This is a genomic window from Streptomyces sp. L500, assembly GCF_054551825.1.
Genome location: NZ_JBTOLC010000035.1, coordinates 1 through 55,253 on the forward strand (window position 1 = coordinate 1; position 55,253 = coordinate 55,253).

At 73.4% G+C, this 55,253-nt stretch carries 51 protein-coding genes and 3 pseudogenes (1 of these 54 running past the window's edge); 20 read left to right on the forward strand and 34 right to left on the reverse strand.

Features of this window, described 5'->3' with window-relative positions; all coding sequences use genetic code 11:
- Positions 1-149 precede the first annotated feature (149 nt).
- Positions 150-305 (reverse strand): hypothetical protein, encoded by a 156-nt coding sequence (locus tag ACX9I7_RS24980; RefSeq protein WP_459388569.1) that lies wholly within the window; start codon positions 303-305, stop codon positions 150-152.
- Between the two features lie 159 nt (positions 306-464).
- Here ACX9I7_RS24980 and ACX9I7_RS24985 point away from each other — a divergent pair.
- A pseudogene (locus ACX9I7_RS24985) lies at positions 465-855 on the forward strand (class I SAM-dependent methyltransferase); the annotation flags it as partial.
- 336 nt (positions 856-1,191) lie between these two features.
- Here ACX9I7_RS24985 and ACX9I7_RS24990 read toward each other — a convergent pair.
- Positions 1,192-1,554 carry a hypothetical protein gene (locus tag ACX9I7_RS24990; protein ID WP_126917117.1) on the reverse strand — a complete coding sequence of 121 codons (363 nt, stop codon included), beginning with the start codon at positions 1,552-1,554 and terminating at the stop codon, positions 1,192-1,194.
- Between the two features lie 459 nt (positions 1,555-2,013).
- Here ACX9I7_RS24990 and ACX9I7_RS24995 point away from each other — a divergent pair, with 459 nt between their 5' ends.
- The 5 genes from ACX9I7_RS24995 (at position 2,014) to ACX9I7_RS25015 (ending at position 10,353) form a co-directional block, all read left to right on the forward strand.
- On the forward strand, positions 2,014-3,111 hold the full coding sequence (locus tag ACX9I7_RS24995) for a carbohydrate binding domain-containing protein (RefSeq protein ID WP_459388570.1): 1,098 nt from the start codon (positions 2,014-2,016) through the stop codon (positions 3,109-3,111).
- A gap of 105 nt (positions 3,112-3,216) precedes the next feature.
- On the forward strand, positions 3,217-4,077 hold the full coding sequence (locus ACX9I7_RS25000; RefSeq protein ID WP_459388571.1) for a glycosyltransferase: 861 nt from the start codon (positions 3,217-3,219) through the stop codon (positions 4,075-4,077).
- Entirely contained in the window at positions 4,074-7,061 is a 2,988-nt protein-coding gene (locus ACX9I7_RS25005; RefSeq protein WP_459388572.1) for a glycosyltransferase, read from the forward strand. The genes ACX9I7_RS25000 and ACX9I7_RS25005 overlap by 4 nt, the downstream gene beginning before the upstream one ends.
- A gap of 2 nt (positions 7,062-7,063) precedes the next feature.
- Complete coding sequence (locus tag ACX9I7_RS25010; RefSeq protein WP_459388573.1) at positions 7,064-9,622, forward strand: glycosyltransferase; 2,559 nt, start codon at positions 7,064-7,066, stop codon at positions 9,620-9,622.
- Positions 9,623-9,657: 35 nt separating this feature from the next.
- On the forward strand, positions 9,658-10,353 hold the full coding sequence (locus ACX9I7_RS25015; protein WP_126917122.1) for a hypothetical protein: 696 nt from the start codon (positions 9,658-9,660) through the stop codon (positions 10,351-10,353).
- 74 nt (positions 10,354-10,427) lie between these two features.
- On the opposite strand, the gene ACX9I7_RS25020 is transcribed toward ACX9I7_RS25015, so the two are convergent.
- A complete protein-coding gene (locus tag ACX9I7_RS25020; RefSeq protein ID WP_459388574.1) occupies positions 10,428-11,921 on the reverse strand; it encodes an alpha/beta hydrolase family protein in 1,494 nt (497 codons plus the stop codon).
- A gap of 100 nt (positions 11,922-12,021) precedes the next feature.
- Between ACX9I7_RS25020 and ACX9I7_RS25025 the strand changes: the two genes are divergently transcribed.
- The 3 genes from ACX9I7_RS25025 (at position 12,022) to ACX9I7_RS25035 (ending at position 14,516) form a co-directional block, all read left to right on the forward strand.
- On the forward strand, positions 12,022-12,972 hold the full coding sequence (locus tag ACX9I7_RS25025) for a MerR family transcriptional regulator (RefSeq protein ID WP_459388575.1): 951 nt from the start codon (positions 12,022-12,024) through the stop codon (positions 12,970-12,972).
- Between the two features lie 185 nt (positions 12,973-13,157).
- Complete coding sequence (locus tag ACX9I7_RS25030; RefSeq protein ID WP_387568030.1) at positions 13,158-13,823, forward strand: DedA family protein; 666 nt, start codon at positions 13,158-13,160, stop codon at positions 13,821-13,823.
- A gap of 171 nt (positions 13,824-13,994) precedes the next feature.
- Entirely contained in the window at positions 13,995-14,516 is a 522-nt protein-coding gene (locus ACX9I7_RS25035) for a gamma carbonic anhydrase family protein (protein ID WP_387568033.1), read from the forward strand.
- 34 nt (positions 14,517-14,550) lie between these two features.
- Here ACX9I7_RS25035 and ACX9I7_RS25040 read toward each other — a convergent pair whose 3' ends face one another.
- On the reverse strand, positions 14,551-15,360 hold the full coding sequence (locus tag ACX9I7_RS25040) for an alpha/beta fold hydrolase (RefSeq protein WP_459388576.1): 810 nt from the start codon (positions 15,358-15,360) through the stop codon (positions 14,551-14,553).
- Positions 15,361-15,408: 48 nt separating this feature from the next.
- On the opposite strand from ACX9I7_RS25040, the gene ACX9I7_RS25045 reads away from it, so the two are divergent.
- Positions 15,409-16,323, forward strand: a complete 915-nt coding sequence (locus ACX9I7_RS25045; RefSeq protein ID WP_459388577.1) for a helix-turn-helix domain-containing protein — start codon at positions 15,409-15,411, stop codon at positions 16,321-16,323.
- Between the two features lie 55 nt (positions 16,324-16,378).
- Here ACX9I7_RS25045 and ACX9I7_RS25050 read toward each other — a convergent pair whose 3' ends face one another.
- Positions 16,379-17,245 carry an EamA family transporter gene (locus ACX9I7_RS25050; protein ID WP_387568042.1) on the reverse strand — a complete coding sequence of 289 codons (867 nt, stop codon included), beginning with the start codon at positions 17,243-17,245 and terminating at the stop codon, positions 16,379-16,381.
- Between the two features lie 100 nt (positions 17,246-17,345).
- Here ACX9I7_RS25050 and ACX9I7_RS25055 point away from each other — a divergent pair, with 100 nt between their 5' ends.
- Positions 17,346-17,918, forward strand: coding sequence for a helix-turn-helix domain-containing protein (locus ACX9I7_RS25055; RefSeq protein ID WP_459388578.1), 573 nt, complete (start codon positions 17,346-17,348; stop codon positions 17,916-17,918).
- Here the strand turns inward: ACX9I7_RS25055 and ACX9I7_RS25060 are convergent.
- Positions 17,852-18,424: a GNAT family N-acetyltransferase gene (locus ACX9I7_RS25060; RefSeq protein ID WP_387568048.1), complete on the reverse strand. Its 573-nt coding sequence runs from the start codon at positions 18,422-18,424 to the stop codon at positions 17,852-17,854. The two genes, ACX9I7_RS25055 and ACX9I7_RS25060, sit on opposite strands and share 67 nt — an antisense overlap.
- A gap of 85 nt (positions 18,425-18,509) precedes the next feature.
- Complete coding sequence (locus tag ACX9I7_RS25065; protein WP_189447779.1) at positions 18,510-18,917, reverse strand: CoA-binding protein; 408 nt, start codon at positions 18,915-18,917, stop codon at positions 18,510-18,512.
- Positions 18,918-19,016: 99 nt separating this feature from the next.
- Here ACX9I7_RS25065 and ACX9I7_RS25070 point away from each other — a divergent pair, with 99 nt between their 5' ends.
- The 3 genes from ACX9I7_RS25070 (at position 19,017) to ACX9I7_RS25080 (ending at position 24,259) form a co-directional block, all read left to right on the forward strand.
- On the forward strand, positions 19,017-19,643 hold the full coding sequence (locus ACX9I7_RS25070; protein ID WP_189447777.1) for a YigZ family protein: 627 nt from the start codon (positions 19,017-19,019) through the stop codon (positions 19,641-19,643).
- A 189-nt stretch (positions 19,644-19,832) separates the two neighbouring features.
- Positions 19,833-20,999, forward strand: coding sequence for an exonuclease SbcCD subunit D (locus ACX9I7_RS25075; RefSeq protein WP_459388579.1), 1,167 nt, complete (start codon positions 19,833-19,835; stop codon positions 20,997-20,999).
- Positions 20,996-24,259: an AAA family ATPase gene (locus ACX9I7_RS25080; protein ID WP_459388580.1), complete on the forward strand. Its 3,264-nt coding sequence runs from the start codon at positions 20,996-20,998 to the stop codon at positions 24,257-24,259. The genes ACX9I7_RS25075 and ACX9I7_RS25080 overlap by 4 nt, the downstream gene beginning before the upstream one ends.
- Here the strand turns inward: ACX9I7_RS25080 and ACX9I7_RS25085 are convergent.
- The 8 genes from ACX9I7_RS25085 to ACX9I7_RS25120 all read right to left on the reverse strand — a co-directional run bounded on the left by ACX9I7_RS25085 (position 24,204) and on the right by ACX9I7_RS25120 (position 32,933).
- Entirely contained in the window at positions 24,204-24,695 is a 492-nt protein-coding gene (locus ACX9I7_RS25085) for an Lrp/AsnC family transcriptional regulator (RefSeq protein WP_459388581.1), read from the reverse strand. The genes ACX9I7_RS25080 and ACX9I7_RS25085 overlap by 56 nt on opposite strands.
- Positions 24,696-24,799: 104 nt before the next feature.
- Positions 24,800-25,090, reverse strand: coding sequence for a hypothetical protein (locus tag ACX9I7_RS25090; RefSeq protein ID WP_387568060.1), 291 nt, complete (start codon positions 25,088-25,090; stop codon positions 24,800-24,802).
- A 59-nt stretch (positions 25,091-25,149) separates the two neighbouring features.
- Positions 25,150-25,530, reverse strand: a complete 381-nt coding sequence (locus tag ACX9I7_RS25095; RefSeq protein WP_459388582.1) for a hypothetical protein — start codon at positions 25,528-25,530, stop codon at positions 25,150-25,152.
- Positions 25,531-25,722: 192 nt separating this feature from the next.
- Positions 25,723-27,408 carry a DUF885 domain-containing protein gene (locus ACX9I7_RS25100; RefSeq protein WP_387568065.1) on the reverse strand — a complete coding sequence of 562 codons (1,686 nt, stop codon included), beginning with the start codon at positions 27,406-27,408 and terminating at the stop codon, positions 25,723-25,725.
- A 62-nt stretch (positions 27,409-27,470) separates the two neighbouring features.
- A complete protein-coding gene (locus ACX9I7_RS25105; protein WP_459388583.1) occupies positions 27,471-28,850 on the reverse strand; it encodes a GNAT family N-acetyltransferase in 1,380 nt (459 codons plus the stop codon).
- 108 nt (positions 28,851-28,958) lie between these two features.
- Positions 28,959-30,320, reverse strand: coding sequence for a dihydrolipoyl dehydrogenase family protein (locus ACX9I7_RS25110; protein WP_459388584.1), 1,362 nt, complete (start codon positions 30,318-30,320; stop codon positions 28,959-28,961).
- Between the two features lie 60 nt (positions 30,321-30,380).
- Entirely contained in the window at positions 30,381-31,991 is a 1,611-nt protein-coding gene (locus ACX9I7_RS25115; RefSeq protein WP_459388585.1) for an alkaline phosphatase D family protein, read from the reverse strand.
- Positions 31,992-32,102: 111 nt separating this feature from the next.
- Positions 32,103-32,933, reverse strand: a complete 831-nt coding sequence (locus ACX9I7_RS25120) for an alpha/beta fold hydrolase (protein ID WP_459388586.1) — start codon at positions 32,931-32,933, stop codon at positions 32,103-32,105.
- A gap of 166 nt (positions 32,934-33,099) precedes the next feature.
- Here ACX9I7_RS25120 and sigJ point away from each other — a divergent pair, with 166 nt between their 5' ends.
- On the forward strand, positions 33,100-33,984 hold the full coding sequence (gene sigJ / locus ACX9I7_RS25125) for an RNA polymerase sigma factor SigJ (RefSeq protein ID WP_459388587.1): 885 nt from the start codon (positions 33,100-33,102) through the stop codon (positions 33,982-33,984).
- 37 nt (positions 33,985-34,021) lie between these two features.
- On the opposite strand, the gene ACX9I7_RS25130 is transcribed toward sigJ, so the two are convergent.
- Positions 34,022-34,780, reverse strand: coding sequence for an SDR family oxidoreductase (locus ACX9I7_RS25130; RefSeq protein WP_459388588.1), 759 nt, complete (start codon positions 34,778-34,780; stop codon positions 34,022-34,024).
- A 220-nt stretch (positions 34,781-35,000) separates the two neighbouring features.
- Between ACX9I7_RS25130 and ACX9I7_RS25135 the strand changes: the two genes are divergently transcribed.
- Entirely contained in the window at positions 35,001-35,750 is a 750-nt protein-coding gene (locus ACX9I7_RS25135; protein WP_459388589.1) for a GntR family transcriptional regulator, read from the forward strand.
- Between the two features lie 33 nt (positions 35,751-35,783).
- Here the strand turns inward: ACX9I7_RS25135 and ACX9I7_RS25140 are convergent, their stop codons facing one another.
- From ACX9I7_RS25140 to bioB, 11 genes are all read right to left on the reverse strand, one after another.
- A complete protein-coding gene (locus tag ACX9I7_RS25140) occupies positions 35,784-36,941 on the reverse strand; it encodes an ROK family transcriptional regulator (RefSeq protein WP_459388590.1) in 1,158 nt (385 codons plus the stop codon).
- A gap of 70 nt (positions 36,942-37,011) precedes the next feature.
- Positions 37,012-37,554 (reverse strand): G/U mismatch-specific DNA glycosylase, encoded by a 543-nt coding sequence (gene mug / locus ACX9I7_RS25145; protein WP_387568089.1) that lies wholly within the window; start codon positions 37,552-37,554, stop codon positions 37,012-37,014.
- A 2-nt stretch (positions 37,555-37,556) separates the two neighbouring features.
- Positions 37,557-38,990: an adenylosuccinate lyase gene (purB, locus tag ACX9I7_RS25150; RefSeq protein ID WP_387568092.1), complete on the reverse strand. Its 1,434-nt coding sequence runs from the start codon at positions 38,988-38,990 to the stop codon at positions 37,557-37,559.
- A gap of 245 nt (positions 38,991-39,235) precedes the next feature.
- Positions 39,236-40,030: an SGNH/GDSL hydrolase family protein gene (locus ACX9I7_RS25155; RefSeq protein ID WP_459388591.1), complete on the reverse strand. Its 795-nt coding sequence runs from the start codon at positions 40,028-40,030 to the stop codon at positions 39,236-39,238.
- Positions 40,031-40,085: 55 nt separating this feature from the next.
- Positions 40,086-41,099, reverse strand: coding sequence for a hemolysin family protein (locus ACX9I7_RS25160; RefSeq protein WP_387568097.1), 1,014 nt, complete (start codon positions 41,097-41,099; stop codon positions 40,086-40,088).
- The gene (locus ACX9I7_RS25165) at positions 41,096-42,445 is read right to left on the reverse strand and encodes a hemolysin family protein (protein WP_387568100.1); all 1,350 of its coding nucleotides are present in this window, start codon (positions 42,443-42,445) and stop codon (positions 41,096-41,098) included. Before ACX9I7_RS25165 ends, ACX9I7_RS25160 begins: the two co-directional genes overlap by 4 nt.
- Positions 42,446-42,672: 227 nt before the next feature.
- On the reverse strand, positions 42,673-43,551 hold the full coding sequence (locus ACX9I7_RS25170) for an LLM class F420-dependent oxidoreductase (RefSeq protein WP_459388592.1): 879 nt from the start codon (positions 43,549-43,551) through the stop codon (positions 42,673-42,675).
- 51 nt (positions 43,552-43,602) lie between these two features.
- Positions 43,603-44,286 (reverse strand): class I SAM-dependent methyltransferase, encoded by a 684-nt coding sequence (locus ACX9I7_RS25175; RefSeq protein ID WP_459388593.1) that lies wholly within the window; start codon positions 44,284-44,286, stop codon positions 43,603-43,605.
- A 147-nt stretch (positions 44,287-44,433) separates the two neighbouring features.
- Entirely contained in the window at positions 44,434-45,150 is a 717-nt protein-coding gene (bioD, locus tag ACX9I7_RS25180) for a dethiobiotin synthase (RefSeq protein ID WP_387568107.1), read from the reverse strand.
- Positions 45,151-45,174: 24 nt separating this feature from the next.
- Positions 45,175-46,479: an adenosylmethionine--8-amino-7-oxononanoate transaminase gene (locus ACX9I7_RS25185; protein ID WP_459388594.1), complete on the reverse strand. Its 1,305-nt coding sequence runs from the start codon at positions 46,477-46,479 to the stop codon at positions 45,175-45,177.
- Entirely contained in the window at positions 46,472-47,764 is a 1,293-nt protein-coding gene (bioB, locus tag ACX9I7_RS25190) for a biotin synthase BioB (protein WP_387568111.1), read from the reverse strand. Before bioB ends, ACX9I7_RS25185 begins: the two co-directional genes overlap by 8 nt.
- A 145-nt stretch (positions 47,765-47,909) precedes the next feature.
- Here bioB and ACX9I7_RS25195 point away from each other — a divergent pair, with 145 nt between their 5' ends.
- Entirely contained in the window at positions 47,910-49,064 is a 1,155-nt protein-coding gene (locus tag ACX9I7_RS25195) for an 8-amino-7-oxononanoate synthase (RefSeq protein ID WP_387568113.1), read from the forward strand.
- Between the two features lie 20 nt (positions 49,065-49,084).
- Here ACX9I7_RS25195 and ACX9I7_RS25200 read toward each other — a convergent pair whose 3' ends face one another.
- Complete coding sequence (locus tag ACX9I7_RS25200) at positions 49,085-49,375, reverse strand: DUF397 domain-containing protein (RefSeq protein WP_387568116.1); 291 nt, start codon at positions 49,373-49,375, stop codon at positions 49,085-49,087.
- A gap of 9 nt (positions 49,376-49,384) precedes the next feature.
- Positions 49,385-50,254 (reverse strand): helix-turn-helix domain-containing protein, encoded by an 870-nt coding sequence (locus tag ACX9I7_RS25205; RefSeq protein WP_189447712.1) that lies wholly within the window; start codon positions 50,252-50,254, stop codon positions 49,385-49,387.
- A 242-nt stretch (positions 50,255-50,496) separates the two neighbouring features.
- Between ACX9I7_RS25205 and ACX9I7_RS25210 the strand changes: the two genes are divergently transcribed.
- Entirely contained in the window at positions 50,497-50,925 is a 429-nt protein-coding gene (locus ACX9I7_RS25210; protein WP_387568119.1) for an ATP-binding protein, read from the forward strand.
- A gap of 246 nt (positions 50,926-51,171) precedes the next feature.
- Here ACX9I7_RS25210 and ACX9I7_RS25215 read toward each other — a convergent pair whose 3' ends face one another.
- From ACX9I7_RS25215 to ACX9I7_RS25230, 4 genes are all read right to left on the reverse strand, one after another.
- Positions 51,172-51,660, reverse strand: a complete 489-nt coding sequence (locus ACX9I7_RS25215) for a C40 family peptidase (RefSeq protein ID WP_459388595.1) — start codon at positions 51,658-51,660, stop codon at positions 51,172-51,174.
- A 506-nt stretch (positions 51,661-52,166) separates the two neighbouring features.
- Positions 52,167-52,493, reverse strand: a complete 327-nt coding sequence (locus tag ACX9I7_RS25220; RefSeq protein WP_189447719.1) for a hypothetical protein — start codon at positions 52,491-52,493, stop codon at positions 52,167-52,169.
- Between the two features lie 5 nt (positions 52,494-52,498).
- Entirely contained in the window at positions 52,499-53,134 is a 636-nt protein-coding gene (locus tag ACX9I7_RS25225) for an ATP-dependent Clp protease proteolytic subunit (RefSeq protein WP_459388596.1), read from the reverse strand.
- 516 nt (positions 53,135-53,650) lie between these two features.
- A complete protein-coding gene (locus tag ACX9I7_RS25230; protein ID WP_459388597.1) occupies positions 53,651-53,911 on the reverse strand; it encodes a hypothetical protein in 261 nt (86 codons plus the stop codon).
- Here ACX9I7_RS25230 and ACX9I7_RS25235 point away from each other — a divergent pair.
- Positions 53,880-53,960: pseudogene (locus ACX9I7_RS25235) on the forward strand (DNA-binding response regulator); the annotation flags it as partial. The gene ACX9I7_RS25230 and the pseudogene ACX9I7_RS25235 sit on opposite strands and share 32 nt — an antisense overlap.
- Before the next feature lie 408 nt (positions 53,961-54,368).
- On the opposite strand, the pseudogene ACX9I7_RS25240 reads toward ACX9I7_RS25235, so the two are convergent.
- Positions 54,369-54,878 (reverse strand): annotated as a pseudogene (locus tag ACX9I7_RS25240) (winged helix-turn-helix transcriptional regulator); the annotation flags it as partial.
- 102 nt (positions 54,879-54,980) lie between these two features.
- On the opposite strand from ACX9I7_RS25240, the gene ACX9I7_RS25245 reads away from it, so the two are divergent.
- Positions 54,981-55,253, forward strand: partial view of an SDR family oxidoreductase gene (locus tag ACX9I7_RS25245; RefSeq protein ID WP_459388598.1) — the 5' portion only. The gene runs 513 nt beyond the window's last position; the window shows 273 of its 786 coding nt (coding positions 1-273); it begins with the start codon at positions 54,981-54,983; the stop codon falls past the right edge of the window.

Below are 55,253 nucleotides of genomic sequence, written 5' to 3' on the forward strand. Positions count from 1 at the left end.
AGGCCGCCCAAACGCTCCTCGTCACGCGCGGCCGGTCCGGCGTCCGGTTCGATCCGCACGCACCCTCCTGAAGCGTCGTCCCTGCGGTGTGCCCTCACCAATGGCCGGTCCGGCGAAGCGGGGCCCGGCCACCGGCGATCGATCGAGGGTCAGTCGTCGTCCGGAATGTCGACCATGAGGGCGTACTCGGGGAGTTCCTCCTCGCCCACGACCTCGATCTCGAGCTCACGCACCTCTTGCATCCACTGCTCCTTGTCCTCGTCCTCGTCCTCGTCGAAGGTCCGCGCTGACCGCGGTGAAGACACAAGTCGACCGTGACACTCCGGAACCGGTGAGGCAACGGTGAGTACCGGACATCGTGACCCGTCGATCCGGTATGGGTTCGCAGGTCTCGGGCGTTGTCAGTGGCGGCTGACAAGATGCACGCCATGACCGACGCCGACGCCATCACCGCCTACTGGGACGCCGCCGCCGGTCTTGAGGGCCGGTTCCTCGTCGGGGACGCCGCGGTCCCGCCCACCGGTGACGACCTCTTCGACGCGGTGGTCTGCCGGCACCTGCTGTGGACCCTGCCCGACCCGCACGCCGCCTTGCGCCAGTGGACCGCGCGGCTGCGCCCCGGCGGCACCCTCCTCCTGGTCGAAGGGCGCTGGCGCGAGGCCGGCCAGAGCGGTGTGCCGTACGTGGCCGGAGCCGAAACCCTCCCGTGGCACCGGGGGAATCGCCGCCGAGGAACTCGCGGCCGCCGTCCGCCCCCTCGCCACCGACGTACGCGTCGACGACCTCAGCGACGACCCCGACCTGTGGGGCGGCCCGGTGACGGACGAACGGTACGCCCTGATCGCCCGCACCTGACCGGACGGTTCCCGGCGCCGCCGCGACCGCGAGCTGCGGGCGCGGGCTGCTGCCCGGGCTCGGGGAGTGCGGCGGGCCGCTGGGCGAACTCACTCGCCCGAAGCCGAACGGCAGGCGCAGCGAAGCCATCGGGTTCGCTGCGGCGGTGCCGCTCTGCCGGCAGCGCTCATCGGCGTTGTCACGGGCCTGGCGTGGCTGAGTCTGCTGGCAACCGCGTTCAGTCCAAAGGCCCCACCCGGTCGCCCGGGTGGGGCCTTCATCGGTTCGCGACCCCGGTCACCGCCTCAGGGGTAGGCAGGCGGTGACCGTTCGATTGTCAGGCTCCGTCAGCGCCGGTCAGGAGGTGGAACCCTTGAGATCTGCCATGGCGAGCACGTTGACGGTCGCAATGAACTGGAAGGCCGGATTCATCTTGACCGCTTCCTGCGGACGTATGTTGGCGCGCACGAGGATCGTGGCCTTGCGGCGGGCCCGGTTCTTCACCTCGAGGACGATGGACTCGCCACCGATCTCCCAGTCCTCCGGGACGCTCCCGTAGTAGTTGTCGAACTTGAACGACTTGATCGCTGCATCGACAACGTAGCCGTCGTCGTCCTGCCGGATTTCGCCGGGGAATTCGAAGTCGTACTCCACCGTCGCGTCCTGCCCGCTCGGGGTGAGGCGGAGCTGGAATTCCTTGGACTTGAAGGAAAGTGCCATGTCTTTTCCTCCGATGGGACTCGGAAATGATGCCGTCCGCCGCGCCGGTGAATTCGGCGCCGGGCAGCTTGCCGGGTCATTGGTAGCACGGCTCGCAGCGCATCTGCCAAATCGATGAGGAACCCGCCGTCGGGTTTCGGTCAGCCCCTGATTCCGGTGTGGATTCAACTTTATTGGCGTCCTTTTTGAGCCGCTTCCACCCAAGGGTGTTTACAGGTGTTTATGCCTGGTCAAGGCCACCTTGACGTCCTGCTGGCCGCGGCGGTAACCGGATCTGTGATTCTCAAGATCAGCAACACGGGATCTACGACGCTCCGCTGGCTCGATACCGCGGCGTTTACCGAAGCGGACTGCTCCGTTTTGCATTTCTTTATCGGCTCACCGGTAATGTCTTCCCCGGCTCGAACGGACAAGTGAGAGGTGGATCGAATGCCCTTCGTCATTGCTCAGGCGTTACCCGTGCCGGCACGTCTCGCCAGGGAGCAGCAGGAGTTCTTCGCGATAGACCTCCGGCTGACGCCCGATAGTGCGCCGATCAGCGGCAAGAAGGAAATGCTCTGGGTGGAGTTCCCGGTGGGGACGGCGTTCCCCAAGGACGGGAAGGTCTATTACCACCCGCCGAAGAAGTCGCGGGAGGAACTCGCCTGCTTGCCCTACGACGCGGCGAACCGACGGCTTCAGTTCAACCATTCCATCCGTCTCGGGGACCAGTCCGACGAGGCCGACGGCTACTACTCCGTCAACATCCAGGTGCTGCCCGACGCCCTGGAGGACCTCTTGTGGGGCCGGCTGGGGATCGGGACCGCCACCGCGCCACTGCGCATCCAGGTCGGGCCGCCCCGGCCCCGGCCCGTGCCCGGGAACCTGATCAAGAACGGTGGCTTCACCGACGTCCGTTTCCGGCCCGGCGGTGACTGGCGCCCCCTGGAGGGAGTCCTCTACGGGCGGGAGGCCCGGAAGCTCGACGCGTGGACCGTCGGCCAGTACACGGGACGGGGCGTCTGGGCGGCCTCGAAGACGGGCGAGCCCGGCCGGCTCGTCGACCTGATCAACGGTGACGCCGACGGCCAGTTCCCGGCCGCCGCCGAGCCCCCCTTCGACAAGGGTGAGAACGTCGTCGACATCAACGGCGACAACACCTGCGGCTTCATCGAGCAGACCGTCGATGTCACCCCCGGCGCCGCGTACGAGCTCGCGTTCCACACCGGCTACCACGTCCTGCCCAACCCCGAGGAGCCCTGCCGCCGGCCCACCTGCCTGAGGGCCGAGGTGCGGTACGGAAAGCCGGGCGCCGAGACCGCTCTGGCCTGGGACGACTACGTCCAGTACTACACCGGCAAGGGCGCCGCGGCCTCCCACGACCCCGACAAGAAGCTCAACGACCCCGGCTGGCGCGAGCGTCGGCTGCCCTTCCGGGTGCCCCAGGGCGTCACCGCGGTGACCGTGCGGTTCGCCAACCCCGGGCGGTCCGGCTTCGACCCGGAGCTCGACGCCAACCCCGACGGCAGCTCCGGAATGCTGCTCGCCCACGTACGGCTCAGCGCCACCACCCGGTAACCGCCCGACGGAGCCGGTGGCCCCGCCCGTAAGTCCGCCCCCGCGATGGCGGGCCATCGGCTCCCGCGCGCCCGCACGTCATCGCACAAGGAGACGCCCCAAGCCATGAGTACGCCCCATGCAGCAGCGACCCCGCCGGGTGAGGACGACGCCCGCGTCCCCTTTCCCGTGTTACCCGCGACCGGCCCCACGCCGGCCGGCGCCGCGCACGATCTCGAACTGGTCATCCCGGCCTACAACGAGGAGCGGCGCCTGGCCCCCACCGTGCTCGCCCTCGCCGACCATCTGAGGGTCATGCCCGTGAGCGCCTCGCTGCGCGTCGTCGACAACGGCAGCAGCGACCGCACGGCCGAGTGCGTGGACCGGCTCGCCGCCTCCGGCATCCCCATCACCGTCACCGGCTGCTCCCGCCGTGGCAAAGGGGCCGCGGTGGCCAGGGGAATGGTCACCACCAAGGCACGCTGGGTCGGCTTCTGCGACGCCGACCTCGCCACCCCCGCCACCGCGATCGACGACGCGGTCGCCCTGCTGCGGCAGGGCCGGCAGGTCGTCATCGGCTCCCGCCGCTGCACCGGGGCGAGCGTCCCCGTCCGGCAGCCCGCCCTGCGGCGGCTCGGCGGGGCCGGGTTCCGGCTGGCGACACGACGGTTCTCCGGGCCGGTCAAGGACACCCAGTGCGGGTTCAAGTTCTTCGAGGCCGGCGCCGCGCGGCGGATCTTCGCCGACGTCACCACCACCGGCTTCGCCTTCGACCTCGAAGTGATCGCCCGTGCCCGCGCCCTCGGGCTGAGCCTGGCCGAGTTCCCGGTCGTCTGGAGCGACCAGGAGGGTTCCAGCTTCCGTCCGTTCGCCGACGGGTACCGCGTGGCCGGTGAACTGTGGCGGCTGCACCGGACCATGCACCGCCTCCCGCCCCGGGTCGTCCACCACGCCCCCGCCGCCCCCGCGACCGAGGGGGCAGGATGAGCCCGACGGACTTACGAGCCGCCCTCCCCGCCACCCAGGACTGGCGCGGCCGCCACGTCGTCGTGTGCAACTGGCGTGACGGCCGCCACCCGCAAGCGGGCGGCGCCGAGTTGTACTGCCAGGAAGTCGCCCGGCAGCTCCACGACGCGGGCGTCCGCGTCACCTACCTGACCTCCCGCCCCCAGGGCACCGACCGTCGCGAGGACACCGGCTTCGGCACAGTGGTTCGTGGCGGCGGCCGGTTCACCGTCTATCTGTTCGTCCTGCTGTGGCTGCTGGGCCACCGCCGCTCGGTGGACGCCGTCATCGACTCGCAGAACGGCATCCCCTTCTTCACCCCCCTCGTCGTGCACCGCCGCACCCCCGTGGTGCTGCTCATCCACCACGTCCACCAGGGCCAGTTCGCCCTGTGGTTCCCCCGGCCCGTCGCCGGTTTCGGTCGCTGGCTGGAGGGGCGGGGCAGCGGGCTGGTGTACGGGCGGCGCGCGGTGTGTGCCGTCTCGCCCTCCACCCGTGCCGAGATCCGTCGGCGGCTCGCGGTGCGCGGACCGGTCCACTTCGCGCCCGCCGGCCTCGACACGCCCCTGCCCCCCACCCGGCCGCGCCACCGTACGCCCACGCCGCGCGTCGTCTGCGTCGGCAGGCTCGTCACACAGAAGCGCGTCGACCGGCTCGTGGGCGCCATGCCCGCCCTCCGCCGCGAACTGCCCGGCGCCGAACTGCACATCATCGGCGACGGCGAGGCCCGCGACGCCCTCACCGCGCTCGTGGCCGAACTCGGCGTCGGCCACTGCGTCGTCCTCCACGGCCGTGAGCCGCAGGAGGAGCGCGACGTCCTCGTCGACTCCGCGTGGATCACCGCCACCACCTCCCTCGCCGAGGGATGGGGCCTGTCGGTGATGGAGGCCGCGGCCGCCGGGGTGCCCGCCCTCGCCTACGACGTCCCCGGGCTGCGCGACACCGTCCGCCACGACGCCACCGGCTGGCTCCTGGGCCCCGACGACGACCTCGCCTCCGGCCTCGCCAAGGCCCTGCGCGCCGTCGAGTCGCCGCAGGACGCCGCCCGCTGGGAGGCCGAGTGCCGGGCGTGGGCCACCAGGTTCAGCTGGACGGCCACCGCCGCCCACCTACTTGCCGCACTCACCGCCGAGGACGGCCGGCTGCGCCGCACCGGCCGGGGAAAGGCCGCCGAGCGGCGCACCGTCACCGACGCGTGCACCATCGTCCGTGCCCCGGCCGAGCTTCTCGAACGCGCCGACCTCGCCGCCCTCCGCACCACCGACCTCATCGACCTCACCGGCCCCCGCCCCGGCATCCTGCTGCTCGGCGCCGACGAACGGGACGCCGAAGCCGTCCTGGCCCGCATCGGCATCGACACCGGGGACACCCGAGTGTCCATCCGCCTTGCTCGCCACTACGACATCCTTGGCTGGCAGGCCCACCCCCCTGCCCGGGCGCGGCGGCATGAACCGGGCCACCGCCGCGCCACCACACGGGCCGCCGTACTCGGTGCCCTCTTCGCCCTCTCACTCGCCCTGCGGCTGGCCGGCATAGGTCGCTCGTACGACGTGCACGTCGACGAGCTCTACTACACCGCCATCAGCCGCCACCTCGCCGACGGCCAAGGCCCCGTCTTCGACGGGCAGTTCTTCGCACTCCACCCACCCGCCCTCTTCGCCCTGCTGGCCGCCTTCATCCGCCTCACCGGCAGGGCCTCCGGCGACCTGCTCCACCAGGTGCTGGACCTGCGGCCCGTTGTGGCTGCCACCGGTGCGCTGACCGTCGTCGCGGTCACGGCCCTGCTGCGCCGCGCCGTCCGTGGACCGTTGGCTCTGCTCGCCGGGCTGTTCCTGGCACTGGACCCGTTCCTGAACCGTTTCGACAGCCGCGTCATGCTGGAGTCGCAGGCCACGGCCGCCGCCGCGCTCGGCATGCTGGTGCTCGCCCGCACCCCGGCGACCCCGCGCGGCCGGGTCGCCACGGGCGTGGGCGCCGGGCTGCTGTTCGCCCTCGCGGTGACCACCAAGGAGCCCTACGCGCTGGGCACGTTCGTACCCGTCACCGTCCTGGGGATCACCGCGCGCGGCGAAGCGCGGCGGATCCGGCTGACGGCGGCCGCCGTCACCGCCGCCGGATACGCGGTCTACGTCGTGACGACCGCCGCCACCGGCAACTGGGCGCCGTGGTGGGCGCAAAAGACCGACGGCGTCGCCCGTGCCCTGGGCGTCAAACAGATCAGCGGCTTCAACAGCGACGACGGCTCGGTCACCTTCACCGACCGGCTGTTCGTCCAGCTCGGCTGGTTCGCCGTCCCCTACGCGCTGATCGCCCTCGGCACCGCCGCGACCGCCTGGCTGCTGTGGTGCCGCGCCCGGCGCCCCGGGCTCTTCACGGGCCGCCCCGCGCGGACCCTCATCACGGCGTGGGCCGCGTGCACCCTGCTGCACCTGCTGTACGCGATGGCGGTGGGCACCCTTGAGGAGCAGATGTTCTACCCGCTGGTCGTCACCAGCACCGCCGCCCTCGCACTCGCGGCCGACATCCTCCTCCAGGACCGGTCCACGGCCACCAGGGCGGTCGCCGTGCTCGCCGCCCTCGCCCTGACCGTGAACGCCGTCGTCTGGGCACGCGTCCACACCGGCCACGACGACGCCCTCCGGCGGACCCTGGCCTGGTCCCGCGCCCACCTGCCCGAGGGCAGCGTCGTCGCGGCCACCGACGAGGGCGCGTCGTTCGTCCTGCCCGGCGCCCGGCTCGCCGACTGGCGGACCACGGCCGACCTCAGGCGCGACCGCGTCGACTACCTCGTGCTCTCCACCGAACTCGTGAAACAGGGCTACGCGCGGATCGGCTCCGCGCTGCCCCGAGTGCTCGAGCGCGAAGCCCGGCTCGTCCACAGCGAACGCGGCAGGACCGTCGGCGCGCTGCGCGTGTACGACGTCCGGGCTCTGGTCGCCGGCTCCGGTTCCGGAAAGGCGGGATGACGATGGTGACGACGACCGCCGCTCCTGCCGTCGCCCCGGAGCAGGGGAGTGCGCACGGAGCCGCGTACCTCACCCTCTCCGCCGTGCTGGTCGGCATGGGCAACTACGGACTCTCCCTGTTCCTCGTCCACCGCCTGCCCGCCCCCGACTTCACCGTCTACGCCGCCGTCTCCTCAGTGCTGCTGAGCGTCGGTACCCTCGCCGGTGCCACGATTCCCTGGGTGCTGGCCCGTGAGATCGCGGACAGTGCCCCGGGCAGCGCACGCCGAAGGGCGTCGGTGCGCAGCTGTCTGTGGCTGGCGCTCGGCCTGGCCTTCCTGACAGCAGCCGCGGCGTGCGGGGCCGTCGCCTCGTACGCCGGACCGGGCCCGCTCGCCGGACTGGCGGCGGCATGTGTGACGCTCTGGCTCAACTCGGTGGGGGCCGGGTACCTCCAGGGGCGGGAGCGGTTCGCCGGGCTGGCCGCGCTGCGGGCCGCCGAGGTGGCCGTCCGTATCGCCGTCACCGTCGGGGCCGTCGCGGCCGGATGGGGGAGCGCCGGGGCCGTCGGCGCCTTCGCCGCCGGTGCGGGCGTCACGGCCGCCGCCGGGCTCGTGGCCCTACGAGGGGATCTGACAGGGCGCGGGCCGACCGATCCGGCCCCCGAACACCACGGGTTATGGCGGCACGCCGCCACCATCGGCGGCATCCAGGTCCTGGCCTGTGTGCTGTTCACGCTGGACGTGGTGGTCGCCACGGCGGTGCGGGGCGGATCGGCCGGCCTGGCGCCGTACCAGGCCCTGCTCGTCCTCGCCCGGGTACCGCTCTTCCTGTCGACAGCCCTGGCCACCGTCGTCTTCCCCCGTCTCGCGACCGGCCCGTCCCCGGCGGGCGGTGCCCACTTCCGTACCGCGCTGCGGCTGCACTGGATCACCGGCGCCGCCCTCACCGTCACGATCGCCACCTTCCCCGACACGATCGTGGGGCTTGTGCTGCCTCAGCACTACACCGCGTCGGCCGCGCTGCTGCCGCCGCTGGCCCTGGCCGGGTTCGCGGGCGCCACGATCACCGTGGCGAGCGTCGTGTTCCAGACCTGGGGCCCGGCCCGGCCGGCCGTCGTGACGCTGGGGCTCGGCTGCCTGGCCGGAGGCGCCGGCTACGCGCTCACCGCCGCCCACCCACTGACCCTGGCCTGGTGCTCGGCCACCGTGACCTGCGCCGTCGCACTGGTGACGGTCGTACGGGCACGGCGCCGGGTCCCCGGGCTCGGCCCGGCGACGGGGGCCGTCGCACCGCTCGCCACGGCCGCCGTGGCCTGCTGCGCGCTGCTCGCCCTCCGGCCGTACCCCGTGCCGTGGGCCCTCGCGGTGCTCGCCGTCCTGGCCGGCGCGGCGCTCGCGATCCGCGTACGACCCCGCCGCCCCGGCCCGTACCGCGTGCTCCACCTGGGCTTCGAGGACCCCCGGCGGCCCGGCGCGGGCGGCGGCTCGGTCCGCACCCACGAGGTCAACCGGCGACTGGCCGCACGTGGCGTCGAGGTGACCGTCGTCGTCGCCCCGTGGCCCGGCGCCACCGAGACCGTCCGCGACGGCGTCCGCTACGTACCGCTGCCCGCGCGCCCCGGGCCGCTCGCCCGCAGCCGCTTCGCCTCCCAGATCGCCTACTTCACCGTCGTCGTCACCCGGCTCGGATGGCTGACGCATCGTCATGACCCGGATGTCGTGGTGGAGGACTTCGCCGCCCCGTTCTCGTCCGTCTGCGTCCCCCACCTGACCCGCAGACCGGTCGTCGGGCTCGTGCAGTGGCTGTTCGCGGCCGACAAGGCGCGCGAGTTCCACCTGCCCTTCGACGCCGTCGAGCGACGCGGGCTCGGCTCCCACAGCACGCTGCTCGCGGTCAGTGACGACCTCGGCGCCGAGCTGCGCCGCCGCAACCCGGCCGCGCAGGTGGAGGTGATCCCCAACGGCGTCGACCGGGCCGCGTTCACCCGTCCCCGCACCGAACGCGGCGACCACGTCCTCTACCTCGGCCGCCTGGAGACCACCTCCAAGGGCCTGGACCTGCTGCTGCGCGCCTACGCCCTCGCCGCCCCCCGCACCACCGCCGACCTCCACATCGCCGGCGACGGCCCCCACGCCGCCGACGCCCGTGCTCTGGCCGACGGACTCGGCGTCGCCGACCGCGTCCGCTGGCTCGGCCGCGTCGACGGACCCGCCCGCTTCGACCTCCTGGCCTCAGCCCGTCTCGTATGCGTGCCCAGCCGCCAGGAGACCTTCGGCATGGTCGCCGCCGAAGCCCTGGCCACCGGCGCCCCCGTGCTCGCCTTCGACATCCCCCGCCTGCGCGACCTGGTCACCGACGACGTGGGCGTACGCGTCCCGCCCGGCGACCTCCACGCCTACGCGACCGCACTCGTCACCCTCACCCGCGACCCCGCCCGCTGCGCGGCCCTGGGCGCGAAGGGGCCACCGACAGTGGCCCACCTGGACTGGGACCGGATCGCCGCCGCGCAACTCGCGGCCTACCACCGGGTCACCCCGGGCGACCGGCTCCCGTACGAGGCACCCGTCACCAACGGGTGACCACACAACAAGAAGAAGGAAACAGAGGAAGAGACATGGCATTCCACATCACCCAGGGCAACCCGACTCCGCTGATCCTCCAGCCGGGGGCCAACGCCTCGTTCACGATCGAGGTGTACGTCGACGGCAACCCCGTCGGCCCCGGCGAGATCATCCAGGTGAAGCTCCCCGAGGGCCTGGTCTTCCCCCCGACCGGCGAGATCCGCTTCATCAACCTGGACTCCGGTGTCAACCGGCCGCTGCCGATCGAGAGCCGTGACCCCGACGGGCGTCTCGTGCGCTTCAAGGCCGAGGGGATCGGTAACAAGCCGGAGGGCTTCTACTCCGTCAACGTTCTGGCGGCGCCCACCGCCGCCCCCGGCGACCGTACCGTCACGGACGGCCTCACCATCGGCGCCACCTCGGCGAAGCTGAGCTTCCGCGTGAGCGCGCCGCAGCCGGTGGAGCGGCGGGTGTACGGAACCATCGGGGCCAACGCGAACATCATCTCGGGCTCCGGGTTCACCGCGGTCTGGGGAGGGACCTCGACCTTCACGATCACGTTCACCCGCCCCTTCACTTCTCCGCCCGTTGTCGTGGCCACCGCGGCACAGGGCAGCGCGACGGCGATCGTCACGGTCGCGAGCGTCTCCACGACCACGGCCGTGATCTACACGGCGAGCACGAGTGGGACGTGGGGCCGCCTGCCGTTCCACTTCATCGCCATGGGCCTCGCCGCCCCCCAGGTGTAACCGCACCCGCCCTCATAGGCCCCTCCGCCGCCCCCAGCGGCGGAGGGGCCCTTCCCTTTTCCCGCCCCTCCGGATCAGCCCCCCAAGTGCCCCAGCACCGCCCCCATCGCCCGCTCCACCGCTCCCCGCGTCTCCTCGGTGTGGTCGAGCGTCTCGAACCCGTGGTGGGCGAGCGGTACATCGACGATCTCGACGGGGGCCGCGCACTTCTCGGCGGCGGCCAGGAACTCGACGACCGTCGCCGCGATCTCCGGCCGCTCCAGCTCCACCCGGCTGAGCACGAACGGCAGTCGGCCCGCCCGCTGTATCGCCTCGGCGGGGCGGAAGCGGTCCGGCACGGTTCCCGGCCAGTTCGGCATCGGCGCGAGGACGGGGTACGTCGCGGCCACACAGCGCAGCCACGACGGGGGAGCCGACAGCCAGTCCGCCGACAGCAGCCCGCCGCCGGAGAAGAACCAGAGCGCCACGCGCTCCCCGTCGACGCGCGGATCGGCCCGGACGAGCTCCACCGCCGCCGCGACGTCCTCGGCCGCGCGCCCGAAATCGGCCAGGTCGTGCAGCCGGTGATCCACCGTCACGCCCACCACGCCCAGGCTCGCCGCGTACCGGCCGTACCCGGTGAAGGTGGCAGAGTCCCGGGGCGTCGGCCGCAGGCCGGCGGGGAAGGGGCCGCCGTGGACGAACACCACCGCCGGACGGGGCCCGTCGGCGTCCGGAAGGTGGAGGTCGACCCGCCCCACCCGCTCGCGGGGCCGCTCCGGCACGTCCAACAGGAACGTCGCCTCCGGAGGCAGCTCGTCCACCGACAGCCGGTGCCCCTCGCCCGCGGCGGCCCGCGTGAGCACCCCGGCCAGCTCGGCGGGGCACGAGAGCATCGGCCAGTGCCCGGTGGGCAGCTCGAAGAAGCTCACCCGGGGATCGACGAGCGCCCGCAGTTTGGGGTCGCCGAGCCGCACGAACGCCTCGACCATCTCGATGCTCGAACCGTTGGCGTTGCACAGCACACCGGTCGTCGGCAGACCTCGGACCTCCTCCGCCAGCCGCAGCGGCTGGGTGAACGTGCCCGCCGGCTGCGGCGCGGCGAGCCGGCTCAGCCGCTCCAGCGCCTCCTGCGGGACGCCGTCGAGGCTCCCCCAGCGCTTCCACTCGTCGAGCGCCGGTGCGGGAACCAGCCCGTCGCCCCCCTCCCGCCCCGCCAGCAGCTCGTGGACGGCCGGGTCCGGCACCACCTTGAGCGGCGCGTCACCGTCCTGCGGCAGACCGGAGTCCAGATAGACGATCCGGGCCACGCGCCCCGCGCGGCGGCCGGCGGCGCCGAGCACCGGATGGATGCCGTAACCGTGCCCGACCAGCACCACCTCCGGGGCGTCCACGTCGTCGACCGCCCGCACCACGTCCCCGATGTGCGTCTCCAGGTCGATTCCCCGTCCCGCCGGAAGGGCCCGGTCGCCCAGCCCCGTGAGCGTCACCGGGTGCGCCTCCGCCCCCGCCGACCGCAGCCCCGCGGCCACCTCCTGCCAGATCCAGCCGCCGGTGAAGGCCTCGGATACCAGGACGAATGCCGTCATGTGCGTCTCCTCGTCAACGATCGTCCACAGGCCGGCCGATCATCAGGCCGCCCGCGCTCGCCGGTACGGTAAGAGCTCCAGCTGGGGGAGGTTCAAGGGCGTGTCCGCCGACGACACATGGAGCATCGGAGAGCTCGCCGAACGCGCGGGCACCACCGTCAAGACCGTCCGCTTCTACTCCGACCGCGGCCTGCTGCCCGAGGCCGGGCGCAGCACCGGCGGCCACCGCCGGTACGGCCCCGAGGCCCTCGACCGGCTCCGGCTGATCCGCTCGCTGCGCACCCTGGACCTGCCGGTCCCGGACGTGGGCCGGGTCCTCGGCCGGGAGGACGCCGCCGACAACCCCCTGGACGGCGCCCTGGAGGACGTCATCGCCGAGCGGCTGCGGGAGATCGGCTCGCGGATGGCCGCCCTGCGCTGGCGCGAGGCCGCCCTCCACCTGCTCCGGGACTGCCCGGCCGAGGAGCGCGCCGACCGGCTGCTGCTGATCGGCTCCGTCTCCGCCCCGCCCAGCACGACCTCGCTCGTGCGCTTCTGGCGGGCCTGGATCCCCCCGAGGCTCCCGGCCCGGCTCACCTCCGCGATCATCGACCAGGCCGTGCCCCAGCCCCCCGAGGACCCGACCCCGGCCCAGGTGCTGGCCTTCGCCCGGCTGCACGCCTTCGTCTCCGGCGACTGCGACGGCACGGACAACCGGCCCGCCGTCCACCGGCCCGAGGAGGGCTACCGCCCGGCCGTGCTCTACGACGGGCTGATCGAGGCGTACGCGCTGGCCTCGGCCGAGCTGCGGGCGGGGCGCCCGGCGCGGCCCGGCGAGGCGCTCGACTGCTTCGTCTCCGCCTACGCCCACGCCCGTGGCACGCCCGACAGCCCGGCCTTCCGCCGGCTGCTCGGCGGCCAGCTCGCCGCGGATCCGCGGATCGACCACTACTGGGGGCTCGTCGCCGAGCTGATCAGCCCGCCCTCCGGCCCGCCCGAGCCCACCGCCGGCTCCGCCCACGCCTGGCTCAGCGCCGCCCTGGACGCCGACACGGCCCGGGAGGCCGCCTGAGCCGGACGGCACCCGCGAGGGGAGACAGTGTGGCGAAGATGTGACCGTCCCGCCTCAACCAGCGGACCCGGATCCGAGTCTTCACCTCCAGGTAGGCTTCCGGGACGCGCGACATGGCGCGCCGGAGGCAGGTCGTACACATCAGGCCGCGCGCGAGCGGGTCGTCAACCGGGGAGGATCCGGCGTTGCACATCCAGGAGTGGCTCGAGACAGTTCCGGCCATCGCCGTCTACCTCCTGGTGGGCGGAGTGATCGGGCTGGAGAGCCTGGGCATCCCGCTGCCCGGTGAGATCGTGCTCGTCAGTGCCACGCTGCTCGCCGCCTCGCAGGACCACATCAACCCGTACGTGCTCGGCGGGTGCGCCGTGGCGGGTGCGATCATCGGTGACTCCATCGGCTATCTGATCGGCCGCAAGGGCGGCAAGCCGCTGCTGGACTGGCTGGGCCGCAAGTTCCCCAAGCACTTCGGCCCGCACCACGTGGCCACGGCCGAGAAGGCGTTCACGAAGTGGGGCATGTGGGCCGTCTTCGTCGGCCGTTTCATCGCCCTGCTGCGGATCTTCGCCGGTCCGCTGGCCGGTGTGCTGAAGATGCCGTACTGGAAGTTCCTCATCGCGAACGTCCTCGGCGGCATCGTCTGGGCCGGCGGCACGGTGGCGCTGATCTACACGGTCGGCAAGGTCGCCGAGGAGTGGATCGGGAAGTTCTCCTGGCTCGGCCTGGTGGCCGCGCTCCTCTTCGGCCTGGGCTCCTTCGTGGTGATGCGGATCAAGGCCAAGAAGGCCGCGAGCAAGGACGAGGCGACCGCCGGCCGGCCCACCGAGGCCGAGGCCGTCGCCGCCGCGGAGTGACGAGGACGAGAGCGTCGTACCGAAGGCCCCCGGTTCGCCACCGGGGGCCTTCGGCGTACCCGGGCCCTCCGGCTGAGCCCCGCCCCGGCAGGTCTTGATCGCTTACGGGCCACGGGGGTTACCGTTACCGGGGCGCGGAAGGCGCCGGCGAAGCGAGGGAGGGGTCAGACGATGACGGAACGGGCGCTGGTCAAGGCGGTGGCGGGCAGGGAACCCGCGGTCGACCCGGAGGCCTTCACGGCCCCGACCTCCGTCGTGCTCGGCGACGTCACCCTCGCGGCCGGGTCGAGTATCTGGTACCACGCCGTGCTCCGCGCCGACTGCGGTCCCATCGAACTGGGCGCCGACAGCAACATCCAGGACAACTGCACCGTGCACGTCGACCCCGGCTTCCCGGTGCGCGTCGGCGAGCGGGTGACGGTCGGGCACAACGCCGTGCTGCACGGCTGCACCGTCGAGGACGACGTCCTGATCGGCATGGGCGCGACCGTCCTCAACGGCGCCGTGATCGGCGCCGGCTCGCTGGTCGCCGCGCAGGCGCTCGTCCCCCAGGGCATGCGGGTGCCGCCGGGCTCGCTGGTCGCGGGCGTTCCGGCGAAGGTGCGCCGGGAGCTGACCGAGGAGGAGCGCGAGCACATCCGGCTCAACGCCACGATGTACCTGGAACTGGCGAAGGCCCACCGCGAGGTGTAGACGAACGCGGCGACGGTCCAGGTGAGCGCGCCGGTCAGCGGCTGAGGCCGGCGGCGAAGTCCGCCAGGGCCGCCGCGACGGCTTCGGGGGCCTCCAGGGGCAGCAGGTGCCCGCTGCCGGGGACGGTGTCGAACCGGGCGTGCGGCACGTGGGGCAGCAGGCATTCGCGCAGGACGTGAGGAGGCTCGACCCGGTCGTCCTCCCCGGCCAGGACGAGGACGGGAACGCTGATCGCCCTGGCCGCGTCCGTGATGTCGGCGGCGATGCCTCGCAGCGGCCACTCCTCGCGCGCGGCCTCGCCACTGGCCAGGCTGTCCCGGACGGCGGCGTTCCGGACGGTGCCCTCAAGGCGGGTGGCGGTCAGGGCGTGGTCGAGCGCCTCCTCGACCGTCCGCGCCGAGTCGTAGGCGTGCGCGAGGAACCGCTGGTATTCCGCGGTCACGGAAGCCGGCGGCTGCGGCGGCGCGGGAGCCACCAGCGCCAGGCCCGCCAAGCCCTCCGGGTGGCGCGCGGCGGCGAGTTGGCTCACCTTTCCGCCCATCGAATGCCCGACGAGGACGAACCTGTCGAGAGCGAGCCCCTCGATCACGTCGATGACGTCGTCGGCGAGCCGGTCGAGGTGGTACGGGCCCGGCAGGGTCCGCGACGAACCCCACCCGCGCTGGTCGAAGCGGACCGTCGCGGAGTCGGCCGGCAGCTTCCCCACGACCGCGTCCCAGGTACCGGCCGATCCGCCCCAGTAGTGCACGAACACCAACGCCGGCCCTCGTCGCCCCTGCTTGCGGACGCCGATCGCGCCACCGCTCACGGGAACGGGGTGAGTTGTTGTTTCCGTAGTCGTCATGACCTCACGCTATGGTTCCCGCACCGAAGAGACCCGGTCGAAAGGCACATGATCCTTGTGGAAAACGGACAGCCTCCCTCGGTCCGGCAGTTGCGCTACACCCCGGCCTCGGACGCGGGGCGCGGGGTCGAGGTGCTCAGCTTCGAACAGCTGCGGACCATGGACCCTGCCCGCCGGCGCGCCCTGCCCCAACGGCCGGACTTCCACGTCCTGGCGCTGGTGACCTCGGGCGCCGGCCGGCACACGGCCGACTTCGTGGACCACCCGCTGCGGGAACGGACCGTCGTATGGATCCGGCCGGGCGTCGTGCACCGCTGGACCGACGTCGAAGAGGTGCAGGGACCGCTGGTCCTGTTCGAGCCGGGCTTCCTGCCCGTCTCGGGCCCTGCGGGGCAGGCGGCTGCCGATGTCTTCGCCCCTACCAGCCGGCGGCTGGAGGACGACCTCGGCTGGCGGTTGAGCGTACGCGCGGCCGATCACCTGAGCCACGAGCACGCGACGGCCGTGGCCCACCCGGAGCTGGCCTCGCCACCCATACTGGTGCACCTGCTCTCCGCACTCGTCCTGCGGGTCCGGCCCCCGGCGTCGGCCTCGCCACCCGCCGCCGACGCCGGGAACCACACGGTCTTCCGCCGCTACCGGGCCGCGGTGGAGGAACGCTTCGCCCACCAGCACCACGTCACCGACTACGCCCGCCAACTCGGCTACGACCCACGCACCCTGACCCGGGCGGTCCGCGCCGCCACCGGCCTGGGAGCGAAACACTTCCTCGACCAGCGGATCCTGCTGGAGGCCAAGCGGCTGCTCGCGCACACCGACCTGCCCGTCGCGCGCGTCGCCGAGCACCTCGGTTTCGGGGATTCCGCCAACTTCACCACGTTCTTCCAGCGCCAGACCGCCCTGCCTCCCAGCCGCTGGCGCGCATCGGGGATGGCATACGACAAAGCCCCCGCCCCTTCGTGACCGAAGGGGCGGGGACTCGGGGACTCGAGGACCCGTGGACTCGCGGACGGTTCCGTCAGCCCGTCGCCAGCAGGACCGTTCCCACGAGCGCCAGGCCCGCGCCCGCGGCCTGCACCCCGCGCAGCCGTTCGCTCAGGAAACCCCGGGCCGCCAGCGCGGTGACCACCGGGTAGAGGGAGGCGAGGACGGCGGCGACGGTCACCGGGCCGTTGTTGGCCGCGATGCTGTACGTACCGTTCGCGGCCACGTCGGCCAGGCCGACGAAGGCGAGCGCGGGCAGCGCCGAGCGGATGCCCTGCCAGCCGTCCTCCGGCAGCGCCGGGGCGCCCCGGCGGACGGAGGCGTAGAGGGCGCCCGCACCCACCGCCACGTTGCACAGACGCTGGACGAACAGGGCGAGGAAGAGCCCGGTGAGGTTGTGCGAGGCCTCGGCTATCAGCGCCATCACGGAGCCGAAGCCGAAGGCGGCGACGAGCGTGAGCACCAGGGTCTGGCGCTGCACGGGCGCGCCGCCCATGCCCGGGCCGCTGGCCAGGACGACGCCGGCGACGGCGACCGCGATGCCCGCCACCTGGAGCAGGCCCGGGCGCTCGCCCAGGACGAGCCCGACGCCGAGCGGCACCGCGACACCGCCGAGCGCGCCCAGCGGGGAGACGACGCCCATCGGGCCGAGGGCCAGGGCGCGGTAGAAGGCGAGCATCGCCGCCGGGCCGACGACGCCGGCCGCGACCGCGTACCAGAGCTGGGGGCCGGCCTCGGACCAGCCGCCGGTGGCGACGACGATCGAGCCCAGCGCGCCCACGGCGAGCAGCTGGGAGACCAGGACCACGGTCAGGGCGGGCATGCGCCGGGTGAGCAGCCCACCGCCGAAGTCGGCCAGCCCCCACATGAGGCTGGTGGCCAGGGCGAAGACCGGTGTCATGGGAAGGACCTCGCAGTACAGTGTGGTGAACAGTGGAGTCCGGGACACCGTAGTTCATTCGATTGAACTTGGCGAAAAAATATATTGGACGGGATCGAACGTGACGGACCTCGACCAGCTCACACAGTCACTCGCCCGTAACCTCAAGCGCTGGCGTGGCGAGCGCAACTTCACCCTCGACGCCCTGGCGGCCCGCTCCGGAGTCAGCCGTGGCATGATCATCCAGATCGAGCAGGCCAGGACCAACCCCAGCGTCGGAACCACGGTCAAGCTCGCCGACGCGCTGGGCGTCAGCATCACCACGCTCCTGGACTACGAGCAGGGCGCCCGCGTTCGGGTCGTCCCCCGGGAGCAGACGGTACGGATGTGGTCCACCGAGGCGGGCAGCCACACCTCGCTCCTCGTCGGCACCGAGGCGCGCGGCCCGCTGGAGCTGTGGGAGTGGCGCATCGTGCCCGGCGACAGCAGCGCCTCGGACGCCCACCCGCCCGGCACGGTCGAGCTGCTGACGGTCACCGCCGGCGAGCTCACCCTCGTCGTCGACGGGACGGAGTACCGGGTGCCGGCCGGCAGCTCGGCCACCTTCGAGGCGAACGTGCCGCACGTCTACCGCAACGACGGGTCCGAACCGGTCGGGATGACCATGGCGGTGGCCGTGCCGCCCGCCCGCTGAGGCGTCCCGGCGCCGGCCGGCCGCCGCGACGACACGTCGAGCGACAGCGCCAGCGAGTGCTCGGCGAAACCGAGGCCGCGGTACAGCCGCTCGGCGTCCTCGGAGGCGTGGAGATCGACGCGCGTGACGCCCTGCCCGGCGAACCAGTCGAGCAGCGCCTCCGTCGTCGTACGGGCGAGACCCCGCCCCCGGTACGGGACGTCGGTGCACACGTTGAAGACGAAGCCGAACAGGCCCGTCGGATGGCCCGGGGCGGGCAGCCGTTCCTCGATCCGGCCGACGCAGCACGCCGCCAGCCGCGGCACTCCCTCCACCGGCTCGCCGTCCACGACGAAGCCGACGAGCCCCGGCCGCCCGGTCTCCGCGAGCTGCCGCCGGGCCGTCTCCTCGGCCGCGGCCTCCCACGGTCCGGGGGAGTCCTCGCCGCTCATCTCGGCGAACATCAGACGACGCAGGCGGACGATCTCGGCGGCGTCCTCGGGGCGGGCCATACGCGGAACGATCATGGATTGACGCTAGCGCACGCCCGCCGGGGGGACTTCAGGATTTCCCAAGGGATTCGGGAAAGGACATCGGGAAAAGACAGGGGCCTCAGCGCAGCCGGGGGATCTCGATCGCCGGGCAGCGGTCCATGACCATCGACAGGCCCGCCGCCCGCGTCCGCTCGTACGCGTCCTCGTCGATCACGCCGAGCTGGAACCAGACCGCCTTCGCGCCCACCGCGACCGCCTCGTCCGCGACCGCGCCCGCGAGCTCCGAGCGGACGAAGACGTCCACGACGTCGACGTCGAAGGGGATGTCCGAGAGCGAGGCGTACCCCCGCTCGCCGTGCACCGTCTCGGCCTTGGGGTGCACGGGCACGACGCGCTTGCCGTGGCGCTGCAGGAACTCGGCCACGCCGAACGCCGCGCGCCGCTCGTTGGCTGACAGACCGACCACCGCCCAGGTGGGGCCGGTCCCCTCGATGATCTTCCGGATGATCCCCGGTTCTGCGTACATGCCCGCTCAACGAGCGTCCCCGTCCCCACCATTCCCGGGATCACCCACCAGATCCGGCCAAGATCCGGACGAGTTCCGGGGACGAACTAGGCTTACGGGATGCACGACGAATACCGGACGGTCGCGCGCGAGGGCGTGCACGAGATCGAGATCAACAAGTCGCGCTTCATCTGCGCGCTCGCGCCCGCCGCGACCGAGGAGGAGGCGCAGGCCTTCGTCGCCCGGATCCGCAAGGAGCACCCCACCGCGCGCCACAACTGCTGGGCCTACGTCATCGGCGCCGACGGCTCCGTCCAGAAGGCCAGCGACGACGGCGAGCCCGGCGGCACCGCGGGCGTGCCCATGCTCCAGATGCTCGTCCGGCGCGAGACCCGCTACGTCGTCGCGGTCGTCACCCGCTACTTCGGCGGCATCAAGCTCGGCGCCGGCGGGCTCATCCGCGCCTACGGCGGGGTGGTCGGCGAGGCCCTCGACACCCTGGGCACCATCACCCGGCGCCGCTTCCGGCTCGCGACCGTCACCGTCGACCACCAGCGCGCCGGAAAGCTGGAGAACGAACTGCGCGCCACCGGCCGCGAGGTGCGGAACGTGACCTACGGCACGGGTGTGAGCATCGAGATCGGGCTGCCCGAGGCGGACGTCGAGACCTTCCGCGCCTGGCTCGCCGACAGCACGGCGGGCACGGCTCGCCTGGAACTGGGCGGGGAGGCCTACGGCGACGTCTGACGCACGGCGGTCCGCCACCCGTCTCCGGTCGCCCGCGTTCGGCCGATCGTGCCGCCCGGCCCCCGCCCGGATGCGAAACTGGGGGACGGAACTGGGCAGAGTGACGTCCGGAACAGGTGCGACGCACGCGCCCACCGGGACCGGAGACGACAGCGGAGGGGACGAGACGATGCGGGCCGGAGCCGTCCTGTGAGACTGCTGCACACCTCGGACTGGCACCTCGGACGGTCCTTCCACCGCGTGAACCTCCTGGAGGCCCAGCGCGCCTTCGTCGACCACCTCGTACGGACCGTCCGCGAGCACCGCGTCGACGCCGTGCTCGTCGCCGGCGACGTCTACGACCGGGCCGTGCCCCCGCTCGCGGCCGTCGAGCTCTTCGACGAAACCCTCCACCGGCTGGCCGAGCTCGCCGTCCCCACCGTGATGATCTCCGGCAACCACGACTCGCCCCGCCGCCTCGGCGTCGGCGCCGGACTCATCGAGCGCGCCGGCATACACCTGCGCACCGACCCCGACGCCTGCGGCACCCCCGTCCTCCTCGCCGACGACCACGGCGACGTCGCCTTCTACGGCCTGCCCTACCTCGAGCCCTCCCTCGTCCGCGAGCGACTGGGCGCCACCGGAGCCGGGCACACCGCCGTGCTCCGGGCCGCCATGGACCGGGTACGGGCCGATCTCGCCGGACGGCCCGCCGGCACCCGCGCCGTCGTCCTCGCCCACGCCTTCGTCGCCGGCGGCGCCACCAGCGACAGCGAGCGCGACATCACCGTCGGCGGCGTCGCCGCCGTCTCCGCCGACGTCTTCGACGGCATCCACTACACCGCCCTCGGCCACCTCCACGGCAGCCAGGCCATCACCGACCGCGTCCGCTACTCCGGCTCCCCGCTCGCCTACTCCTTCTCCGAGGCCGACCACCGCAAGACCATGTGGCTGGTCGACCTCGACGCGGACGGCGCCGTCACCGCCGAGCGCCTCGACTGCCCCGTGCCGCGCCCCCTCGCCCGGATCCGCGGCCGGCTGGAGGAGCTCCTGGCCGACCCGGGGCTCGACCGGCACGAGGACGCCTGGATCGAGGCCACCCTCACCGACCCCGACCGCCCCCACGAGCCCATGGCCCGGCTCACCCGCCGCTTCCCCCACACCCTCAGCCTGGTCTTCGAGCCCGACCGGGCCCCCGAGGACCCCCTCGCCTCCTACGCCTCGCGGCTGCGCGGCCGCACCGACCAGCAGATCGCCGAGGACTTCGTGGCACACGTACGCGGCGGCGCCGGGCCCGACGCGGCCGAGCGCGCCGTCCTCACCGCCGCGCTCGACTCCGTACGCCTGGACGAGGCCGCCCGCGAGGTGACCCCGTGAGGCTCCACCGGCTCACCCTGACCGCCTTCGGGCCCTTCGGCGGCACCGAGCACATCGACTTCGACGAGCTCGCCGGCGCGGGGCTGTTCCTCCTCCACGGGCCCACCGGCGCGGGCAAGACGTCCGTCCTCGACGCGGTCTGCTTCGCGCTCTACGGCGGCGTGCCCGGCGCCCGGCAGGGCGCCGGCCTCACCCTGCGCAGCGACCACGCCGACCCCGCCACCCCCACCGAGGTCGTCCTCGAACTCACCGCCGGCGAACGGCGCCTGGAGATCACCCGGCGCCCCGAGCAGCCCCGCCCCAAGAAGCGCGGCACCGGCTTCACCCGGGAGAAGGCGTACAGCGCGCTGCGCGAACTGCCCGCCGGGGCCACGGAGTGGAAGGCGCTCAGCCGCTCCCACGACGAGATCGGCGAGGAGATCACGCGGCTGCTCGGCATGAGCCGCGAGCAGTTCTGCCAGGTCGTCCTGTTGCCGCAGGGCGACTTCGCCCGCTTCCTGCGCGCCGAGGACGGCGCCCGCGCCCGGCTGCTGGGCCGCCTCTTCGACACGGGCCGCTTCGCCGCGGCCGAGGAACACCTCGCGGAACTCCGCCGCACGGCGGAGGCCCGGGTGCGCGCGGGCGACGAACGGCTCCTCGCCCTCGGCCACCGAATGCGGCAGGCGGCGGCCGACCCGTCCCTGCCGGAGGTGGGCACGCCGCACCCGGCGACGGCGCCCGACGCCCGACGACCGGCGCCCTGGCGGGGCGCGGGCGCGCCCGGGACCGTCTCCGGCGGGACCGAGCCGTCGGGGGAGTCCGGCGGTCTGTCGGCGGCGACGCCTTCGGATCCGGGCGGGGCTCAGCCGTCGTCCCGGGCAGGGGCGAGCGGCATGGCGGCCCCGGCGTCCCGTCGTGCCGGGCGTGTGCCCGCGCCTCGGGCCGGCCGGGGCGGGGCCGCGGTGCCCGTGCCGCTCGCACCCGGCGACGCCGGGCTCGCCGAGGCCGTGCTGGAGTGGGCGGCACTCGCCCGCACCCACGCGCGGGAGCGGCGGGACATCGCCGACGCGGCGGCTCGCGCCGCCGAGCGCGGCCACCAGCTCGCGCGGCAGCGCGCCGACGAGGCGCGCGACCTGGAACGGCTCCAGCGGCGGCACGCCGACGCCCAGCGCCGCGCCGCCGCCCTGGCCGAGGGCCGGGACGAACGGGACGCGGTGCGCGAGCGGCTGGCGCGGGGCCGGGCGGCCGAGGTCGTCGCGCCCGCGCTGGAGGCGCGCGACCGGGCCGAATCCGAGCACCGGGCCGCCGCCGAGGCCGAGCACCGGGCCAGGACACCGCTTCCCGCCGAGCGGCGAGAAGCCGGCGCCGAGGAACTCGGCGCCCTCGAACACGCCCTCCGCGAGGAACTCGGCTCGCTCGCCGCCGCCCGCCGCGCCGAGGACCGCGCCGCGGCCATCGCCGCCGAGACCACGGGCCTGGAGCGGGCCGCCGACGCCGACGAGGCCCTCCTCGCCGAGGCCGCCGACTGGCTGACCGGCTGGGACGCCACCCGCCAGGACCACCAGCGGCGCGTCGACGCGGCACAGGAGGCCGCCGCGCGGGCCGAACGGCTCGCCACCCGCCTGGAGACCGAACGGCAGCGGCTCGCCGCCGCCCGCCGCCGCGACGGGCTCGCCCACGACGTATCCGCCGCCGAGGACCGGCTGCTGCGCGCCCGCGAGGAGGCCGTCGCCGCCCACGAGCACTGGCTCGACCTCAAGGAACGCCGACTGCGCGGCATCGCCGCCGAGCTCGCCGCCGGGCTCGAGCCCGGCGCGCCCTGCGCCGTGTGCGGCGCCACCGAGCACCCCGAACCGGCCCGCGCCGCCGCCGGACAGGTGGACCGCGCGACCGAGGAGGCAGCGCTGGCCGCGAGCCGACGCGCCAACGACGTGAGGGACGCGGCGGACCTGGCGCTGCGCCCCCTGCGCGAGGAACTGGCCGTGGCCGTCGCCGACGCGGGCGAGGCCACCGTCGCCGACCTCACCGCCCTCGTCGACGACCTCGCCCGCGACCACGCCGGGACCCGCGCCGCCGCCGAGGACCTCCACCGCGCCCGCCAGGCCCTGGAGAGCGCCGAGCGCGAGCACGAGCGGCGCCGCGCCGGACAGGAGGAGGCCCGGCTGCGCCTCGCCGCCCACGCCACGCGCCGGGACAGCCTCGACGCGGAACTGCGCGCCCTGACCGAGGAGCTGGACCGGGCGCGCGGCGGCGCCGAGAGCGTCGCCCACCGCGCCGCGCTGCTGGAGCGCCGCCTGGGCCTCGTCGCCGGCGCCGCCGAGGCCGCGCGCGAGACGGCCCGTACGGCGGACCGGCTCAAGGAGGCCGACGACCGCCTCGCCGACGCCGCCTACCGCGCCGGCTTCGACACCCCCGCCCAGGCCACCGCGGCGCTGCTGGGCGCCGCCGCCCGGCGGGAGCTGGAGCAACGGGAGGAGGCGTGGCGGCGCGAGGAGGCGGCCGTCGCCGCCGAACTGGCCGACCCCGGCCCGGCCGAGGCCGCCGCGCTGCCGCCCGCCGACCCGGAGGCGGCCCGCGCCGCCGCCGACGCCGCGACCCGGCTGCTGCGGCTCGCCTCCGCCGAGGAGGCTGCCGCCCGCACCCGCTGCGACGAACTGGACCGGCTCTCCGCCGAGGCCGTCGCCGACGCCCGCCGCCTGGCCCCGCTGCGCGCGGAGTACCACCGGGTGGCCGAGCTCGCCTCGCTCGCCGCCGGCACCTCCGCCCGCAACGAGCGCAAGATGCGCCTGGAGTCGTACGTCCTGGCCGCCCGGCTGGAGCAGGTGGCCGCCGCCGCGACGGTCCGGCTGCGGCGGATGTCGGGCGGGCGCTACACGCTCGTCCACTCCGACGCCCGGACCTCCGGGCGCGGCCGTTCCGGGCTGGGCCTCCACGTCGTCGACGCCTGGACCGGCAGCGAGCGCGACACCGCCACGCTGTCCGGCGGGGAGACCTTCTTCGCCTCCCTCGCTCTCGCCCTCGGCCTCGCCGACGTGGTCACGGAGGAGGCGGGCGGCGTCCGCCTGGACACCCTCTTCATCGACGAGGGTTTCGGCAGCCTCGACGAGCAGACCCTCGACGAGGTCCTCGACGTCCTGGACTCGCTGCGCGAGCGCGATCGCACGGTCGGCATCGTCAGCCACGTCGCCGACCTCAGACAGCGCGTCCCCGCGCAACTGCGCGTCGTCAAGGACCGGTCGGGCTCGTCCGTCCGCCTGCGGACGGCTCCCCGCCCCGACTGATCGCCCGGCGGGACAGCGGCGACGAGTACACGACGCTCGTCGTCACCGACCCCAGTGCCCCGATCCGCCCCGCGATTTCCTCCAGGTGCCGCATCGACCGGGCCGCGACCTTCAGGACGAAGCAGTCGTCCCCGGTGACGTGGTGCGCCTCCAGCACCTCGGGGGTGGTGTCGAGGAGGTCGTGGAAGGGCTTGTCGTTCCCGTTGGGATACCGCAGCCGGACGAAGGCGAGCACCGGCAGCCCGAGCCGCTCGGGATGCACGACGGCCGTGTATCCCCCGATCACCCCGGCTTCCTCCAGCCGTCGTACACGCTCGGTCACGGCGCTCGGCGACATGTTCACGATGCGGGCCAGCTCGGCGTATCCGACGCGGCCGCTGCTCTGGAGGGCGTCGAGTATGCGCCAGTCGGTGTCGTCCGGGGAATATTCGGTCATGGGCGCTGTCTAGCAGGGGAACACCCGGCGGATCAATGGTTTTGCCGTGGAAGCGGCGTCCGCGCTGTGAGCAGCGGGGTGCCCACAGCGCCGTCGCGCCGGTGTCAGCCGCCGGCCTGCTTGCAGGCGGTGTCGGTCCTGGCCGGGCCGACCTGGTCGACCTTGCTCATCACGGTGTCGCACAGCAGCTTGCTGGCCGTCGGGACCCCGGTCGCGCCGAGTGCACAGGCGATCTCCGCGCCGATGGTGCTGCGGGCGGGGTTGCCGCCCGCGAGGTAGTTGGCGCAGCTGGGGCCGTCGGCGTGGGCGGCGGGCGCCGCGATGACGACGCCTCCGGCAGCCAGGGCGAGGGTGCCCAGGGCCGCGGCGAGACGGGTGCGGATGCTTCCGGTCATGGAGTGTCCTCGCTGAGACGAAGTGGGGGATGGGAAGCCGGCTGTCGTCGCCTGTGCGGTCAGCCGGGCAATACGAACTTCACCGACCGAAAGGTGACGCTGTCCGGCTGCTGGTCGCTGCGGGGCTTGAGCACGACCTTGGCGGTGCCTGTGCAGTCGTCGCTCGCGAAGATCTGGGCGTTGGCCTCGGTGCTGGTGTTCTGGGGCGCGAACGCATCCGCGTTTGGGGCCCCAGGTTCGAGCTCTGCGACCTGCTGGATGAGGAGGCAATCGTTCAAGGGCGGCTGTTCCGGCAGGCTCGCGCTCACCGTGTCCCCTGTGGTGGTGCTCGTGTACTTGTAGTTGAGTCCGAGCTGTTCCTGCGCGTGTGCGGACGTGGCGGACGAGAGGGTCAGGGCGAGGGCGCTCGCGAGGGCGAACAGCGCGGGGGCCAGGCGCATGGGGGATCCCCTTCGGCGGATGGGCGCGGGCTGGTCGGCACCCATGATGCTGGCGTCCGTGCCGGAAATACGCCGATGGGGCCATTGGTGGCCCCAATCCACCCGCCGGAGTGAACATGCCGGATTCCAGGGGGAGTTGCCGGCGCCGGTGGACGGCGGCGACCGCGGTCGCCGCCGTCCACCGGCGCGCGGTCACAGCGCCGACAGCTCGGCCACCAGATCGTCCAGCCCCAGCGAACCCTGCGACAGCGCCGCCATGTGCCACGCCTTCGCGTCGAACGCGTCCCCGTGCCGCTTCCGCGCCGCCTCACGGCCCGTCAGCCAGGCCCGTTCGCCGAGCTTGTAGCCGATCGCCTGCGCCGGCATCCCCTGGTAGCGCACCAGCTCGCTGTCGACGAAGTCCGCCGGGCGGCCGCTGTGCATGCCGAAGAACTCCCGCGCCAGCTCCGGCGTCCAGCGCTCCCCGGGGTGGAAGGGGGAGTGCTCGGGGATCTCCAGCTCCAGGTGCATGCCGATGTCGACGATCACCCGCGTGGAGCGCATCATCTGGGCGTCCAGATAGCCCAGCCGGCGCTCGGGGTCGGTGAGGAAGCCCAGCTCGTCCATGAGCCGCTCCGCGTAGAGCGCCCAGCCCTCGCAGTTGGCGCTGACCATGCCGACCGTGGCCTGGTAGCGGGAGAGCCGGTCCGCGACGTGCGTCCACTGCGCCAGCTGGAGGTGGTGGCCGGGCACACCCTCGTGGTACCAGGTCGACACCAGGTCGTACACCGGGAAGCGGGTCTCGCCCATGGTCGGCAGCCATGTCTGTCCCGGGCGGGAGAAGTCCTCGGACGGCTGGCTGTAGTACGGCGCCGCCGCGCCGCCCGGCGGGGCGATGCGGGACTCGACGCGCTTGACGCGCTCGGCCAGTTCGAAGTGGGTGCCGTCCAGCGCCTCGATCGCCTCGTCCATCAGCTCCTGGAGCCAGACCCGCACCTCCTCGACGCCCTCGATGTGGGTGCCGTGCGCGTCGAGGTGGGCCAGCGCCTCCCACGGGGTCTTCGCGCCCGGCAGGATCTTCTCCGCCTCCACGCGCATCTCGCCGAGTATCCGGTGGAATTCGGACCAGCCGTAGGCGTACGCCTCGTCGAGGTCGAGGTCGGTGCCGTTCCAGTAGCGGGACCAGCGGGCGTACCGCTCGCGGCCCACGACGTCCGGCGCGCCCTCGACGGCCGGGGCGTAGACGTCCCGCAGCCAGTCGCGCAGCTCGACGAGGCCGCCCGTGGCGGCGAGCGCCGACTCCGCCAGCTCGGCGCGCAGGTCCTCGGGCCCGGCGGCGACGAAGTCACCGAACCAGCCCGCGCCGGTGCCTATCCACTCCGTCAACTGCCCCAGCACCGTGGTCACCTGGCGGGGGCCACCGAGCAGCCCCCGCGACAGCCCCTCGGCGAGGGAGGCGCGGTAGCCCTCCAGGGCCGCCGGCACGGCGCGCAGCCGCTCGGCGACGGCCGACCAGTCGTCCTTGCCGTCGAGCGGCATGAGGGTGAACACCTCGCGCACCGCGTGCAGCGGCGAGTGGATGTTGCTGACCGCGCGCAGGTGCTCACCCGCGTCATGCACGGCGAGTTCGGCGGTCAGCCGCTCGCGCAGCAGCCGGGCGCAGCGCCGCTCGCCGTCGCTGTCCCCGCCGGGCCGCGCCTCGGCCTCGGTCAGCGCCGCCAGGGTGGTGCGGGCCAGGTCGGCGACGGCCGCCTGACCCGCCGGGGAGAAGTCCGGCAGCCGCCGGGAGCTCTCCGCGAGGCCCAGATAGGTGCCGGTGATCGGATCGAGCTCGATGAGAGCGGTGACATGGGCGTCGGCGACCTGACGGGGCAGCGGTGCGCTGGTGGTGTTCGGCATGCGCCCATCCTCGTACGCGCGGTACCGCCGCGTCACCGGTTTTTCCCGCGCCGGACCGCCGGTCAGCCGCCCGTGGCGCGGCGTACGGTCGTCGAACGCGCCGGGGCGGCCGGGGGCCGGGCGGCGATGCGGGCGGTGATGACGAGGGTGCCTTCCTCGACCTGGTAGTCCAGGGGCAGTTCGAGGGCGCGCATGGCGGCGACGACCCCGGTGTTGGAGGCGGTCGTGACGGCGTAGACGCTTCCGCAGCCCGCCTCGGCGGCCATGGCCACCAGCCGGCGCAGCAGTTCGCCGCCGACCCCGCGCCGCTGCCAGGCGTCCTCGACGAGGAGCGCCACCTCGGTCTCGTCGCCGTCCCACAGCAGATGTCCCAGCGCCACCAGCCGTCCGCTCGTGGTGTACGCGGCCAGGGTGCGGCCGAAGCGGGGGCTCAGCAGGTGATGGAGGTAGCGGTCGGTGTCGCCGACGGGGCCGTGGTAGCGCTGGGAGAGCGTCGCGGGGGAGCAGCGTTCGTGCATCTCCCGGGCGGCGTCCAGATCGCCGGTGCCGGCCCGCCGGACGGTGATCTCGCCGCCCTCGGGCAGCGTCAGCACATCACCCGGGCGCACCGCGCGCGGGCCCAGGCGGGCGTCGAGCTCGACCAGCGCGCGGGCGCGGGCGAATTCGGTCGGGGTGAAGGGCAGATACGGGCGGTCGATGGTGACGGTGCCGCCGGAGGGGTCGCGCAGCCGCATCACCGTCCCCTCCCACATCCCCTCGTCGGGTACGGGCTCGCCGGCGGCGCCGGAGCCGGCGGCCGGTATCGAGCGGATGGTGCAGCGGCCCAGCAGCCGGCGCAGGGCGAGCGGCAGTTCGGCGGCGTCCAGGGCGGTGCGGGTGGCGAGGTGGAGGACCCGGGTGGGGACGTCCACCAGGTCGTGGGCGTCGGCCCGCTCCAGCCATGTGTCCCGGCCGCCGCCCTCGGCGGCGGCCCGGGTGAGCTCGGTGGGGCTGAGCGTGGCGGGGGCGCGCAGCAGCAGTTCGTCCACGGTGCCGTCGCCCAGGGGGTGGGTCTGGAGGGACAGTATGTCGACGCCGAGGTCCGCGAGGGCCAGGCCGAGGGCGGCCAGGCTTCCGGGTTCGTCGCGTACGGTCGTCCGCATCCGCCACAGCGTCGTGGCGCCGCCGGGGCGGGCGGCCGGCGTGGCGCCGGGGGCCGCTGCCGGGGGCGTGGCGGCCGGCGGCGCCGGGCCCCGGCGCCGGGACCACCAGGTGTGGAAGCCCGCCGTGGCCAGCAGCGCCCCGGCGGAGGCCCACAGCAGGACCGGGCCGTCGGGGCCGTGGACGACGGTGTCGGCGACGGAGTCGGCGATGGCGACCGCGGCGAACAGGGCGGCCACTTCCACCAGGTCCCGGCGCCAGTGGTGCCGGTGGGAGCTCTTCGCGATGGTCTCGTCGGTCATGCCGCCACCCTGGCGGAGCGGTGTTGCGTGATCACGAACACCCTGTGTCCGATGAGTAAAGGACGTTTCTGTTCGCTTCTGTGCCCGCTGGGTTAATTTTCCTGATGTTTACGCGCCGAGGTCGCGCAGCGCGTCCTCCACCCCCCGGTGGAAGGTCGGGTAGGCGTAGATCATGTGCCGGAGCGTGGTCACGGGCACCTCCGCCTGGACCGCCACCGCCAGGCCGTACACCACCTCGCCGCCCATGGGGCCCATCGCCGTGGCGCCGACGAGCACCCCGCGCTCGGCGTCCGCGACCAGTTTGACCAGGCCCTCGTTGCCCGCCTTGTGGATCCAGCCGCGCGCCGAGTCCGGCACCTTCGACAGCCCCGTGCGCACCCGCAGCCCCTTGTCGCGGGCCTGCTTCTCGGTCAGGCCCACCGCGCCGACCTCCGGGTCGGTGAAGGTCACCCGGGGCAGGGCGCGGTAGTCGGCGTCCGGGCCCTCGCGGCCGAGGATCTCGCGGAGCACGATGTCCGCCTCGTACATCGCCACATGGGTGAAGGCCCCGTGCCCGGTCACATCGCCCAGCGCCCACAGCCCCGGCGCCACCCGCATCCGGCCGTCCGTCTTCAGTGCCTTGACCGACGGGTCGAGGCCGACGGTGTCCAGCCCGAGCCCGGAGAAGTCCGCGCGGCGGCCCGTGGCCACCAGCAGCTGATCGCCCGTCAGCTCCGAGCCGTCCGCCAGCTCCAGCACGAACGCGTCGCCGTCGTGCCGCACCCGCTCCGCCCGGGTGCCCGTGCGGAGCGTCAGCCCCTCGGCGCGCAGCACCCCGGCCAGCAGCTCGCCCGCCTCCGGCTCCTCGGCGGGGATCAGGTCGTCCATCGCCTCGACGACGGTGACGCGCGACCCGAACCGGGCGTAGACCTGCGAGAGCTCCACGCCGATCGCCCCGCCGCCCAGCACCAGCAGCGAGCGCGGCGGCTCCTTCGCGGCGATCGCGTCCCGGTTCGTCCAGTACGGCACGGCGTCGAGGCCCGGCACCGGCGGGATCTGCGGCTTGCTCCCCGTGGCGATCACGATCCCGCGCCGGGCCTCGAAGACCTCGTCGCCGACGGCCACCTTTCCCGGCCCGGCGAGCCGCCCCCGGCCGCGCGCCAGGCGCCCGCCCTTGTCGGTGAACCGGTCGGCGGCGACCCGGTCGTCCCAGTCGTCGGTGGCCTCGTCCCGGATCCGGGCGGCGACCGGGGCCCAGTCCGCGTCGACCCGCGCCGAACCCGCCATGCCGGGGATCCGGCGGGCCTCGGCCAGCAGGTTCCCGGCGCGGATCATCATTTTGCTGGGCACACAGGCCCAGTACGGGCACTCCCCGCCGACCAGCTCGGCCTCGACGCCCACCACGGCCAGCCCGGCCTCCGCCAGACCGCCCGCGACGTGCTCGCCGCCGGGGCCCATTCCGATGACGACGACATCCACCTGTTCGGCCATGGCACCGCACCTTCCTCGCGACGGGTGAGACCGCCACCATCCCACCGCGCCGCGAGGGCGTCACTGTCCGACGCGCCCCGGTTGGAGCACCTTGGTGAACAGCACGCCGCCGGTCTCGCTCCGCAGCCGCACGGTCAGCTCGCCGCTGTCCCCGTCGATGGCCACCTCGCCGAAGAACTGGCTGTCCTGCCCGGGCGGGACGTTCGCCGTCGCGGGCGCCTTGACGAAGGGCTGCTCCGGCCCGAAGGTGCCGTCCAGCTTCACCGCCGGGAAGCCGCCCGCGTTGAGCGGGCCCGAGACGAACTCCCAGAACGGCGCGAAGTCCTTGAACGCCGCCCGCTCGGGGGCGTAGTGCTGCGCCGAGGTGTAGTGGACGTCCGCCGTCAGCCAGACCGTGCCCGTGATCCGGTGGTGCTTGACGTGCCGCAGCAGCTCGGCGATCTGGAGCTCACGGCCGAGCGGCGCGCCCGGGTCGCCCTGCGCGACCGCCTCGAAGTTCACGGGCCCGTCCGTGACCACCAGCCCCAGCGGCATGTCGGAGGCGATCACCTTCCACACCGCGCGGGAGCGCGACAGCTCCCGCTTGAGCCAGCGCAGCTGGCGCTCGCCCAGGATGCCCTGGGCGTCGTCGGGCCGCCGGTTCGGCGAGTTGGCGTTCCGGTAGGTGCGCATGTCCAGGACGAAGACGTCCAGCAGCGGACCGTGGCGCAGCACCCGGTAGACGCGTCCGTCGGCGTCGGGGGTGAGGGTGGAGAGGGGGAAGTACTCGGAGAACGCCTTCAGCGAGCGCGCGGAGAGGACGTCCGCCCGCTTCTCCGTGTACCGCGCGTCGTCCAGGAGCTGGCCGGGGTACCAGTTGTTGTGCACCTCGTGGTCGTCCCACTGCACGACGGTGGGCACCTGGGCGTTGAAGCGGCGGAGGTTCGTATCGAGCAGGTTGTAGCGGAACGCGCCCCGGAACTCGGCCAGGGTCTCGGCGACCTTCGACTTCTCCTCGGTGGTGATGTTCCGCCAGGTGCCGCCACCGGGCAGGGCCACGGTCGCCGCTATGGGGTTGTCGGCGTAGATGTTGTCGCCGCTGCACAGGAAGAAGTCGGGGTCCAGGCGGCGCATGTGCTCGAAGATCCGGTAGCCGCCCCGGTCGGGGTTGATGCCCCAGCCCTGCCCCGCGAGATCGCCCGACCAGAGGAACCGGACGTCCTCGCGGCGCGTGGAGGCCGTGCGGAACGAGCCGTACACCGGGCGGCTCGTGCGCCGGGGGTCGTCGGGGTCGGCGAGGACCACCCGGTAGTGGACGCGCTCCCCGGCGGGCAGGCCGCGCAGGGCCGTCCGGCCGGTGAAGTCCGTGCCGGGGCCGACCACCGGCCCGGTCCAGCGGCGGACGTTCCGGAACGACTCGGTCGCCGAGGTCTCCACGACCATCCGGGCCGGACGGTCCGAGCGCACCCACACCAGCCCCGACGAGGCCGTCACATCACCGGCCTGGACGCCCCAATCGGCGCTCGGCCGTCCCGACAGGAGCTGCGCCGGCGCGGACAAGGCCCGTGCGGGCAGCGCCTGTGCGGGTGTCGCCCCCGCGAGCGGCGGCAGGGCGGCCGCCCCGGCGGCTGCCAGGGAACCCCGCAGCACCGACCGCCGACCGACCCCCGAGCCGCCGTATGCCTTCGTCATCGATCGAAACCTCCTGTGCCCGGCCGATGACTCGTTCATCAGCGGTTCCCTCAGTGGTCCCGTTCCTACCGGGGCCAGGTGCCCGGCAGTCGAACACGCCGTGAACGGCGTTCAGCGCGAGGTGTCCAGGGCGACGCGGGCGACGAGCGCCGGATCGTCGTTCATGGGCACGTGGCCGCAGCCAGGCAGGCGCACCAGCCGGGCCCCGGGGATCAGCTTCTTCGCCCGCACCCCCTGGCGTCGCGGGAGCAGCCGGTCACGGGTGCCCCAGGCGATGGTGACCGGCACGTCCAGCACGTCGTGGGCGTAGAGCAGCGAGCGCCCGGCGGCCAGGGTGGCTTCGAATCCCGTCGCCTCGCGCAGCGCCCGGGTTTCGGCGACCAGCGCGTCGGGCGAACGGCGGCCCGGCCGGGCGTAGATGGCGCCGACCAGCGCGGCGCGGCCCGCCGCCGTCCGGGCCAGGCGGGCCACCGTGGGCTCGGGCAGCCGCTCCGCGCCCGTCCGCAGCGCCCGCAGCACCGCGTAGGCCCAGAGGCGCTCGCCGGGCGTCCAGAACCCGGCGGGGGAGAGGGCGGTGACGGACCGGACGAGCTTCCGGTGCCCCAGCTCCAGGGCGATCAGGCCGCCGAGGGAGTTGCCCACGACGTGCGGCCGGTCCAGGCCGAGGGCCTCGAAGAGCGCGCCGAGGACGGGGACCACGCCCTTGAGGTCGTAGGAGATCCCGCCGGGCAGCCCCGGGGAGAGCCCGAAGCCCGGCAGGTCGACGGCGACGACGTCGTGCTCGGCGGCGAGCAGGCCCACCACCGGGTCCCAGACCTGGAGATGATGGCCGATCCCGTGCAGCAGGACCATGGGCTCCCCGCCACCGAGGCGTTCGTACACCACCGTGGCCGTGCGCGGTCCGGAGGGCGTGTCGACGGGAAAGGAGATCTTCTCGGCCATGGGGCGGCTCCTCGTCATCCGTGGGGCGACATACCGAGACAGGATGTCAGCAACGGTTACCGCTGGGTAGAGCGTGGACGCGATCTCCGGCCGTCTCCGGCCGTGAGCAGCCGGTGAGACCCGGTTCACGTGGACAATCACCGCCCCCCTCGGCTGGGATGAGGAGGTGAACGCAACGGATCCCCTGCTCGACGTCTTCGAGGAACACCGCGCCACCCTGGGCGGGGTGGCGTACCGGATGCTCGGCCGGTTCGCCGACGCGGAGGACGTCGTCCAGGAGGCGTGGCTGCGCTGGTCGGCGGCGGACCGCGAGGACGTCCACGACCCGCGCGGCTACCTCGTGCGCGTCACCACCCGGCTGGCCCTCGACCGGCTGCGCCTGGCGCACACCCGGCGCGAGACGTATGTGGGGCCGTGGCTGCCCGAGCCCGTCGCCACCGACTTCGGCACGACCGTCCCCGACACCGCCGAGCGGGCCGTGCTCGCCGACACCGTCTCCCTCGCCCTGCTCGTCGTCCTCGAATCCCTCTCCCCGCTGGAGCGCGCCGTCTTCGTCCTCCGCGAGGCGTTCGGCTTCCCCTACGCGGACATCGCCGAGGTGCTCGACCGCTCGGAGGCGGCCGTGCGGCAGCTCGCCGGGCGGGCCCGCCGTCATGTGGCCGAGCGCAGACCGCGCTTCGGCGTCGACGCCGCGCGCCGCCGCGAGCTCACCGAACGGTTCCTCGCCGCCGCCACCGGCGGCAGTGTCGACGACATGCTCGCCCTCCTCGCGCCCGGCGTCCGCCTCGTGGGCGACAGCGGCGGCAAGGCCAAGGCCCCGCTGCGCGTGCTGGAGAGCGCCGACAAGGTCGCCCGCTTCCTGCTCGGCGTCGCCGCCAAGCCGCTGCCCGACCCGGAGCTCCGCGTCGTCGAGGTCAACGGCGGCCCGGCGGTGCTGGTGCTGTCCCGAGGACTGCCCGACAGCGTCGTCAGCGTCGAGACCACCGACGGGCTCATCACGGAGATCCACGTCATGCGCAACCCCGACAAGCTGACGGGGGTGCTGCCCTGACGCCCCGGCCGGGGCGCCGGGGCGGGCCGGGGAACGGCTAGAGCCCGCCGGCCACGCGCAGCACCGCGCCCGTGGTGTACGACGCCTCCGGCGACAGCAGCCACGCCACGGCCCCGGCGACCTCCTCCGGCTCGCCGGGGCGGCCCATCGGTATCCCGTCGGCCTTGCGCCAGGGGCGGTCGGGGTCGCCCATCGAGGCGTGGATGTCCGTGACGATCATGCCGGGCTGGACGGAGTTGACCCGTATGCCCTCGGCGGCCAGCTCCTTGGACAGACCCATCGTCATGGCGTCCACGGCGGCCTTGCTCGCCGCGTAGTGGACGTACTCGCCGGGGCTGCCGAGGGTGGCGGCGGCCGAGGAGATGTTCACGATGGCGCCGCCCTGCCCGCCGCGGCTAGTCGACATCTCCAGCGCCGCCCGCCGCGCGCAGATCAGCGCGCCGGTGACGTTGACGTCGACCACGCGACGCATCTGCTCCACGGGAGTCTCGGTGAACCGGCCCAACAGCCCGGTGATCCCGGCGTTGTTGACGAGGCCGGTGACCGCGCCGAGCCGCTCCTTCACCGTCTCGAAGAACGCGTCGACCTCGCTCTCGACGCTGGTGTCCACCTGAAGGGCGAGAGCCGCCACGCCCTCCGCGCGCACCGCCTCCGCCGTCTTCTCCGCGGCCTCCGCCGAGCGTTCGTAGCCGATGGCCACGGCGTGCCCCGCGCGCGCCAGCCGCAGCGCGACCGCGGCGCCGATACCCCTGCTCGCTCCGGTGACCACCGTGACCTGGTCCGGGACCTGTCGCATCGTCCGCCCCCCTGCCGTTCCGTCGATTGTCGTTCCGTCGATTTCGACCGACTCGTACTGGTGATCAACAACCGTATCCGACGGTATCGGAAGGCACTGACAGTGGCCGGTTCGCGACGCCATTGGTCTTGACCAAGTACGCCCACCGCCCTATGGTCGCAGGCATACTGCAACAACCTTTAATAAATAAGCGCGCGAAAAGCCTTTGCGGAGGGTCAGGGTGGGGAGTACGCAGCTGGAACCGGTGCCCGAGCCGAAGTACTGGCACCTGAAAACCGTCCTCAGCGACGCACTGGACTCGGAGTTCGCGGTGGGGGAGGTCCTGCCCAACGAGCGTGAGCTCGCGGCCCGCTTCGGCGTCGCCCGGGCCACGCTCCGGCAGGCGCTGGAGCAACTGGAGCTCGAGGGCCGGCTGCAGCGCCGGCGCGGTGTGGGCACCACCGTCGCCCCGCCCCGGATGGGAGTCGCGGTCACCGACACCGAGCACTCCTGGCCCGGCGCCCCCGGCGACGCCTGGCAACCCGTCGACGCCGCCGAACAGGCCCCGCCGGGCGCCGTGGCCCGGCTCCTCGACGCGGATCCGGCCACATCGCTGCACACCGTCCGCCGCACCCGCAAGACGCGCGGCCAGCCGGTCGCCACCGAGGTGCTGTACGTGCCCGCCGCCGGCGTGCCCGGCCTCGCCGCCGACGCGCCGCCCACCGGGCCGGCCCGCGCCCACGCCGTGCTGCGCGAGCTCCAGCGGCTGCGGCTGGAGGGCCAGGACCAGGCCGTGGAGCTCGGCTCGGCCCGCGCCGACGACGCCAAGCAGCTCGACAGGCTGCCCGGTTCACCCGTCCTCGTCGTCACCACGCGCTACTTCTCGGGCGGGCGCACCGCCGCCGTCGCCGTGGCCACCTACCGCGCCGACACCTGCCGGCTGACCTTCGGGGACGCCACGTCCCCCGCCGTCCAGCTCCTGGCCGGCTGACGCACCGTCAACCACGGCTCGCCGGGCCGCCGGTCACCGCCGGGCGGTGACCGTGCTCTCGACCGCGAAGAGCTGCTTCTCGATGTGGTCGAGGGCCAGGCGCAGCGCCCCCGTGGCCACCGCCGCCTCGCCCAGCAGCGACTGGGCCACCAGCGGCGGCCGCAGGCAGTAGCGGGCCAGCCGGGTGCGCAGCGGCTCCAGGATCCCGTCCAGGCCGGCGGCCCAGCCGCCGACCACGACCAACTCCGGGTCCAGCGCCAGTACCAGCGCCGCCACGTCGTGGACGAGCCGGCGCAGATACCGCTCCACGGCGGCCCGCGCCCGCTCGTCCCCGCGCTCCGCGAGCGCGAACACCTCGGCCACCTGGGCCTCGTCCAGCGGGTGCAGCGGTTCCCCGGTGGGGGAGAGGACCTCCTCGGGGGTGGCCTCGCGCCCCAGCAGGTGCAGCGCGCCGATCTCCCCGGCCGCGCCCCCGAAGCCCCGGTGGAGCCGCCCGCCGATCAGCGCGCCCGCCCCCGGGCTCAGCCCGGCCAGCACGAACACGACGTCGTCGGACTGCCGGGCCGCGCCCTTCCAGTGCTCGGCCACGGCGGCCGCGTTGGCGTCGTTCTCCACCAGCACCGGGCAGCGGAACGAGCGGCGCAGCCGCTCCCCGAGCGGCAGCCCCGTCCACCCGGGCAGCGCCGTGCCCAGCCGTACGGTGCCGTCCGCCTCCACGATGCCGGGGGTGGCCACGCCCACCGCCCGCAGCGAATCGCCGGGCACGCCCGCGCGCTTGAGCAGATCGGTGACGGCCACCCGCACCCGCTCCAGGCGCTCGTCGGCCGACGCCGTCGCGGAGACCTCCACATGGGCCGAGCCGATGACCCGCCCGCCCAGGTCCGCCATCAGCGCGGCGACGCGGTGCGGGCCGATCTCCACGCCCAGCAGGTGCCCGGCCTCCACCCGGAAGCGGAACCGCCGGGCGGGGCGGCCCTGACGGCGTGTCGCGCCCTCGTCGACGGCCGCCTCCACCACCAGACCGGTGTCGATCAGCCCTTCGACCACGCCTTCGACGGTCGGCCGGGACAGGCCCGTCACCTTGACCAGGTCCGTGAGCGTGGGGGCCTCGGCGGCGCGCAGCGCGTGCAGCACCACGGCCGAATTGATCCGCCGCAGCAGCGACGGATCCCCGCCGGTGAGCCGCCCCACGTGCCGCCTCCTAGCTTTGCGCGCCCTTTGCCGGACGGATCGTAGCCGGTGGGAGGGCGAGGGGCGAGCGTCAGCCCCCGGTCACGGCGGCCCGCAGCCTTCCGTACTCCTCCGCCATCCGCGGCAGCGTCCAGTGCGCGTTCAGCCCGCTGGGGTTCGGCAGCGCCCAGATCCGCGTGTCGCCGATCGTCCGCTCCTGCGGCCCGATCTTCGCCCGCTTGTCGCCGAAGGCGACGCGGTAGGCGGTCACACCGGCTATCGCCAGCCACTTCGGCCGCAGCAGGAGGACCTTCTCCTCAAGGAGGCGCCCGCCCTCGCGGTATTCCGCCTCGGTCAGCTCGTCGGCCCGCGCCGAGGCCCGGGCCACCACATTGGTGATCCCGAGCCCGTACGCGAGCAGCTCGTCCTGCTCCGCCGGCGCCAGCCGGCGCGGCGTGAAGCCCGAGGCGTGGAGGACCGGCCAGAAACGATTGCCGGGCCGGGCGAAGTGATGGCCCGTGGCGGCGCTCACCAGCCCGGGGTTGATGCCGCAGAACAGGACATCGAGGCCGGCCGCGACCACGTCGGGGACGAGGCGGTCGCGGGCGGCCTCCAGCTCTTCGCGAGTCGTCATCCTCAGAGGATGGACCCCGGCGCGTAGGCGGCGGCCTCCGGGTACCGCTTGCCGATCTCCTCGATCCGGGAGACCACGGTGGCGACCTGGTCGCCCGCCGCGCCCGTGAAGGACAGCTTGTCGGCCATCAGCGCGTCGAGCCCGGCGCGGTCCAGCGGGATGCGCTCGTCGGCGGCCAGCTTGTCCAGCAGCTCGTTGCGCTCGGCGCCCTGCTCGCGCATCGCCAGCGCGGAGGCCACCGCGTGCTCCTTGATGACCTCGTGCGCGACCTCGCGGCCGACCCCGGCCCGCACCGCGCCCATCAGCACCTTGGTGGTGGCGAGGAAGGGCAGGTAGCGGTCCAGCTCACGGGCGACGACGGCCGGGAAGGCGCCGAACTCGTCGAGGACGGTCAGGAACGTCTCCAGCAGGCCGTCGAGCGCGAAGAACGCGTCCGGCAGCGCCACGCGGCGCACCACGGAGCAGGAGACGTCGCCCTCGTTCCACTGGTCGCCCGCCAGCTCGCCGGTCATCGACGCGTAGCCGCGCAGGATCACCATCAGGCCGTTGACGCGCTCGCAGGAGCGGGTGTTCATCTTGTGCGGCATCGCGGACGAGCCGACCTGGCCGGGCTTGAAGCCCTCGGTGACCAGCTCGTGGCCGGCCATCAGACGGATCGTCTTGGCGAGCGAGGACGGCGCGGCGGCCAGCTGGACCAGCGCGGTGACGACCTCGTAGTCCAGCGAGCGCGGGTAGACCTGGCCGACGGAGGTGAAGGCGTGCGCGAAGCCGAGGTGCTCGGCGGTCCGGCGCTCCAGCTCCGCGAGCTTGGTGGTGTCGCCGCCGAGCAGGTCGAGCATGTCCTGGGCGGTGCCGACCGGGCCCTTGACGCCGCGCAGCGGGTAGCGCGCGAGGAGCTCCTCGGTGCGGGCGAAGGCCACCAGCAGCTCGTCGGCGGTGGTCGCGAAGCGCTTGCCCAGCGTGGTGGCCTGCGCGGCGACGTTGTGCGAGCGGCCCGCGACGACCAGCTCCGCGTGGTCGGCGGCCAGCTTGCCGAGCCGGGCCAGGACGGCCACGACGCGGTCGCGGACCAGCTCCAGCGAGAGCCGGATCTGGAGCTGCTCGACGTTCTCCGTGAGGTCGCGGGAGGTCATGCCCTTGTGGACGTGCTCGTGGCCGGCGAGGGCGTTGAACTCCTCGATGCGGGCCTTCACGTCGTGCCGCGTGACCTTCTCGCGCTCGGCGATCGAGACCAGGTCGACCTGGTCGAGGACGCGCTCGTAGTCGGCGAGGGCGGCGTCCGGCACCTCGATCCCCAGGTCCTTCTGCGCGCGGAGCACGGCCAGCCACAGCCGGCGCTCCAGCTTCACCTTCTGTTCGGGGGACCACAGCACGGCGAGCTCGGGGGAGGCGTAGCGGCCGGCGAGGACGTTGGGGATGCGGGGCTTTGCAGTCACGTGACCGAAGTCTACTGGCGGTTCGCGCAGACGGACGCCCCGCCCCGGTTTGTGGCTTGCTACGAGAACGCTGCCGCTGAGGCCGCCAGGGGCTCTCGCCACGGGAACCCCGTAGCGGGAGTCCCCCTATGAGCCCGCGCTGGGCGTCGGCGAATCATCCGCGGGTGCGTCGTGGCTGGTCGCGCCCGCGCGGCGGAGTCGCATGGTGTGTCAGGGCCCCGCGCCCCTTCGGGGCGCTGAGCCCGCTACGACAGCGCCTCGTACGGCAGCAGCTCGGCGCGCTTGGGCGGGCGGCCGTCGCCCGAGGAGCGGCCGGTCAGCCGGCGGCCGATCCACGGGCCCAGGTGCTCCCGGGCGAAGCGCGCGTCGGCCGCGCGGCGGGCGGCCCAGCCGGGGCGTGCGGCCGGGGGCAGGGGCGCCCGCCAGTCGTACTCCGCCGGGTGGCCCAGCGCCTGCCAGACCGCCTCGGCCACCCGCCGGTGCCCCTCGGCGTCGAGGTGCAGCCGGTCCTCGGCCCACAGCCGGGGATCGCCCAGGACGTCGGCGCCGAAGAGGTCGACGACCACGGCGCCGTGCCGCTCGGCCAGCTCCTCGACGAAGTCGAAGAGCTGCTCCATGCGCGGCCGGAACCGCTCCGCCACCGGACCCCGGCGCCCCGGGCTGCGCATCAGCACCAGCTGCCGGCAGCTCGGGGCCAGCCTGTCCGCCGCCTCGGCGAGACGGGCGCAGACGAGGTCCACGTCGCACTTGGGGCGCAGGACGTCGTTGAGCCCGCCCACCAGCGTCACCAGGTCCGCGCCCATGGCGGCCGCCGGGCCGGCCTGCTCGTCGGCGATCTGGGCGATCAGCTTGCCCCGCACCGCCAGGTTCGCGTAGCGGAAGCCGGCGGTCCGGGCCGCGAGGCGGGCGGCGAGGAGATCCGCCCAGCCCCGGTAGGAACCGTCCGGCAGGCCGTCGGACATGCCCTCGGTGAAGGAGTCGCCGACGGCGACGAAGCTGGAGTACGGCTCGGGGTGCGTGTACGTGGCATTCATCGGCATGGCGGGGCGATCCTATCGCCCCGCCATGCCGGGGAGCGCCGGTGCCGGGCTCCCGTCACGGCCGGGAGCCGACCAGCTCCCGCAGCACGTCCTCGAAGGTGACCAGCCCGGCCAGCCGGTTGTCCTCGCCGATGACCGCGGCGAGGTGGGCGCCGGTGCCGCTCATGGCCGTGATCACGTCGTCCATCGGGGTGTCCGCCCGGACGCGGGCGATCGGGCGCATCCGCCGCAGCGGGAAGGGCATGTCCCGCGGCTTGGCGTCCAGCGCGTCCTTGACGTGGAGGTAGCCCAGGATGCGGCTGCCGTCGTCGACCACGGGGAAGCGGGAGTAGCCGGAGCTGGCGGAGAGCCGCTCCAGCTCCTCCGGGGTCACCCCGAAGTGGGCGCTGACCACGCGCTCCAGGGGCATCACCACGTCCTGGACCGGGCGCTTGCCCAGCTCCAGGGCGCTCCGCAGCCGCGCGGTGGCCCGCCGGTCCAGCAGGTCCGCCGCGCTGGAGTCGGCGACCATCCGGGCGAGCTGCTCGTCCGAGAACACGGCCGTCACCTCGTCCTTCGGCTCGACGCGCAGCAGCTTCAGCAGCCCGTTCGCCAGCCGGTTGATGGCGAAGACGAACGGCCGCAGTGCCCGCGCCAGCGCCACCAGCGGCGGGCCGAGCACCAGCGCGGTGCGCACCGGCTCGGCGAGCGCGATGTTCTTCGGCACCATCTCGCCGAAGAGCATGTGGAGGTAGGTGGCCAGGGCCAGCGCGATCACGAAGGACAGCGGGTGGATCATCCCGGCCGGCATCCCCACCGCCTCGAACAGCGGCGTCGTCAGATGCGCGATGGCGGGCTCGGCCACCACGCCGAGGACCAGCGTGCACAGCGTGATGCCGAGCTGGGCCGCGGCCATCAGCGCCGAGATGTGCTTCAGGCCCCACAGGACGCCGCGGGCCCGGCGGTCGCCGGCCTCCGCGTAGGGCTCGATCTGGCCGCGGCGCACGGAGATCATGGCGAACTCCGCGCCCACGAAGAAGGCGTTGGCGACCAGCGTCGCCAGCCCGATCAGCAGCTGGACCAGCGTCATCGGTCCGCACCCCCCTCGGCGGCCGCGCCGCCGTCCGTCTCCGGCAGGGGGGCCGTCAGCAGCACCCGGGCCGCCCGGCGCCCGGAGGCGTCGGTGACCCGGATCCGCCAGCCCGCGACCTCGAGCGTGTCGCCCTCGTCCGGGATCCGGCCGAGCTCGGTGGCGATCAGTCCGGCCACGGTCTCGTACGGTCCCTCCGGCACGCGCAGCCCGATGTGCTCCAGCTGGTCGGTGCGGGCCGCGCCGTCGGCGTCGTAGAGCTTGCGGCCGTCGGCGTCCCGGCCGGCGGGGGCCAGGTCGGGCAGCTCGTGCGGGTCGTGCTCGTCGCGCACCTCGCCGACGACCTCCTCGATGATGTCCTCCAGCGTGACGACGCCGGCGGTGCCGCCGTACTCGTCGATGACGACGGCCATGCTGCGCTTGCCGGCGAGCCGGTCCAGCAGCCGGTCCACGGTCAGCGACTCCGGGACGAGCACGGGCTCGCGCAGGATCGCGGAGACGGGGCGGCGCGGGCGCTCGTCGGCCGGTATGGCCAGCACGTCCTTGATGTGGGCGGTGCCCACGACCGTGTCGAGGCCGCCCTGGTAGACGGGGAAGCGGGACAGGCCGGTGGCGAGCGTCGCGTTGGCGACGTCCTCGACGGTGGCCCGGACGTCGAGCGCGATGACCTGCACGCGCGGGGTCATCACGTTCTCCGCCGTCAGGTCCGCGAGGTTCAGGGTGCGGACGAACAGCTCGGCGGTGTCCGCCTCCAGCGCGCCCTCCTTGGCGGAGTGACGGGCCAGCGCGATCAGCTCCTGCGGCCCCCGGGCGGTGGCGAGCTCCTCGGCGGGCTCCAGGCCCATCCGGCGCACCACGTGGTTGGCGGTGTTGTTGAGGTGGCGGATCAGCGGGCGGAAGGCGGCGCTGAACGCGCGCTGCGGGCCCGCGACCCGCTTGGCCATCGGCAGCGGCCGGGAGATCGCCCAGTTCTTGGGCACCAGCTCGCCGACGACCATCAGCACGACCGTGGAGATCACCGTGCCGAGGATCAGGGCGGTCTGGGACGCCACCGAGGCGGACAGGCCGAGCGCCTCCACCGGGCCGGTGAGCAGGGCGGCGATGGACGGCTTGGAGATCATGCCGATGATCAGGCCGGTGACGGTGATGCCCAGCTGTGCTCCGGACAGCTGGAAGGTGAGGCTCCGGACGGCCTTGAGGGCGCCCTCGGCGCCGCGCTCCCCGCTCTCCGCCGCCCGCTCCAGCTCGGCGCGCTCGACGGTCGTGAGGGAGAACTCCGCCGCGACGAAGACGGCGCACGCGAGCGTCAGCAGCAGCGCCACCACCAGGAGGAGGACTTCGGTCATCGGTTCACCTCCGTCCCATGATCGGGCAGGGGCGGAAGGACCGCGCGATGTCGGCTCCGGGGACTACTGGGGGGCTCGCCCATGGGCGGACGCTCACACCTTTCACTCATGACAGGGTCCATGGCAGGGCCCATGACGGGTCCGGATCCCTGGGAAACAGGATGGTCACCATCAATCACGACGGTGACCATCAATGGTAAAGGACCAGCAAAGCTGATCGGGTGTGATCAGCCTCGCAGTTCCTCGATCACCGGGGCGAAGTCCTCCAGCGCGGGTTCCAGGACGGTGAAGTAGGTGAAGCCGTACCGTTCGCGGTGGCCCCGCAGCTGCTCCGCCATGTCCTTGACCGTGCCGGTCAGGAGGGCGGGATGGGCCAGCAGGTCGTCCTCGGTGAGGCCGGGGGCGTTGGCGAGGTGCTCGCGGACCTTGGCGCGCCGGTCGGCGCCCGGCATCACGAGGTGCACCAGATAGTTGAGCTCGGCGGGCCCGGTCCGGCCGGCCGCGAAGCCCTGATAGGCGGCGACGCGCTCGGCGAGCGCGTCGGGGGTGATCAGCCGGGTCTCCCCGGTGGCGTCCGCGGCCGCGCCGGTGAAGGCCGCGATGTCCGCGTGCCGGGCGGCCAGCCGCAGCACGCGGTTCCCGTTGCCGCCCAGCAGCAGCGGCACCCGGGGCGACTGGGCGGCCGCCGGGCAGTGCTCCGGGTCGGCGAGCAGCCGGGTGAGCTCGGTGACCGTGCGCTCCAGGTGGTCCACCCGCTCGCGCGGCGAGCCGAACGGCAGCCCGGCCCGCTCGTGCTCGGCGCGCACGTAACCGGCGCCCAGCCCCAGCTCCAGTCGGCCGCCCGTGAGCTGATCGGTGGAGGCCACCTCGCGGGCCAGCAGCGCGGGGTTCCAGAACCCGGCGTTGAGCACGAACGTGCCGACCCTGGGCCGCTCCGTGACCTCCGCGGCCGCCACCAGCGAGGGGAAGGGCGCGGGCATGCCGAGGTGGTCCGGCACGAGGATGACGTCATAGCCGAGCGCCTCCGCCCGGCGACACTTCTCCCGCCACTCGGCGGACGTACCGCCGCTCAGCATGTTGACGGCGAAACGGAACGGTCGTGACATGGAACCCCCTCGGTTGTCGTGGACCACCAACTTACCGGAGGGTGCCTCCGTTCAGCTATGAGTGGGTTCGGCGGGCCGCCGCGCCACCCCCAGCACACAGGTCGCGGAGGGCATCGGCACCCGGGTGCGGGGCATCAACAGCCGCCGGTACGCGCCGAGCTCGAACCCCGCCCCGGAGAGCGCGGCGAGCGGGTCACGCGCCGTGTGACAGCCGCCGAAGAGCAGCGGCCACACCGTCTTGTCCAGCCCCCGCTGCACCTCCGCGAGCGCCCGGCCCGGAGCGATGCCGTGCTCGAAGAACCGCAGCTCACCACCCGGCTTCAGCACGCGCCGCAACTCGCCCAGCGAGCGCCGCACATCCCGCACGGAGCACAGCACGAGGGAGACCACGGCCGCGTCGAACGCCTCGCTCTTGACCGGCAGCGCCTCCGCCGTGCCCGGCACCACGTCCACGGGCACCCCGGCCCGCACGGCGGCCTCCACCGCCATCCGGCGCAGCCGGCGCTCCGGCTCGATCGCCACGACCTCCGACACGGTGCCGGGATAGTGGGCGAAGTTCAGCCCGTTCCCCGCACCGATCTCGATGACCCGGCCGGAAAGCCCGGCCAGCAACTCCCGCCGGTGCTCACCCATCCCGGCCCGCTCGTCCAGCACGGGGCTCACCTTCGCCCAGACCTGGGCGAAGACCGGATGGTGCACGGCGTCGTGCGGGTTTCTGGAACTGCGGAGCGGCATGGCACACCCCTTCCCGGGGATACGGCGGCTACCGCGATTGTTCCCCGGGGCGGGCACAATCAGCCCGTCCGGCGTTTGAGGACACCCCAGCCCCTCCGGCGTTCGAGGAGCGGAGCCCCGGGAAACGGCGAAGGGGCTGGGCCTGGCTCACACCCCGTGCGCCGCCGCGAAGTCGGCGGCATCCCAGCCGCCCGACAGCTCCGGCGCCAGCCAGTCCACCGCGGAACGGCGGAAGTCGGCGGGCGCCAACGCCGCCGCCCCCTCCGGAAGGGCGCCCAGCAGGGCCGACCCCGCCGCCCCCGGCAGTTCCGCGAGGTTGCACCGCATGGCCAGATCCGGCGCGGCCGGCCAGCTTCCGATGACCACGCCCGCCCGCCGCAGCCCACGGGCGGCCAGCGCCTCCGCGGTCAGCGTCGTGACGTTGAGCGTGCCCAGCCCCGCCTGGGCGACGACCAGGACGGGCGCGTCCAGCAGCCCGGCCACGTCCGCGAGGGTCGAGCCCTCCTCGTCCAGCCGGACCAGCAGCCCGCCCGCGCCCTCGACGAGCACCAGGTCATGGGTGCGTTCCAGCTCCCGCGCCGCCCGGACGATCTCGGCGGGCCGTACGGGCGCGAGGCCCGCCCGGCGGGCGGCCGTCGCGGGGGCCAACGGCTCGGGGAAACGGCCGAGTTCGACCCCCGTCACGGGGCCCGCGAGCCGCAGCACCTCCGCCACGTCCCCCGGCTCGCCCACCGCGACCCCGGTCTGCGCGGGCTTGAGGACGGCCACCGAGCGGCCGGCGGCCAGCGCCGCCGCCGCGACGGCGGCCGTCACCACGGTCTTGCCGACCTCCGTGCCCGTACCCGTGACGACCAGCACCGACATGATTCGCCTCTCCTCGTTCTCGCGCTACGCCACCCGCGCCGCGGCTTCCACCGCCGCGCAGATCCTCGCCACGTCCTCGTCGGCCGTGACGAACGGCGGCATGGTGTAGATCAGGTTCCGGAACGGCCGCAGCCACACCCCGGAACCGACCACCGCACGGGTGGCCGCCGCCATGTCCACCCCGTGGTCGAGCTCGACGACGCCGATGGCGCCGAGCACCCTCACGTCCCGCACGCCCGGCAGGTCCGCGACGCCGGCCAGGCCGTCCCGCAGTCCCGCCTCGATCCGCTTGACCTCCGTCCGCCAGTCCCCGGAGAGCAGCAGCTCGATCGAGGCGTTGGCGATCGCGCAGGCCAGCGGGTTACCCATGAACGTCGGGCCGTGCGCGAGCACCGGGACCTCGCCGGAGCTGATGCCCCGCGCCACCCGGGAGGTGCACAGCGCCGCCGCGAGGGTGACATAGCCGCCGGTCAGCGCCTTGCCGACGCACATCGCGTCCGGGGTGACCCCCGCGTGGTCCGCCGCGAAGAGCGCGCCCGTGCGGCCGAAGCCCGTGGCGATCTCGTCGAACACCAGCAGCACGTCGTACTCGTCGCACAGCTCCCGCAACACCCGCAGATACGCGGGGGAGTGGAAGCGCATCCCGCCGGCGCCCTGCACCACCGGCTCCACGATCACGGCGGCCAGCTCATGGGCGTGCCGCGCGACCGCCTCGCGCAGGTGGGCGACGTAGGCGGGGTCGGCCTCGTCCGTGAAGCCGCCGGGCGGGGCGTCCGCGAAGACGTGCTTCGGCAGCGCCCCGGACCACAGCTCGTGCATCCCGCCGTCGGGATCGCAGACGGCCATCGGCTGCCAGGTGTCGCCGTGGTAGCCGCCGCGCCAGGTCATCAGGCGCCGCTTCTCCGGCCGTCCCAGCGAACGCCAGTACTGGAGACACATCTTGATCGCGACCTCGACCGACACCGAGCCGGAGTCGGCGAGGAAGACGTGCTCCAGCCCCTCGGGCGTGATGTCCACCAGGGTGGCGGCCAGCCGGACGGCGGGCTCGTGGGTGAGCCCGCCGAACATCACATGGCTCATCCGCCCCAGCTGCGCCTGGGCGGCCGCGTTGAGGACGGGGTGGTTGTAGCCGTGGACGGCCGACCACCACGACGACATCCCGTCGATCAACTCAACCGAACCGTGGGCCGGTTCGGCCAGCCGCAGCCGCACCCCGGCGGCGGACTCGACGACCAGCGGCTCCTGGCGGCCCGGCATCGGGCCGTAGGGGTGCCAGACGTGCTGCCGGTCGAGGTCGAGCAGCCGGCCGGGGTCGAGCGGCTCAGGCATTGGGCGGCAGGTCCGTCCCCGTGCCCCGGCGGCGCACGGCCACCAGGTCGCTGCGGACCTCGCCGGGCGCGGCCTGCCCCGCCGCACCGGTCTCCGCGGAACCGACACCCGCCGGCACCGGCGCCTCGGTCGCGGCCGTACCGCAGACGCCCGCCGAGCCACAGCCGCCCGCGGCCGGAGCCGCGGCCTCCGCACCGCCGTCCCCGCACGGGCCGCAACCGCCGCCGCCCGCGTGCCCGCCACAACCACCGGTCGAGGCGGTCGACGCGGCGGCGACGTCGGCCCGGTGCGCGGGCAGCGTCGACTCGCCCGCGCCCTCGACCTCGAAGCCCGCGTCCGCGATCATCGCCAGGTCGGCCTTGCCCTCCTGGCCCTCACTGGTCAGATAGTCGCCCAGGAAGATCGAGTTGGCGATCTCCAGGGCCAGCGGCTGCAGCGTCCGCAGGTGCACCTCGCGGCCGCCCGCCAGCCGGACCTCGACGTCCGGGCAGACGAACCGCGTCATCGCCAGGATCCGCAGGCAGCGCTGCGGGGTGAGGTGCCACTCCTTGGCCAGCGGCGTCCCCTCGAAGGGGATCAGGAAGTTGACCGGCACCGAGTCCGGGTCCAGCTCCCGCAGCGAGAAGACCACGTCCACCAGATCGGCGTCGCTCTCGCCCATGCCCGCGATCAGGCCGGAGCAGGCGGACATGCCCGCCGCGTGGGCCTGCCGCACCGTCTCGACGCGGTCGGCGTAGGTGTGGGTGGTGGTGATGGCGCCGTAGGTGGCCTCGGAGGTGTTGAGGTTGTGGTTGTAGGCGTCGGCGCCCGCCTCGCGCAGTCGCTCGGCCTGGCCGTCGGAGAGCAGACCGAGGCAGGCGCACACCTCGACGCCCTCGTTCTGCTCCTTGATCGCCTCGATGGTCTTCGACACCCGGTCGACGTCCCGGTCCGTCGGACCGCGTCCGCTGGCGACCAGGCAGACCCGCTTCGCGCCCCCGGCGACACCCGCCGCGGCGGCCTTCGAGGCCTCGTCCGGCTTCAGCCAGGTGTACTTGAGGATCTCGGCCTTGGAGCCGAGCCGCTGCGAGCAGTACGAGCAGTCCTCCGGGCAGAGGCCCGACTTGAGGTTGACGAGGTAGTTGAGCTTCACCCGTCGCCCGAACCACTTACGGCGTACCTTTCCGGCCGCCGCCACCACGTCGAGCAGTTCGTCGTCGGAGGTCGCCAGCACGGCGAGCGCCTCTTCGCGGGTCGGCAGCTCCCGCCGCAACCCCTTCTCCACCAGCGTGTTCAGCAGGTCCATGGCGCAGATCCTCGCGTACTCCACCGCCCCCGGCCAAGGAGAGATCGCACAACAGGCGGCATTCGAGGTGTGTGTATCGCCACATCCTGCCCCGGCCCCCGGACGGCTAGGTTTTATGCAAACCCACCAAACGCGAGGGACGGCCATGCACCGCGACCCGTTCGACTGGATCGACGAGCGGCAGGCGCGGCTGCGCACCGCCGGCCTCGTCCGCACCCTGCGGCCGCGCGCGGCCGACAGCGATCTCGTCGACCTGGCGGGAAACGACTATCTGGGGCTGACCCGCCATCCCGAGGTCACCGAGGCCGCCGCGGAAGCGGCCCGGCGCTGGGGCGCGGGGGCCACCGGCTCCCGGCTGGTCACCGGCACCACCGAGCTGCACGCCCGGCTGGAAGAGGAACTGGCCGCCTTCTGCGGCTTCGAGGCCGCGTTGGTGTTCTCCTCCGGCTACACCGCGAACCTCGCCGCCGTCACCGCCCTGTCCGGCCCCGTCGGCGACGACACCCTCCTGGTCTGCGACGAGGGCAACCACGCCTCGCTGATCGACGGCTGCCGGCTCGCCCGCGCGGAGAAGGCCGTCGTCCGGCACGCCGAGCCCGAGGCCTTCGGCAAGGCCCTCGCCGCGCACGACGGCCGGGCGATCGCCGTCACCGACTCCGTCTTCTCCGTCGACGGCGACGCCGCCCCGCTGGCCGCCCTCGCCGGGGTCTGCCGGGAGAGCGGCGCGGCGCTGCTCGTGGACGACGCCCACGGCCTCGGCGTCCTCGGCGACGGCGGCCGGGGCGCCCTCCACGCGGCCGGGCTCGCGGGCGACGCGGACGTCGTCGCCACCGTCACCCTCTCCAAGTCGCTGGGCGCCCAGGGCGGCGCGGTCCTCGGCCCGGCCCGGGTGATCGAGCACCTCGTCAGCACGGCCCGCACCTTCATCTTCGACACCGGTCTCGCCCCGGCGGCGGCCGGCGCCGCCCTGGCGAGCCTCGCGCTGCTGCGCCGCGAACCGGGCCGAGCCGGGCGGGTCCGGGCGGTGGCCACCGAGCTCCACCGCGGGGTGACCGAGGCGGGGCTCGTGGCCGTGCGTCCCGACGCGGCGGTGGTCTCCGTGCGGGCCCCCTCGCCCGAGGCCGCCGTGCGCTGGGCGGCGGACTGCCGGGCGGCCGGGCTCGCCGTCGGCTGCTTCCGGCCCCCGTCCGTGCCGGACGGCGTCTCGCGGTTGCGGCTGACCGCCCGGGCGGATCTGACGGATCTGGAGGTCGCGGCGGCGGTCGACACGATCGTACGGACCGCGCCGGCCGCCGCCTGACGGTTCCGGCTCGCGCCGTGTCAGGCCCCGTCGGCGCCCTGGCCCGGAACACGGCCCAGGGCACGGCCGAGGGCATGGCCCGGGCCGGCGCCGTCCAGGTCCGTGACGAACGCGGACCAGGTGGTGCGGGGGAAGAGCAGGACGGGGCCGGCGTCGCGCCGTGAATCACGCACGGCGAGCAGCCCCGTACCCAGGAGCGCCGTCTCGACGCAGTTGTTCATCCCCGTGCTGTAGCTGCTGCGGTGCCATACCGCGTCGCACCGAGCGGGCTGGGGCGATGGAGAGGGTACGTACCGAGGCATTGCGGACATGTCGCCTCCCTACGCGCCGTCACTGATCCCGGCGATGTATTCCAACGTTTTCTCGTGCGACAGGGCGTGCGCCCGGAGCGTCGTGAATGCGGAGGCGTACGCCCGGAGGTCTTCTTTCCGCTCCAGATAGAGGCTACTCGTCAAGTGGTCGAGAACAACCACGTCCAGATCGGCGATGCGCGGAAATGAGAAGATAACGAAAGGGCCGGTGATGCCGATATGGTTGCCGCTGGTGAACGGCAGTACGTGCAGCCGCACATGCGGCAGCGAGCCCCTTTCCAACAAATGCCGCAGCTGTCCCGCCATTACCTCGGGGCTGCCCACCTCGTGCCGCAGCACCGCCTCGTCCAGCACCGCGCACAGCTGCAGCGGACGGCTTCCCCCGAGCACCGCCTGCCGGGCCATCCGCACCCGCACGAGCTCCTCGACCTGCCGGGCCGGCGGGTCGCCGAGCGCCGCGCGGGTCACCGCCCGGGCGTAGTCGGGCGTCTGCAGCAGCCCGGGCACCACCGTGGTCTCCAGCGTGCGGGCGTGGGAGGCCTCCGACTCCAGGCTGATGAAGTCGAGATACGCCGAAGGCAGCAGGTCGCGGTAGGCGTACCACCAGCCGCGCCGTGATCCCTCCGCGTCCTTCGACCCCGCCCCGCACAGGGCCCCCAGCAGGGCCCGCAGCTCCGGGTCCGACACCCGGTAGACATCCAGCAACCGGGTCACATCGGCGGGTTTCACCCCGCTGCTGCCCGTCTCGATCCGGCTCACCTTCGACTGGTGCCAGCCGACCGCGCAGGCCGCCTCCCGGCTGGTCATCCCGGTCAGCTCGCGCTGGCGGCGCAGTTCCGCGCCGAGTTTGCGGCGGCGCACCGCGGGTCCGTACCGCATCAGCTCTCCCTCCCCGCCGCTCACATGGAAGCGTCGTGACAACCCGCGACGCGTTGTTCACACGCCCCGCGTCAGAGTCAATAAACCAGGGTCACGGCCAAATCCGGTCGCTCGTCGTAGAGTTCACCGCTTTGAGCGACAGATATATCCACAATCCGGTGGATCACACCCATCGCGGCCGTTATCAGTGGGACGCTGGCGCGAAGAGCCGGGCCGAGCCTCGGTGGGAAAGGGACAGCGCCATGGCAGATCACCAGGAAGCAACCGTCACCCTGCCGAGCGTTCCCGCCTCGGTCTCCGCCGCCCGTCGCCATGTCATGGACGTGCTCGCCACCTGGGGCCTGCCGGCCGGGACGGACCTGGCCGACACGATCCGGCTGATCCTCTCCGAGCTGGCCACCAACGCCGTGCAGCACACCCGGGGCCAGTCGCCCACCTTCACCGTGGAACTCCGGCTGGACCGCGAGGAGCTCCTGCGCGTCGGGGTCACCGACAGCCATCCCCGCCACCCCAGGCGGCTGCCCGCCGACGGCCGGCAGGACAACGGCCGCGGCATGGTGATCGTCCGCGCGCTGACCGTCGAGTACGGCGGCAGGCTCGTCGTCACCCCGACCGCCGACGGCGGCAAGACGGTGTGGATCACGCTGCCCTGGACGGTGTCCGTCCGCTGACGGCAGCGCGGAGGGGCCGGGCGGAAGATCCGCCCGGCCCGGTGCTCTTGTGGAGCCGCACACAGGAACCGGTGGGTTCCGGATGTCGCTGGTGCCGGTGGGGCACCGCACGGCAGTCGGGTCCGCTGCCACGGGAAGCGCGTCCGGCGCGCGGGGAGTCCGGCGCGACGGGTACGCCGATGGGATTCTGCGGGACGACGGGGGCGGGAAGCGGTAGCCGCGCCGGTCGTCACCCGCTCCGGTGGTTCAGTCGTTCACTCGGCCGTACGAGACGCTTCTGGTCCAGATGCGCTCGAGGCGGACGACCGAACCGGTCTTCGGGGCGTGCCAGATCAGATTGTTCCCGGCGTATATCCCCACGTGGTAGACGCCACCCCGGCCGTGGAAGAAGACCAGGTCACCCTGTTCCCGGGAGAAGGAGGGGATGTGTTCGGTGCGGTTGTACTGCCCCTGGGCGGTACGGGGCAGCTGCTTGCCGGCCCGTTTGAAGGAGTACTGCGTCAGCCCCGAGCAGTCGAAGCTGTACGGGCCCGTGCCACCCCACACATAGGGGGAGCCCGCCTTCGAGGCCGCGATCCAGAGGGCTTTGGTGGAGATGGTTGCGGCTTCGGCGTCGTTGACGGCGCCGGGGCCCAGTACCGTTGCGCTGACGGCCGCCAGAGTCAGGGCGGATTTCACGGACAGGGGTACCACCCCGGCCCTGGACAGCCGTGAGGGACGTTTGTGCGCGCCCATGCCAAACCCTTCGTCAGCCGCCTGTGAAGGATGACCTGTCGGGTTCGGGCAGGCGAAGAATGCCCGGCCGCCGAGGCGGCTTCACCCCAAGGGCCGGTCCGGTCCCTCCCTCGTCGCGAGGGCTGGTCCGGCCGTCCCGTCGTGCCTGGGTCCTCCATCCCCGCCGATGCACTCGTGTCGACCAGAGCCCGGGCGGCGGCGGGGTTCGGCGTCCGCCCGGACCGCCCCGCCGTGGTGGCGGGGTCTTGTCGTCGGAGGGATCTTGGCGCAGCCGCGCCGGACACGCCGAGGGGATCCCGGCATATGTGAGCCTCGTCACCGTTGGGCAATTCCGGTGGACGCGGGGGGATTTGACTCTCGCGGATCACCCCTGGTGAGCCGGTCACCTGCGGTGCCGACGATCACCGCGAGCGCAAACCGCGCGTACGGCCCGACATGATCACCACGGCTTGTCTACGATCGCATCCGCTGTCTGAAGGAGATCGAGGGAAGAATGTTTCCGCTCCTCAGTTCGCAGCCGGAGGCGGCAAGGTCACCCGCAGCGCCCGGCGTTCGCCGTCCAGGACCCGCATCGCCCGCGCCAGCGTTCCCGCGAACACCTGTCGTTCGCCCCGTTCGTGCATCGTCGCCAGCGCGTCGCGCAGTCCCGCGGCCGCGACCACGAGCCTCTGCGCGGCTCGTAGCCCGCCGTACGTGTCCTGCGCACGCGCCGGGTTGATCCGGCCGAGTTGATCCAGTACTTCCAGATAACGGTCGACCAGCTCGCCCTCGGCCCGGGTCAGCGCGGGCAGCGGCGGCAGCTCCGGAGGGAACCGGTGGGACGGCTGCGGCACCCCGCTCACCTCCCCGCGGCCGGCGCGAGCCGCGCCCGGCGGTCGGTGACCACCGCGTCGGCCAGGCCATGGGCCACGGCCCCCGCCGCGTCGAGGACGGTGTCGCGCTCGATGTCCCGCCGGACGCGCTCCGGGCTCCGCCCGGTGTGCAGCGCCAGCATCCCCACCAGGGTCTCGCGGGCGCGCAGCAGCTCCGCGGCCTGGATCTCCAGGTCCGAGGGCTGCCCCCGGACGGGCTTGGGCAGGGCCGGCTCATGGACGAGGACCCGGGAGTGCGGCAGCACCATCCGCTTGCCGGGGGTGCCGGCCGCCAGCAGCACGGCGGCGGCCGAGGCGGCCTGGCCCAGGCAGTAGGTCTGGATCTCGCAGTCGACATAGCGCATGGAGTCGTAGATGGCGCACATCGCGGAGAAGGAGCCGCCGGGGGAGTTGATGTAGAGCGCGATGTCCTGCCCGGGCGCCGTGTGCTCGAGGTGCATCAGCTGGGCGATCACATCGCTCGCCGCCGCGTCGTCGAGGGCCGTGCCGAGGAAGATCACGCGCTCGGAGAACAGCTTGGAGTAGGGGTCCAGGGTGCGGGTCCCGCTGCTGGTGCGCTCGGTGAACTCCGGCAGGACGTGCCGGGCGAGGGGTCGGGGCATGACTGTGCGCCTTTCGATCGGGCCGATCGGTCGTCTGTAAAAAATGTACAGGACGTACAGGGGACTAGAATGGGACCGGCATCCAGCGATCACGTCAAATGTCCAGGTAGGAGGCCGTTTTGACTGTTCGTCGAGGGCGTACGTCTCGCAAATTTCTCTACGAACTTTCGGCTGATCGCCGGGCGGGCCAGGGGAAGACTGGTCGAGGGCAGGGGGTCACCAGGGTCTGCGTGACCGCAGTCGGACACTCATTCGCTCGTGGCCATGGGCGGTGTCGTGTGTGGCCGCGGGACATGGATGACATGCGCTGGTGCTCGGCCTTGTCGCGGTGCTGGGGCAGATCGTCTGGATGCGCCTCGCCCAGGGAGAGGTGGTTTGGGCGCAAGTGGCCATTCTTGTCGGCGTGACCGCAGCGCTCGGCACCGTCTTCGCGCTCCAACTTCACGTCGACCAGGTCACCGAGCTTGAGAGCGTGGCGCGCACGGCGCTGTCCGATGTGCGGGCCGCCGTCTCGGGCTACCGCACTCTGTCGCTGGACGGCGAGCTCGCCGGCGTCCGCATGGCGCTGTGTGCCGCCGACATCCGGGCCGAACTGCCCGCCGCGACCGACACCGTGGGCGCCGAGTTGCGCGAGGCGTTCACGGACCTGCTCCCGGCGGCGGGTTCCGGGTCCTCGCCCGCGGGCCGGACCCGGCGATCCACCTCGACCGACGTGGTCGCCGAGGTCGGCACCGGCGCCGAGGCGTTGGCCGCCGCGCAGCGGACCTCGCCCGACATCGCGCTACTCGACGTACAGATGCCCGGCCGGGACGGCCTGACCGTCGCCGCCGACCTCCAACGGGCGCTGCCCGGCTGTCGCACCATCATCTGCACGACCTTCAGCCGACCCGGCTCACCGGCTGAAGTGCCGGTCACTGAGGAAGGGGTCCAGGCGGTGGTGGTCGAGACCGCGCTTGACGGGATGGAGCCGGTCATGGCGGCCAGGCTCCTCAAGGCGTTCGGCTCTTCTCTGGCTGATCTCGGGAGTGCATCTCGGTGGGCCGAGAGCTCGCTCACCGAGAGGCGGGCCAGTGGCAGCACGGGAATGCCGGAGGTGGGGCGGCGGACACTGGCTGTTGAGGGTTGGCACGTATCACGCCGGCGACAAGCCGGTGCCGCGAGGCCGGTCAGGTGCGCGCGTGCTCGCGGCCCTGCTCAAGGCTGTACGAGAATCTTCCGGGTCTGCTTTCGCCTCTTCCGCGGGAATGGCCGGCCGTGCCGCGTAGCGGCTGCGCATCGCGTCGCTGGCCGCGGGGCCCGCGGTGAAGACGTAGGCGGCGCTGTCGTCGAGCCGGCGGCCGGTTTTGGCGTCGACGACCACGGGCTCGACTTCCTCGCCGCTGTGCGCGTCGACGAGGATCATGCTGCGTTCCGTCGGCGTGAGGCGGGAGTTGCCCCATGCGGCCAGGGCGACGATCACCGGGCGCAGGGAGCGCCCGAGTTCGGTCAGGACGTACTCGTGCCTGACGGGGCCGGTCCGGTACGGCCGACGCTCCAGCAGACCGTCCGCGACCAGGGTCTTGAGCCGGGTGGTGAGCATGCTGGAGGAGATGCCCAGGCTCTCCTGGAACTGGTCGAAGCGGGTGTGGCCGTCGAAGGCGTCGTGGAGGATCAGCAGTGTCCACCACTCGCCGACGTGTTCCACCGTCGTGGACAGCGGGCACTCCCGGTCCTCCAGCCTGATCCGGCTTGCCACGGCGACCATCCCCTGAGTTACTGCTAGAGTCGAAGTTAGTGGCTTCTACTTTAGCAGTTGAGACGGGAGCGGCGGCGCCTCGTATACCCGCGCCCGGGAGCGGAGCACACCGTGACCACATCCATCAGCGAATCCCTCGAAGGCCGACGCGCTCTGGTCACCGGCGGCACCAAGGGCACCGGAGCCGCCATCGCCCGACGCCTGGCCCAGGCCGGTGCGACCGTGCTGGTCACCGCCCGCAGCCGCCCCGACGACGTCGAGGAGAAGACCTTCATCGCCGCCGACCTGTCCACCGCCAAAGGCGCCGCCCACGTCGCCTCCGAGGTGGACGCCCGCGTGGGAGGCGTCGACATCCTGGTCAACACCCTCGGCGGCTCCGAGGCA

What these genes read in the sequence shown, in the direction of transcription:
- ACX9I7_RS24990 (WP_126917117.1), bottom strand. Translation starts at nt 1,554, where the DNA reads ATGGCACTTTCCTTCAAGTCCAAGGAATTCCAGCTCCGCCTCACCCCG.
- ACX9I7_RS25000 (WP_459388571.1), top strand. Translation starts at nt 3,217, where the DNA reads ATGAGTACGCCCCATGCAGCAGCGACCCCGCCGGGTGAGGACGACGCC.
- ACX9I7_RS25005 (WP_459388572.1), top strand. Translation starts at nt 4,074, where the DNA reads ATGAGCCCGACGGACTTACGAGCCGCCCTCCCCGCCACCCAGGACTGG.
- ACX9I7_RS25010 (WP_459388573.1), top strand. Translation starts at nt 7,064, where the DNA reads ATGGTGACGACGACCGCCGCTCCTGCCGTCGCCCCGGAGCAGGGGAGT.
- ACX9I7_RS25015 (WP_126917122.1), top strand. Translation starts at nt 9,658, where the DNA reads ATGGCATTCCACATCACCCAGGGCAACCCGACTCCGCTGATCCTCCAG.
- ACX9I7_RS25020 (WP_459388574.1), bottom strand. Translation starts at nt 11,921, where the DNA reads ATGACGGCATTCGTCCTGGTATCCGAGGCCTTCACCGGCGGCTGGATC.
- ACX9I7_RS25035 (WP_387568033.1), top strand. Translation starts at nt 13,995, where the DNA reads ATGACGGAACGGGCGCTGGTCAAGGCGGTGGCGGGCAGGGAACCCGCG.
- ACX9I7_RS25040 (WP_459388576.1), bottom strand. Translation starts at nt 15,360, where the DNA reads ATGACGACTACGGAAACAACAACTCACCCCGTTCCCGTGAGCGGTGGC.
- ACX9I7_RS25045 (WP_459388577.1), top strand. Translation starts at nt 15,409, where the DNA reads ATGATCCTTGTGGAAAACGGACAGCCTCCCTCGGTCCGGCAGTTGCGC.
- ACX9I7_RS25050 (WP_387568042.1), bottom strand. Translation starts at nt 17,245, where the DNA reads ATGACACCGGTCTTCGCCCTGGCCACCAGCCTCATGTGGGGGCTGGCC.
- ACX9I7_RS25060 (WP_387568048.1), bottom strand. Translation starts at nt 18,424, where the DNA reads ATGATCGTTCCGCGTATGGCCCGCCCCGAGGACGCCGCCGAGATCGTC.
- ACX9I7_RS25065 (WP_189447779.1), bottom strand. Translation starts at nt 18,917, where the DNA reads ATGTACGCAGAACCGGGGATCATCCGGAAGATCATCGAGGGGACCGGC.
- ACX9I7_RS25070 (WP_189447777.1), top strand. Translation starts at nt 19,017, where the DNA reads ATGCACGACGAATACCGGACGGTCGCGCGCGAGGGCGTGCACGAGATC.
- ACX9I7_RS25085 (WP_459388581.1), bottom strand. Translation starts at nt 24,695, where the DNA reads ATGACCGAATATTCCCCGGACGACACCGACTGGCGCATACTCGACGCC.
- ACX9I7_RS25090 (WP_387568060.1), bottom strand. Translation starts at nt 25,090, where the DNA reads ATGACCGGAAGCATCCGCACCCGTCTCGCCGCGGCCCTGGGCACCCTC.
- ACX9I7_RS25095 (WP_459388582.1), bottom strand. Translation starts at nt 25,530, where the DNA reads ATGCGCCTGGCCCCCGCGCTGTTCGCCCTCGCGAGCGCCCTCGCCCTG.
- ACX9I7_RS25100 (WP_387568065.1), bottom strand. Translation starts at nt 27,408, where the DNA reads ATGCCGAACACCACCAGCGCACCGCTGCCCCGTCAGGTCGCCGACGCC.
- ACX9I7_RS25105 (WP_459388583.1), bottom strand. Translation starts at nt 28,850, where the DNA reads ATGACCGACGAGACCATCGCGAAGAGCTCCCACCGGCACCACTGGCGC.
- ACX9I7_RS25110 (WP_459388584.1), bottom strand. Translation starts at nt 30,320, where the DNA reads ATGGCCGAACAGGTGGATGTCGTCGTCATCGGAATGGGCCCCGGCGGC.
- ACX9I7_RS25115 (WP_459388585.1), bottom strand. Translation starts at nt 31,991, where the DNA reads ATGACGAAGGCATACGGCGGCTCGGGGGTCGGTCGGCGGTCGGTGCTG.
- ACX9I7_RS25120 (WP_459388586.1), bottom strand. Translation starts at nt 32,933, where the DNA reads ATGGCCGAGAAGATCTCCTTTCCCGTCGACACGCCCTCCGGACCGCGC.
- ACX9I7_RS25130 (WP_459388588.1), bottom strand. Translation starts at nt 34,780, where the DNA reads ATGCGACAGGTCCCGGACCAGGTCACGGTGGTCACCGGAGCGAGCAGG.
- mug (WP_387568089.1), bottom strand. Translation starts at nt 37,554, where the DNA reads ATGACGACTCGCGAAGAGCTGGAGGCCGCCCGCGACCGCCTCGTCCCC.
- ACX9I7_RS25155 (WP_459388591.1), bottom strand. Translation starts at nt 40,030, where the DNA reads ATGCCGATGAATGCCACGTACACGCACCCCGAGCCGTACTCCAGCTTC.
- ACX9I7_RS25160 (WP_387568097.1), bottom strand. Translation starts at nt 41,099, where the DNA reads ATGACGCTGGTCCAGCTGCTGATCGGGCTGGCGACGCTGGTCGCCAAC.
- ACX9I7_RS25165 (WP_387568100.1), bottom strand. Translation starts at nt 42,445, where the DNA reads ATGACCGAAGTCCTCCTCCTGGTGGTGGCGCTGCTGCTGACGCTCGCG.
- ACX9I7_RS25170 (WP_459388592.1), bottom strand. Translation starts at nt 43,551, where the DNA reads ATGTCACGACCGTTCCGTTTCGCCGTCAACATGCTGAGCGGCGGTACG.
- ACX9I7_RS25175 (WP_459388593.1), bottom strand. Translation starts at nt 44,286, where the DNA reads ATGCCGCTCCGCAGTTCCAGAAACCCGCACGACGCCGTGCACCATCCG.
- bioD (WP_387568107.1), bottom strand. Translation starts at nt 45,150, where the DNA reads ATGTCGGTGCTGGTCGTCACGGGTACGGGCACGGAGGTCGGCAAGACC.
- ACX9I7_RS25185 (WP_459388594.1), bottom strand. Translation starts at nt 46,479, where the DNA reads ATGCCTGAGCCGCTCGACCCCGGCCGGCTGCTCGACCTCGACCGGCAG.
- bioB (WP_387568111.1), bottom strand. Translation starts at nt 47,764, where the DNA reads ATGGACCTGCTGAACACGCTGGTGGAGAAGGGGTTGCGGCGGGAGCTG.
- ACX9I7_RS25195 (WP_387568113.1), top strand. Translation starts at nt 47,910, where the DNA reads ATGCACCGCGACCCGTTCGACTGGATCGACGAGCGGCAGGCGCGGCTG.
- ACX9I7_RS25200 (WP_387568116.1), bottom strand. Translation starts at nt 49,375, where the DNA reads ATGTCCGCAATGCCTCGGTACGTACCCTCTCCATCGCCCCAGCCCGCT.
- ACX9I7_RS25205 (WP_189447712.1), bottom strand. Translation starts at nt 50,254, where the DNA reads ATGCGGTACGGACCCGCGGTGCGCCGCCGCAAACTCGGCGCGGAACTG.
- ACX9I7_RS25210 (WP_387568119.1), top strand. Translation starts at nt 50,497, where the DNA reads ATGGCAGATCACCAGGAAGCAACCGTCACCCTGCCGAGCGTTCCCGCC.
- ACX9I7_RS25215 (WP_459388595.1), bottom strand. Translation starts at nt 51,660, where the DNA reads ATGGGCGCGCACAAACGTCCCTCACGGCTGTCCAGGGCCGGGGTGGTA.
- ACX9I7_RS25225 (WP_459388596.1), bottom strand. Translation starts at nt 53,134, where the DNA reads ATGCCCCGACCCCTCGCCCGGCACGTCCTGCCGGAGTTCACCGAGCGC.
- ACX9I7_RS25230 (WP_459388597.1), bottom strand. Translation starts at nt 53,911, where the DNA reads ATGTCGGGCGAGGTCCGCTGCGCGGCGGCCAACGCCTCGGCGCCGGTG.